42 protein-coding genes and 4 pseudogenes (2 of these 46 cut by a window edge) are annotated in these 57,671 nt (G+C 68.0%); 22 read left to right on the forward strand and 24 right to left on the reverse strand.

The features are described 5' to 3' along the window. The 7 genes from ABZU99_RS27765 to ABZU99_RS27795 form a co-directional block, all read left to right on the forward strand. A protein-coding gene (locus tag ABZU99_RS27765) for a hypothetical protein (RefSeq protein ID WP_356047259.1) crosses the window boundary here: on the forward strand, nt 1–344 show its 3' portion. It extends 229 nt beyond the left edge of the window; only the last 344 of its 573 coding nucleotides appear in the window; its start codon lies off the left edge, out of view; the stop codon is at nt 342–344. Between the two features lie 58 nt (nt 345–402). After that, entirely contained in the window at nt 403–864 is a 462-nt protein-coding gene (locus tag ABZU99_RS27770) for a hypothetical protein (protein WP_356047261.1), read from the forward strand. 92 nt (nt 865–956) lie between these two features. Continuing rightward, nucleotides 957–1,820: a hypothetical protein gene (locus ABZU99_RS27775; RefSeq protein WP_356047356.1), complete on the forward strand. Its 864-nt coding sequence runs from the start codon at nt 957–959 to the stop codon at nt 1,818–1,820. Beyond that, a complete protein-coding gene (locus ABZU99_RS27780) occupies nt 1,817–3,088 on the forward strand; it encodes a DNA cytosine methyltransferase (protein ID WP_356047263.1) in 1,272 nt (423 codons plus the stop codon). Before ABZU99_RS27775 ends, ABZU99_RS27780 begins: the two co-directional genes overlap by 4 nt. Further along, nucleotides 3,088–4,197, forward strand: coding sequence for a DnaB-like helicase N-terminal domain-containing protein (locus ABZU99_RS27785; protein WP_356047265.1), 1,110 nt, complete (start codon nt 3,088–3,090; stop codon nt 4,195–4,197). The genes ABZU99_RS27780 and ABZU99_RS27785 overlap by 1 nt, the downstream gene beginning before the upstream one ends. A gap of 67 nt (nt 4,198–4,264) precedes the next feature. After that, nucleotides 4,265–5,632 (forward strand): DUF317 domain-containing protein, encoded by a 1,368-nt coding sequence (locus ABZU99_RS27790; protein WP_356047267.1) that lies wholly within the window; start codon nt 4,265–4,267, stop codon nt 5,630–5,632. A 200-nt stretch (nt 5,633–5,832) separates the two neighbouring features. Next, nucleotides 5,833–6,672 (forward strand): hypothetical protein, encoded by an 840-nt coding sequence (locus ABZU99_RS27795; protein ID WP_356047357.1) that lies wholly within the window; start codon nt 5,833–5,835, stop codon nt 6,670–6,672. Here the strand turns inward: ABZU99_RS27795 and ABZU99_RS27800 are convergent. The 9 genes and pseudogenes from ABZU99_RS27800 to brxD all read right to left on the reverse strand — a co-directional run bounded on the left by ABZU99_RS27800 (nt 6,660) and on the right by brxD (nt 15,860). After that, entirely contained in the window at nt 6,660–7,466 is an 807-nt protein-coding gene (locus ABZU99_RS27800; RefSeq protein ID WP_356047269.1) for an aldo/keto reductase, read from the reverse strand. The genes ABZU99_RS27795 and ABZU99_RS27800 overlap by 13 nt on opposite strands. Then, on the reverse strand, nt 7,376–8,587 hold the full coding sequence (locus tag ABZU99_RS27805; RefSeq protein WP_356047271.1) for a cupin domain-containing protein: 1,212 nt from the start codon (nt 8,585–8,587) through the stop codon (nt 7,376–7,378). Before ABZU99_RS27805 ends, ABZU99_RS27800 begins: the two co-directional genes overlap by 91 nt. 9 nt (nt 8,588–8,596) lie before the next feature. Continuing rightward, the gene (locus ABZU99_RS27810) at nt 8,597–8,773 is read right to left on the reverse strand and encodes a hypothetical protein (RefSeq protein WP_185923492.1); all 177 of its coding nucleotides are present in this window, start codon (nt 8,771–8,773) and stop codon (nt 8,597–8,599) included. Between the two features lie 422 nt (nt 8,774–9,195). Then, on the reverse strand, nt 9,196–10,080 hold the full coding sequence (locus tag ABZU99_RS27815; protein ID WP_356047273.1) for a DUF5655 domain-containing protein: 885 nt from the start codon (nt 10,078–10,080) through the stop codon (nt 9,196–9,198). A gap of 81 nt (nt 10,081–10,161) precedes the next feature. Continuing rightward, complete coding sequence (locus ABZU99_RS27820; protein ID WP_356047359.1) at nt 10,162–10,830, reverse strand: ImmA/IrrE family metallo-endopeptidase; 669 nt, start codon at nt 10,828–10,830, stop codon at nt 10,162–10,164. 279 nt (nt 10,831–11,109) lie between these two features. Beyond that, nucleotides 11,110–11,325, reverse strand: a pseudogene (locus ABZU99_RS27825) (helix-turn-helix transcriptional regulator); the annotation flags it as partial. Nucleotides 11,326–11,331: 6 nt separating this feature from the next. Next, a complete protein-coding gene (locus ABZU99_RS27830; RefSeq protein WP_356047275.1) occupies nt 11,332–12,138 on the reverse strand; it encodes a hypothetical protein in 807 nt (268 codons plus the stop codon). A gap of 156 nt (nt 12,139–12,294) precedes the next feature. Next, nucleotides 12,295–14,454, reverse strand: coding sequence for a DEAD/DEAH box helicase (locus ABZU99_RS27835; RefSeq protein ID WP_356047277.1), 2,160 nt, complete (start codon nt 14,452–14,454; stop codon nt 12,295–12,297). Between the two features lie 53 nt (nt 14,455–14,507). Beyond that, on the reverse strand, nt 14,508–15,860 hold the full coding sequence (brxD, locus tag ABZU99_RS27840) for a BREX system ATP-binding protein BrxD (RefSeq protein ID WP_356047279.1): 1,353 nt from the start codon (nt 15,858–15,860) through the stop codon (nt 14,508–14,510). A 315-nt stretch (nt 15,861–16,175) separates the two neighbouring features. Here brxD and ABZU99_RS27845 point away from each other — a divergent pair, with 315 nt between their 5' ends. Next, nucleotides 16,176–16,997 (forward strand): serine/threonine protein kinase, encoded by an 822-nt coding sequence (locus ABZU99_RS27845; RefSeq protein ID WP_356047281.1) that lies wholly within the window; start codon nt 16,176–16,178, stop codon nt 16,995–16,997. A 205-nt stretch (nt 16,998–17,202) separates the two neighbouring features. Here the strand turns inward: ABZU99_RS27845 and ABZU99_RS27850 are convergent, their stop codons facing one another. Next, the gene (locus ABZU99_RS27850; RefSeq protein ID WP_356047283.1) at nt 17,203–18,186 is read right to left on the reverse strand and encodes a hypothetical protein; all 984 of its coding nucleotides are present in this window, start codon (nt 18,184–18,186) and stop codon (nt 17,203–17,205) included. 144 nt (nt 18,187–18,330) lie between these two features. On the opposite strand from ABZU99_RS27850, the gene ABZU99_RS27855 reads away from it, so the two are divergent. Next, nucleotides 18,331–18,894: an HD domain-containing protein gene (locus ABZU99_RS27855; RefSeq protein WP_356047285.1), complete on the forward strand. Its 564-nt coding sequence runs from the start codon at nt 18,331–18,333 to the stop codon at nt 18,892–18,894. Here ABZU99_RS27855 and ABZU99_RS27860 read toward each other — a convergent pair. Then, on the reverse strand, nt 18,882–19,349 hold the full coding sequence (locus tag ABZU99_RS27860; protein WP_356047287.1) for an NUDIX domain-containing protein: 468 nt from the start codon (nt 19,347–19,349) through the stop codon (nt 18,882–18,884). The two genes, ABZU99_RS27855 and ABZU99_RS27860, sit on opposite strands and share 13 nt — an antisense overlap. Continuing rightward, on the reverse strand, nt 19,336–20,109 hold the full coding sequence (locus tag ABZU99_RS27865; RefSeq protein ID WP_356047289.1) for an XRE family transcriptional regulator: 774 nt from the start codon (nt 20,107–20,109) through the stop codon (nt 19,336–19,338). Before ABZU99_RS27865 ends, ABZU99_RS27860 begins: the two co-directional genes overlap by 14 nt. A 94-nt stretch (nt 20,110–20,203) precedes the next feature. Between ABZU99_RS27865 and ABZU99_RS27870 the strand changes: the two genes are divergently transcribed. From ABZU99_RS27870 to ABZU99_RS27900, 7 genes and pseudogenes are all read left to right on the forward strand, one after another. Further along, nucleotides 20,204–20,929 carry a haloacid dehalogenase-like hydrolase gene (locus ABZU99_RS27870; protein WP_356047291.1) on the forward strand — a complete coding sequence of 242 codons (726 nt, stop codon included), beginning with the start codon at nt 20,204–20,206 and terminating at the stop codon, nt 20,927–20,929. Nucleotides 20,930–21,002: 73 nt separating this feature from the next. Next, nucleotides 21,003–21,905, forward strand: a complete 903-nt coding sequence (locus ABZU99_RS27875; protein WP_356047293.1) for a radical SAM protein — start codon at nt 21,003–21,005, stop codon at nt 21,903–21,905. Beyond that, nucleotides 21,898–22,539, forward strand: coding sequence for a hypothetical protein (locus tag ABZU99_RS27880; RefSeq protein WP_356047295.1), 642 nt, complete (start codon nt 21,898–21,900; stop codon nt 22,537–22,539). Before ABZU99_RS27875 ends, ABZU99_RS27880 begins: the two co-directional genes overlap by 8 nt. Beyond that, on the forward strand, nt 22,457–23,113 hold the full coding sequence (locus tag ABZU99_RS27885; protein WP_356047297.1) for a class I SAM-dependent methyltransferase: 657 nt from the start codon (nt 22,457–22,459) through the stop codon (nt 23,111–23,113). Before ABZU99_RS27880 ends, ABZU99_RS27885 begins: the two co-directional genes overlap by 83 nt. Before the next feature lie 17 nt (nt 23,114–23,130). Further along, the gene (locus ABZU99_RS27890) at nt 23,131–23,724 is read left to right on the forward strand and encodes a class IV adenylate cyclase (RefSeq protein WP_356047299.1); all 594 of its coding nucleotides are present in this window, start codon (nt 23,131–23,133) and stop codon (nt 23,722–23,724) included. A 154-nt stretch (nt 23,725–23,878) separates the two neighbouring features. After that, nucleotides 23,879–24,145, forward strand: a pseudogene (locus tag ABZU99_RS27895) (hypothetical protein). Between the two features lie 146 nt (nt 24,146–24,291). Beyond that, nucleotides 24,292–24,876 (forward strand): annotated as a pseudogene (locus tag ABZU99_RS27900) (hypothetical protein). A gap of 179 nt (nt 24,877–25,055) precedes the next feature. Here ABZU99_RS27900 and ABZU99_RS27905 read toward each other — a convergent pair. Beyond that, nucleotides 25,056–25,574 (reverse strand): proline dehydrogenase, encoded by a 519-nt coding sequence (locus ABZU99_RS27905; RefSeq protein ID WP_356047301.1) that lies wholly within the window; start codon nt 25,572–25,574, stop codon nt 25,056–25,058. 341 nt (nt 25,575–25,915) lie between these two features. Between ABZU99_RS27905 and serS the strand changes: the two genes are divergently transcribed. The 3 genes from serS (at nt 25,916) to aspS (ending at nt 31,279) form a co-directional block, all read left to right on the forward strand. After that, nucleotides 25,916–27,208: a serine--tRNA ligase gene (gene serS / locus ABZU99_RS27910; RefSeq protein WP_356047303.1), complete on the forward strand. Its 1,293-nt coding sequence runs from the start codon at nt 25,916–25,918 to the stop codon at nt 27,206–27,208. 622 nt (nt 27,209–27,830) lie between these two features. Further along, complete coding sequence (gene metG / locus ABZU99_RS27915) at nt 27,831–29,555, forward strand: methionine--tRNA ligase (protein ID WP_356047305.1); 1,725 nt, start codon at nt 27,831–27,833, stop codon at nt 29,553–29,555. Between the two features lie 407 nt (nt 29,556–29,962). Further along, nucleotides 29,963–31,279, forward strand: a complete 1,317-nt coding sequence (aspS, locus tag ABZU99_RS27920) for an aspartate--tRNA(Asn) ligase (RefSeq protein ID WP_356047361.1) — start codon at nt 29,963–29,965, stop codon at nt 31,277–31,279. A 327-nt stretch (nt 31,280–31,606) separates the two neighbouring features. Here the strand turns inward: aspS and pglZ are convergent, their stop codons facing one another. From pglZ to ABZU99_RS27960, 8 genes are all read right to left on the reverse strand, one after another. Further along, complete coding sequence (gene pglZ / locus ABZU99_RS27925; protein ID WP_356047307.1) at nt 31,607–34,522, reverse strand: BREX-2 system phosphatase PglZ; 2,916 nt, start codon at nt 34,520–34,522, stop codon at nt 31,607–31,609. Beyond that, the gene (locus ABZU99_RS27930; RefSeq protein WP_356047309.1) at nt 34,522–38,415 is read right to left on the reverse strand and encodes a phage resistance protein; all 3,894 of its coding nucleotides are present in this window, start codon (nt 38,413–38,415) and stop codon (nt 34,522–34,524) included. Before ABZU99_RS27930 ends, pglZ begins: the two co-directional genes overlap by 1 nt. 23 nt (nt 38,416–38,438) lie before the next feature. After that, on the reverse strand, nt 38,439–42,197 hold the full coding sequence (gene pglX, locus ABZU99_RS27935) for a BREX-2 system adenine-specific DNA-methyltransferase PglX (protein WP_356047311.1): 3,759 nt from the start codon (nt 42,195–42,197) through the stop codon (nt 38,439–38,441). A gap of 63 nt (nt 42,198–42,260) precedes the next feature. After that, nucleotides 42,261–46,934, reverse strand: a complete 4,674-nt coding sequence (gene pglW / locus ABZU99_RS27940; protein ID WP_356047313.1) for a BREX system serine/threonine kinase PglW — start codon at nt 46,932–46,934, stop codon at nt 42,261–42,263. Between the two features lie 272 nt (nt 46,935–47,206). Continuing rightward, nucleotides 47,207–47,944, reverse strand: coding sequence for a TatD family hydrolase (locus ABZU99_RS27945; RefSeq protein ID WP_356047315.1), 738 nt, complete (start codon nt 47,942–47,944; stop codon nt 47,207–47,209). A 5-nt stretch (nt 47,945–47,949) separates the two neighbouring features. Next, nucleotides 47,950–49,284 carry a Qat anti-phage system QueC-like protein QatC gene (gene qatC, locus ABZU99_RS27950; RefSeq protein ID WP_356047317.1) on the reverse strand — a complete coding sequence of 445 codons (1,335 nt, stop codon included), beginning with the start codon at nt 49,282–49,284 and terminating at the stop codon, nt 47,950–47,952. Next, entirely contained in the window at nt 49,281–49,847 is a 567-nt protein-coding gene (locus ABZU99_RS27955; protein ID WP_356228031.1) for a hypothetical protein, read from the reverse strand. The genes qatC and ABZU99_RS27955 overlap by 4 nt, the downstream gene beginning before the upstream one ends. A gap of 147 nt (nt 49,848–49,994) precedes the next feature. After that, nucleotides 49,995–51,953: a P-loop NTPase fold protein gene (locus tag ABZU99_RS27960; protein ID WP_356047321.1), complete on the reverse strand. Its 1,959-nt coding sequence runs from the start codon at nt 51,951–51,953 to the stop codon at nt 49,995–49,997. Between the two features lie 834 nt (nt 51,954–52,787). On the opposite strand from ABZU99_RS27960, the gene ABZU99_RS27965 reads away from it, so the two are divergent. Further along, nucleotides 52,788–55,565: a hypothetical protein gene (locus ABZU99_RS27965; RefSeq protein WP_356047323.1), complete on the forward strand. Its 2,778-nt coding sequence runs from the start codon at nt 52,788–52,790 to the stop codon at nt 55,563–55,565. Between the two features lie 218 nt (nt 55,566–55,783). Here the strand turns inward: ABZU99_RS27965 and ABZU99_RS27970 are convergent, their stop codons facing one another. Beyond that, nucleotides 55,784–55,909 carry a hypothetical protein gene (locus tag ABZU99_RS27970; protein ID WP_356047366.1) on the reverse strand — a complete coding sequence of 42 codons (126 nt, stop codon included), beginning with the start codon at nt 55,907–55,909 and terminating at the stop codon, nt 55,784–55,786. A 155-nt stretch (nt 55,910–56,064) separates the two neighbouring features. Here ABZU99_RS27970 and ABZU99_RS27975 point away from each other — a divergent pair, with 155 nt between their 5' ends. Further along, a complete protein-coding gene (locus ABZU99_RS27975) occupies nt 56,065–56,589 on the forward strand; it encodes a Rieske (2Fe-2S) protein (protein ID WP_356047325.1) in 525 nt (174 codons plus the stop codon). Here the strand turns inward: ABZU99_RS27975 and ABZU99_RS27980 are convergent. After that, nucleotides 56,555–57,136, reverse strand: coding sequence for an isochorismatase family protein (locus tag ABZU99_RS27980; RefSeq protein WP_356047327.1), 582 nt, complete (start codon nt 57,134–57,136; stop codon nt 56,555–56,557). The two genes, ABZU99_RS27975 and ABZU99_RS27980, sit on opposite strands and share 35 nt — an antisense overlap. Between ABZU99_RS27980 and ABZU99_RS27985 the strand changes: the two are divergent. Then, nucleotides 57,098–57,250: pseudogene (locus ABZU99_RS27985) on the forward strand (pyridoxamine 5'-phosphate oxidase family protein); the annotation flags it as partial. The gene ABZU99_RS27980 and the pseudogene ABZU99_RS27985 overlap by 39 nt on opposite strands. 51 nt (nt 57,251–57,301) lie before the next feature. On the opposite strand, the gene ABZU99_RS27990 reads toward ABZU99_RS27985, so the two are convergent. Next, nucleotides 57,302–57,671, reverse strand: the 3' end of a protein-coding gene (locus ABZU99_RS27990; protein WP_355951742.1) for a LysR family transcriptional regulator. It continues 539 nt past the right edge of the window; the window shows 370 of its 909 coding nt (coding positions 540–909); its start codon lies beyond the right edge, outside the window; it ends in the stop codon at nt 57,302–57,304.

A 57,671-nucleotide genomic window follows, 5' to 3' on the forward strand; every position in this document is an offset into this window, starting at 1 on the left:
GCCTGGAGTGCCTGGCCTCGGTCGTGGTCGCTTCCTCCCTGGCCGGCAACGACCTCGCCAGCGCGCTGTACGCCAACCCGTACGAAGGCGCGCCGTTCGTCGGCTACCCGGCAGACGACGAGGCGGTACGCACCGCTCGCCACGCCGAGGCCATACCGCGTATGACCGGCCACCTCGCCGATGCCGCCCACCAGCTCGACCTGAGCGCGATCGGGTGCCATTACGTCGCCACCGGCATCACCCGCGACCTCGCCGCCACACAAGAACAAGCGAAGCCTGTTCAGCGGACGACCGGCCCCACCACAGCCCCCTCAGCGTCCCGCACTCCCCGCGTACGGCGTTGACGCTGCCCCGACGCCGCCAGCTGGACACGCTGACCTTCTCTCCCGCCGAGGACACCTCTTGCACCCCTTCCACCTGTTCGCCCTCCAGCTCGCCGACCGTCTGCCCGGCACCTGGACGGCCCTCTACCGCCAGTACACCCGCGCCGCCGACCAGTTCACTGACACATGCCGCGTGTGGACGCCGCTGGACGCCAGGCCGGCCATCGCCTTCCGCAGCCACGGAATCACCCTGCGGCGGCACGACGACCTGGAGCTGCACCTCGTCGAGCACCGGCGAGGCCGGGTCCTGGTCTGCCCTGTGATCCCCCAAGGGCTGCACGAGGGCATCACCGACCGCATCCCCGCGCCGCCGACCGTCCCCGGCCCTCTCGATCCGGCCCGCGCCGCCTGGCGGATCACCGACCGCGTCCTGCCCCACTACACCGCTGCGGTCACCGGCGCCCTCGCCGCACGGCGCTCCTTCGTGCCCGCGCTCCTGCCCGTCCCGCAACCGGACATCTCCCGAGCCCGCGCCCGCTGACCCGGCCTCCACGCTCCGCCCAAGGATTGCCCATTCACCCCTCCCCCCAGTTCCGCGCCCTTTCTCTCGGTGCCGGCGTCCAGTCCAGCACCCTGCTCGCCCTGTCTGCCGAAGGCATCCTCCCGAAAATTGACTACGCGATCTTCGCCGACACCGGATGGGAGCCCAAATCCGTCTATGACCATCTCGACCGCCTCGAACGCGAAATAGCAACGCCCGCCGGTATACCTGTTCTCCGGGTTTCCTCCGGAAACATCCGCAACGACGCCCTGAACCCGGATCACCGTTTCGCCTCCATGCCCCTCTACATCCTCAACACGGACGGGCGTCCTGGGATGACCCGGCGCCAGTGCACCGGGGAGTACAAGGTGAAGCCCATCAAGAAGAAGATCCGCGATCTTCTCGGCTACCCGTATCCGACTCGGGTACCAAAGGGCGTTTTCGTCGAGCAGTGGATCGGCATATCCACCGACGAATTCCACCGCGCCAAGGACGCCGACGTGAAGTACATGCAGAACCGACATCCGCTGATCGACATGGGCTGGTCGCGTTCCGACTGCGTTCGCTATCTCACCTCTCTCGATCTGGCCGAAACCCCGAAATCGAGCTGCCTGGGCTGCCCTTTCCATGGCAATGCTCAGTGGCGGCGCATCCGCGACAACTCCCCCGCCGAGTGGGAGGACGTCGTGGAATTCGACGCTGCCATCCGAAAGGGCAATGCCCGCGCCAACGCCAGCGGCAATCGGCTGCTGGGCGAGGCGTTCCTGCACCGCTCCCGCGTCCCCCTCGGCCGGGCTCCGATCGACCACGTCACCGCCTCCGAGTGGGCGGCCCTCCAGCAGGAGCTCGCCGACGAGGACGAGTTGGAGCGGGGTGTCGCGGATGGCTGCTCGCCCTGGGCGTGCCGCGGGGATGCGGACGCTCTGGCGCAGGACGACTTCGGGCTGGCCACGTGATACTCGACCTCTTCGCGGGGCCGGGCGGCTGGAGCAGTGCACTGGGTATCTTCGGCGTGCGTGACGTGGGGCTGGAGTGGGACGAGTGGGCGTGCAGGACCCGTGCTGCCGCTGGGCAGTTGACGATCCGGACCGACGTGGCGATGTATCCGACGTGGCCCTTCCTCGGCCGGACGCGCGGGCTGATCGCTTCTCCGCCGTGTCAGGCGTGGAGCATGGCCGGCAAACGTCTTGGCCTGGTGGACCAGCCGCTGGTGCATGCGGCGGTCGAGGACCTCGCCGCCGGACGCGACACCCGCGAGCGCCTCCTCGCCGCCTGCCGTGACGAGCGTTCCCTGCTCGCGGCCGAGCCGATGCGCTACCTCCACGCCCTGAACACGGTCGGCGAGCCCGAGTGGGTCGCCATGGAGGAGGTTCCGGACGTCCTGCCGCTGTGGAAGCAGTACGCGGCGATCCTGCGCGGCTGGGGCTTCTCGGTCTGGTACGGGATCCTCAACGCGGCCGACTTCGGCGTTCCGCAGACGCGCAAGCGGGCGATCCTGCTCGCCTCGCGAGTCCGTACGGCACAGCCTCCCACGCCGACGCACGCCCGGGTCGCCGAGCCCGACTCGCTGTTCGGTCCGGGACGTGCCCGCTGGGTGAGCATGGCCGAAGCTCTGGGGTGGGGTGCGACCGACCGGCCCGTTCCCACCGTCTGTGCCGGGGGCGGGCCCGGCGGCGGGCCCGAACCGTTCCCTTCGGGCTCCCGCAAGACGCTCTCCGACGCCCGGGACCGCGGAACCTGGATGCCGCGACCGGACGGAGTGGTCCTTCAGTCCCGTCGCGAAGGCGCGGGGTGGGCGGCACGGCACGGCACCCGTGAGAACCGTGCTGCCACCGCCCCGGCGCCGACGTTCACCGCCGAGGCGCACCGCTGGTCCTGGTCTCTGCGCAGCAACAACCAGGCCAACGCCACTGTCCGGTCCATCAAGGAGCCGGCAGGCACGCTGTTCTTCGGGCACCGCGCGAACGAATGCACCTGGGTCGCCACACCGCTCTCGGCGCCGACGAAGGACACGGACGCGCCGGCAGTACCGGAGCCGATCCGGATCACCGCTCGCGAGGCCGGCCTCCTGCAGACCTTCCCCGGCGACTACCCGTGGGCCGGAAACAAGGGCCAGCAGTTCTCGCAGATCGGCAACGCGGTCCCGCCGCTGCTCGCCGGCCACCTCCTCGCCCCGCACCTCGGCGTCACCCTCGACCCGAACGACTTCACCCTGGCCGCCTGATGCCCCTCAACCCCGAACCCGACGAGGACGACCTCGACACGATCCCGGCGCCGCAGCCGGTGTTCCACGTCGAGCAGGCCCTCCTCGGCGCGCTTCTTCTCGATCCGCACCGCCTCGGCGACGTGACCGGCGTCTCCGCCGACTCGTTCTCCACCGCCGCGCACGCCGCCCTGTTCGCCGCGATCAGCACCCTGCCGCCGCCCGACCCGGCCGAGCACGCGAAGAACACCACGTGGCTCAACCAGGTGCTCGCAGCGGGCCAACAGCAGGCACGCGGACTGACCGCCTCCTATCTGCACACCCTCATCCAGGTCTGCCCCTGGCCCCGCCACGCACCCGCCTACGCTCGGATGGTCGAGGCCGAACACGCCCGCCGCCGACTGCGGGCCGCCGCCGAGCACCTCCTCCAGACCATCCACGACCCCTCCCTCCCCCACCCCGTCCAGACGGTGCTCGCCGAGGCCGACGCGCTCGCCGCAGTCGTGGACGACATCGCAGCACGCTTCCCGCCACGCGCCGGCGTCCTGCCCCGCACCCCGCCACCCCCGCCGGCCATCGCACCCGACTATGCCGAGGCGGCGGCCGAGGAACAGTTGCTGCTCGCTACCTCCACCGCCCACCCCGCTGGCATCGAGTCCGTACGGTGGCTGCTCCCCGAGGACTTCACCCAGCCGCTGCACGCCGGCCTGTGGCAGTGCCTCACCACCCTCGAACGCCGCCACGAGCCCATCGACCCCGTCACCGTCCTATGGGAAGCACAACAGCGCGGCCTTCTTGAGCACGGCAGCGAACCCGGCGACGTGCTCTGCCTTCTCGCCGGACCGGTCGGCTCCGTCGAGCACTGGGGCGAACGCACCTTGCAGCGCTCCCTCCTGGCCGCCGCCGACCACGTCGGCCGCCGCATCGAGGCGTACGCCAGCGACCCTGCGAACACACCGTTCCAGCTCGTCGTCGGTGCCCGCCGGGCCCTCGCCGACCTCGGCGCCATCCGCACCCGCTGGCAGCACGCCACCGGACGGATCCTTCCGCAGCGCCCACGCCCCGCGCCTACCACCCGCGCGGGCCCCCCGACCACCACGGCCGCCCGCACCACTCGCGCCACCCGATAGCCCCCCGCACACGCCGGTGGCCGGGCCCGTAGGCCCGGCCACCGGGCACAGGAGATGACACCCCCACGTGACCACCGCCCAGTTCATCGACGCGCACGTCCGCCTCGACGTCCACCCCACCCACCCCAGTGCCGTGACCGCCGTCCTGACCGGCTCCCAGGCCCACATCCCACACGTGGGCCTGGAGGCCGCCAACTGGACCGTCGTGGCCGAGAACACCCTGGTCCTGGCCCGCATCGATCACGAGGAGCCCTACTGGGCCGAAAAGGCGGCCCAGCAACTGGCCGCTGACGGGGTCAGCGTCGAGATCACCCCGCGGCTCCGGGAAGCCATGGCCGAGGAATGGACCTGGGCCGACTATCCAATGCCCTGGTGCACCCGCAGCGAAATCCTCGAGGTCTCCGACGCGGCCCAGAAGATCTATGACGACATACGCCATGGCCAGCTCCTCATCCACGCTCACGCCGAGGACGGCCACACCACCGTCGCGGTCGGCACCTACCTCGGCAGCGGCAAGAGCGTCTATCTCCACGGCGAGAACCATCTGCGGCAGGTCGCCGACACCTTCGACTCGCCCGCCGCAGCCCTGGTCGCCTTCGAGAGGGTCCACGGCACCGCCATGCGGCCAGGCCCGGCACCCATGACCGACACCGAGCGCGCCGCCGCCCAGGCGGAAACGTCCCCACCCGCCGCCGAATCTGGACCTCCACACCCCCCGCCGGAAACGGTCCCCGCGTACGCGGCTGATGCCGGCGACCACGATGCTCTGCTGGAGGCGTTCCTCGCCGCCCACGGTGAGTGGGAGAAGTGGCGGACCTGGTCGGACGAGACGACCCACGCGATCCACGAGTCCCAGACCCTGTGCATCGAGCGCGTCCACGAAGCCCACCCCCGCGAGACCGCCTGGACCGTAGCCGCGTACGAGACGCCCGTCTCCGACCGCATGTGGGTCCTCACCGCGACCGCCGCCACTCCGGCCCCAGTGCTGCAGGAACTGCTGGATCACCTCGCAGGCGGCGACGGCTGGCACACGGCCGTCGGCGCCCTGGTGGACGAAAAGACCGTCGCCGCCGCCACGCAGCCACTGTCCGAGGCCGGGTGGAAGCACACTGTGGACGGGCGATGGATCGGCTGGACGTCCCCCGCCGGGGACGCGGGGGTCCGGTTCGACGCTTTCGCCGCCCAGCACCCGAGCCAGAACCTCGCCACCTGGACCGTCTGGGCAGGTCCAGGTCCCGACCGACCCACCTGGGCCCTCACCGCGTCCCCGGATACCCCAAGTTCGCTGCTGGCCGACCTCTCCGAGACCCTCGCCCACGGAACCGGCACCCGGCGCACCAATACCGCAAGGCGCCCCCGCAGCGTCCGACTCCGACCCGCGCCGCCAGCTATCTCCCCGCCAACGACCGGGCACACGATCAGCCGCAGTCTCTGAACCGGACACGAGCGGCTTATGTCGCTGATGCCGCCCAACGGCAGCCCTGCGCCCCGTAAGCCCGGTATCGCACCCGTCCCCGTTCGGCGCGCGTCCTCACCTAGAGGGCAGCACGGGATCGATCTCCTCGTCAGCTGCACCTGTACGCCTCGCCCCGAATCTCCCTCGCGATGTGGCTGGGACTTGGTACGTTCGGGCGCATGACACCGCGTTCAGTGGACCTGCGCAAGGAGCCTGTGGAAGCCGTGCTGGACCGTGTCGAACGGTCGCTTGAGGTACGCCTTAGCCGGGAGGCTGTAGTGCGCAAGCGCCGGTCTCTGGGGGCGCGTACGGACCGCAATACGTGGGTGCGGATCGAGCGGCGCGGACTCGATCGGATCGGGGTCCAGGGAGGGGATGGCACCGCGTCCGCCGAGGCCCTTCGCGGGATCGCGAGACCGGCCTGGCTCACAGGCGTCGCGTGGCGGGACGACACGGAGCCGGTGATGTGGCGAGCGGACGAGACGGAGATGCTGCCGGCGGCGCCAGTGAGCAGCGCCGTAGTGGCGGAGGATCCACAGCTGCCCGAGGAGTGGTGGAATGCGCTGAACGCCTCGCTGGATGCCCTGGCCACGCAGCACACAAACCGTATCGCGACACCGGATACCGAGACCCTCACTCAGGACCTGGTCAGGGGAACGATCCACAACGTCTTCCCGGGTGTCGATGCGGCCGTAGCCGAATGGCGGCCGGCCCATGCAGATTTCAACTGGGCGAATATCACGGCGCCGGTGTTCTGTGTGTTCGACTGGGAGGACTGGGGCATGGCCCCTCGCGGCCTGGACGCGGCAAGTCTGTGGGGGGCCTCGCTCGCCGTCCCAGCTCTGGCAGACCGCGTCCGCAGCGAGCGGCGTGAGGATCTGGAGAGCCGGGACGGCATGCTGATGACCCTGTTCATCGCCGCGAAGATCCTCGGCCCTTACGCCGATCCCGAGGACCCCCGCCTGGTCCCCGCGAGGAAGACGGCGGAGCAGCTGCTGAAGGAACTTCAGGCGCGCTGACGGGCTTTGAGGAGCTGCCTGTACTCCCGGACCACGTTCTCGTCGACCTCGTACGCCAGGGCCTCGGTCAGCTCCCGCAGATGGGCGACGTCGTCTGTGCCGACCGCGACCGCGTCGACCCGAGGGAGGCCGTACGAGGAACGGAAGGCAGCCTGGATCTTCGTGGCGGACGGGGAGCCTCGCAGGAAGACCCTCGGATCGAAGCGTTCCCACACCGCCTCGGCCGTACTTCCGCCGAAGGGGCTCATGCCCCACACCTGCGACGGGCACCACCGCATCGCCAGGGCCTCGGCCGCTTCGAGGACGTCGACCCCGACCAGCAACCCCGCTCGGGCCATAAGGACATCAGGGCTTGGCACGTCGAAGTCCATGAGCGAGCGCGGATCCCAGGTCGAGACGCCCCAGGAACGGCAGAGCCCCGCCTGCGCTGCGCCGGCCAGGACCGTGCACGCCTGTTCCAGCGTCTCGGCGTCGGGTGCCGAGTGCTCTGGGTTGTGGAGAAATACCAGATCAGGCTCCCGCCCAAGATCCTTGATGGCTTGCTCGACGGCTACGCGGAGCCGGGCGGGAGCGAGGCTGTGCCCCTCGGGGAAATACCCGACCTTGGTGGAGACCGAGAATTTCGGCAGAAGATCGCCTGCCGTCGCCTTCAGGACCTCGTGGGAGCGATGACGCAGGTAGTTAGACGCGGTGTCGAGGCGTGTTACATCAAGGTCGGCGGCTGCTTCGAGTAGGTCACGGGCGTGACCAGACCGGTGTAGCCCGAGGACGATAGTTCCGTCAGCGGTTCGCACAGCCCCTCCGTGATCAACAAGTCGGCCAAAGCGATGACGTCGTCGGGGGCACCCTCGAGGTAGACCGGGTGACCTGACAGGAGCACACGCAGGCTCGGTTCTGCGCGCTCGTGGAAGGTCAGCCGCTTACCGCCACCGCACACTTGGACGGTGTCACCGGAGCGGACGATGGAGGGCGCGAACTCGGTGACGGCCGCGACTCCGTCCGGCCGACCGAAGGCGGCCACGTGCGGCATGTGGCGTGCGGGCGGGGTGCTGGACCGCAGTTCGTCCAGGTACCGCTCTGGGCTGTAGGTGGCGGCCAGGGCGCTGAGCTTGTCCGTCAGCACCTGGTGTGCGGTGCCCTGCACGCCCTCCAGGTCGTGACGGAACGCGTCGTCGGCGCGGGCGGCGTCAGAGAGGAAATTAGCCCAGGTGACACCGGTCCGTTTGGTGAACCCGAACGTCACGTGCAGTGAGTGTCCACCACTCCCCGAACCGAGGCGGGTCGCGGTGTGCCAGAAGCCTCGTGGGATGTGCATGACGTCCCCGGCCTGCATCGTGCCCTTCCACAGCACTTCCTCGGAGGGCGTGCGGTTGCGTTCCGCGTCGCGGTACATCGGCGCCAGCCGCGAGGGACCGCGCACTTCCCACGACTTCTCGCCAGAAAGCTGCACGGCGATGACCTCGTGGTCGTCCCAGTGCAGATGGAATCCGTCGGTGTCACCCACCGCGAGGTAGGCGTTGGCAGAGGTGAGCTCGCCGGACCACCAGCCCAAGGCCCGGCAGGCGACTTCCAGCGTCGCGTCGAAGAAGTCCACGTGATCCAGGACCACGGTGCCGCCGTCGTTGAGAACTCGTCCGAGGGCCGCCATGTCCGCCTGGCTCACGGCCTGCCTGCGCCGGTTGACGTTGGTGGACAGGAACGTGGACGGGTGCACTTCCTCGCCTTCGGCATAACAGCGCAGCTGCGGATTGGCCAGATGGCGGCGCTTGATCAGGTCCAGCAGTCTGAGCGGGGTCAACAGCCGTGCGGGCAGCTCCGGGTCCGTGAGACGGCCGCGCGCGAACGCGGAACCCACGGAACCCGGCCCGTCCCAGCCGAGAGCCTTCTCGATGTGGCTGACGAGCCGGTGCTCCATGGGTTCCCCTTACTCCTTCGGGAGGTTCAGGTCGCGGTTGTCGCCGTCATCTCCCGCGCTGTTCTGCGAGCTGGTGATGTCGGACCGCTCGGACTCGCTGCGGTCATGCGCAGTCGCCAGCTCCTCCACCGCGATCAGAAGCGCGGGGCTGGTCCCCGCCACCTGTGTGGATGCCCTGTCTGCCATCGAGCTCTCCTCTCAGTTCTCCAACCCAGCTCTGGGCGAACGTCTGAGTTAACCCGCGTCCACCGCATGGCAGTAGGGCGGGATTCGGACAGCGCTGCAGGACGCTCTTGCCCCTTCTCAGGGGAGGAAGCTAGGGCCTGATTCCGCCTGGACGACTGCCTGGTCTGGGCTGGGCCGAAGGAGGGTATTCATCGACCGGGAGTGTGAGCCAGGGCGAGAGTGACAACCATGGCGGCGAAAGGCAGGACATCGGAGCCCCGTCAGCGGGGCAACATAGCGCGGGATCGCCGGTTAGCCAAACCGGCGATCCCGCGGATGATTGATGGTCCACCGCCACTACCTGCCCGGACGTCGAGAGGCATCACCGAGACGACCATCGAATTGACGCGTGGAAACGCGATCGGCTAGGACCCGTTAGCGCTTCACGCCGCCGCATAGCTCATGCGGAACAAGTCCTGGGCGCGCTCCACATCCCGGAGGGTGCGCAGCTGCACCTCCAGGTCGCCCGTGCCGTGGTGACCGAGACCCGTCACGTCCCGGGTGAACCCAGGGACGAGGTCGACCTGCTTCGGGTCAACCTTGAGATAGACGAGGAGCTTGGTCCTCTGGGGCGGGCACACGCAGGCGAAGTTCCGCAGGCGCTGGTACGCCCGGTACATCTTGCGCTGGACATAGTTCACGCCGTCGCCCAGCCCTAGCAGCGACTCGTCGACCGCCTGCGCCAGCTCAACCCGGGCGGTGCCGTGGCCGCCGCCCCCAGGCCCGGTCCCCTGCCGGCGAACGCGTCGGGTGACCGGTGACCGGCCGCTGACCGAGGCCACAGTCTCAAGGCCGAGCAGGTCGTTGCCGAAGAGCCGGTAACGGACCAGGTCGATGCTGCGCCGGTGCTCGCGCACGGCATGAACGTCGTAGCGGGTGAAGTCGCCAGCGACGCAGATCAGCCTCGGTCCGCTCCACAGCACCTGGGCCGCGGCCGTGGCCCCGAGCCGGTCGCGGGCCAGGCGCTCGAACTCCGCCCGGTGATCCATGAGCCAGCTGAGGTAGAACAGGCCCTGGTTGATAACACCCGAGTCAACGCCCCGCTTGTACTCGACGATGACGGGGGATCCGTTCTCGTCGAGACCGAGCGAGTCGATGCGACCGCCGTGGACCGGTCCCGTGCTGTACTCGCTTGCCAGAAAGCGAACCCCAAGCAGCGCTTCCATGTTGGCCTCGACAAGGCTCTGCACATCTGCTTCGAACTCGGCAAGACGCGGTGCGACCTCGGTCACACCGCCATTCGTGCTGTAGAGCTTCAGGTTCGACACCACCCCTCCCATGCACCAGTGTCGCCAGGGTTCAACAGTGGGAGCCGTCGGATCTATTTCCGAACGCTGGCCATTAGGCGGTTAGCCCGGAAAGAGCTGAAGCACCTCGGGTCCTTCCGTCGTCACATCGCCCTCATCAACACTCAGAGCGAGGCGGGGACGAGTCATCGTGGCCGTCGCGTAGACCTCGTTCGCGAGCTCAAAGGGAAGACCCGACCGAGCAACGAGCTCGTCGAACGGAACCCCCGTCTCCTCGCAGAGGCGGACTGCCCTCTCCAGGAGAAGGGGGGCTTCCCGAGGACCCAGGTCGCACGGCTCCGGATCTCCGTTCTGGGAGAGCATCGTCATCGCGCGCTTGTACGTTGCATCACGGAAGGCACCGAGAGCATGAGCGCGATAGACGATCGCTTTCAACGACGTTCCCCAACGCCGCTTAAGCGCATAGAGCACCTCCCAATCGAGCCGCTGCGGTAGCTCCGCAAGGATCTCCGCACTCGGCATCAAGAACTCCGCCGCAAAGTCGTGCGCCTGATTCTCGATGATCCGGCTACCGGGCTCTGCGTCAAGGTGCATGACCAAGTGCCCAGCCTCGTGTGCGGCATCGAACCGAGAGCGAGCCCTGTCGTTCTTGGCAGGATTACGGAAGACCATGGGCCTGCTTCCGTACCAGTGAGAGAAAGCGTCCACTCGTTCGGACATGGCGGGAAGCTCCAGAACTACCGCGCCATGAGCCTCCAGCAGCCGCGTCATGTGAGGAATGGGTCCGGTGGGAACCCCTAGCGCATCGCGAGCGTCCCGTGCCACGGCTGCGATGTCGGCTCGGCTGGGCTCGGACGGCAATGCCAGGCGAGGTAGCGCAACAGGCGGCAGCTCCACATAGTGCTCAATAGTGGTAACCAACCTCCATGCAACCTTGCCGAATGCGACAGCCTGGTCACGTTGCAGTTGAGTCGTTGCCCGAAGGCTCCGGAAGTGGGCAGCGCTGGGCACGGTCGGGTGCGGGTGACCGGCTGCGAAGAATGTGGCCGGGACCCCCAACGCCATGGCCAACTGTGCGACCACCGCAGTCGACGGACGGCTCTGGCCCAGCTCGTACTGACTAACCGCCGCTGGCGTGAGCGCCACCTTCTTGGCGAGCTCGTTCTTGCGCAGTCCTCGAAGCTGACGGGCCGTCGTCAGAGCTTCAGGTTCGAAGGAGCGGGAGGCGAGCTCAGCGCCTCTCGATCCTCGCAGCGGTGTTGGCATGATCTCTCAGTCTGTCTTCTCGCGCTTTTCACGCGGCTCTTCGGTACGCCGCCGCAGCGGCAGCTCGTGCTCGTCCAGGTCGCTGTAGGCGGGCGCCTTGGAAGCCTCCTCGGCAGTACGGCTCTCGTCGACGCCCGGCTCGGGCAGCTTGCGGTCCAGGCCCGTGCTGACCTCTTGGGGCAACCCTTCTCGCTCGACGATGACGTCTTCGGCCGAGCGGGGAGCCGGAAGGCCAACCTGGAGATCATTGTGGATCTCGACCGTGCCATCAAGCCAAGGCGACCCGCCCTCGCGGTTATCCCGCGGGAGGCCCACCTCGATGACACAGTTGCCCGTCTCGGGGTCGCCCATGTGCATGACGCGCACGTGGCCCTGGCGAACGGCCTCAGCGAAGCTCTCGGCCCAGTCCGGGTCTTGATCGAGGGTCAGCTGGCCCTTCATCGCACTGTTCGCTACCGCACCCCTGAGACGCGCAGCGCTACCGCCCCAGTTCAGTTGCTCCAGCTTGTCCCGCACCTTGCCAGGTGCAGTCAGCGGAAACTTGTAGATCCTCAGGACCCACGGCCCTGAGATGACCTCGATCGCTCCGCCGGCGACCTTGCGAACCGGAATACCTGCTTGGTTGAGCCTCTGGAAGGAGAGGTTGGCGATGTTCCGCCAGACCAGTTGGGCAAAGGTGCCGTTGTCATCCCCATGCGAGGGGTCATGACGGTCGGCGTTGGTCGCGTACACCTCGCACGCGACATCCCGAATGATCTCCAGCGCACCCGACTGCCGGAGATCACTCAATGCCTGCTGCAGAGTGATTTCCACACGCCGACGATAGCAGAACCCGCCCATCTCTGCGCGAAAATCAAGTAGATGGGTCCAGTGCGTGTCGTTCCTCAAGCAGGAGCGCGAACCGGGAGGCTCGCCAAGTTGCCCGAGCGGAACCACTGCCAGCGGGCGGCGGGCCCTGATCTGGGTTGTTCAGCCGCCCCATTCCAGGCGCACGGGTTCTCGGGCAGCGGTGAGGGCCCCCTCTAGGTCGGCGAGTCGTTCGGCGAGGGTGGTGGTAGCCAGTCGGAGAGGGAGGGCGGCCGAGAACTTGAGGCCGCGAACGGCACGCGGGTCGACGGTGGGCAGGGTGAGGGAGTCAGGGAGTTCAACGCGGGCGGCCTTCCAGTCGTCGGGCGCGAGGTCTTGGCGCAGCCGGACGTGGGTGTCGGTCGGGCGCTGAATGGGGTCTGCGAAGTTGCCGAGGGAGGCTGCAAGAGTGGCATTGGCGCGGTAGCCGGCCCAGGTCCACCAGCGTGTGGCGTCCGCGTCGCGGACCAGGAGCGTACCTGCCGGGTGTACTTCGTGGGGTGCGCGGTCCATGCGAAGTTCGGCGATGGCGGCGGTTGCGCGGCGGGTGAGGCGGACGTCCGGGTCGGAACCGAGGAGAACATCGCGCATGGCCCGGGTGAGGGCGTAGGAGAGGCCGCGGGCTTCACTTCCCTGCCATTTGGCGATGCCACCGTCTTCGACGGGTTCGACAAATGCGCGGCGTCGGGCCCAGTCGATGAAGGTGACCTGCCAGCTGCGGCCGGCCAAAAGCAGGCGGCGCGGGCCTGGGCGTTCCTCGGTGAGGACGGCGGGGTCGGTGGTGCCGATCTCGGTGCGTCCGGCGAGCACGGTGAACTCGGGCGGTGCAGTGAAGGAGGCGGTCAGCTCCATGAAGTGCCGTCGGCCGAAGTGCTTCTCGGCTTCGGCGCCGATAAACAGCATGCCGCCGTCGCTGTCGAGGAAGCCGCCTTCGACGAGGTGGGACAGGAGAGGGGCAGCGGAGCGGTCAAAAGGAGCAAGGCCGTTCCATTGTTCGGGCCACAAGCGATCGCCAAGGCGGTGTTCCTGCAAGGTGACGGCGAGGAGTTGCTGTGCAACGAGGTGGCGGGGCGCGGGGGGCGGTGTGACGGGTTCGACCCAACCGCGGGTCCACAGAGTGAGTAGGCCGGCGGCTTGGAGGAGGGCGTCGGGCCGGGTGGCGAGGAACAGGCAGTTGTGGGAGGTTCCGGTGCGGCGACCCGTGCGGCCGATGCGCTGCAGAAAAGAGGCCACGGTGCTGGGCGAGTCGATCTGGATTACGCGGTCGAGGTCGCCGACGTCGATGCCGAGTTCGAGGGTTGAGGTGGAGACGATGACACAGTCGCGTGCTTCGGCGAATGCCTGCTCGGAGCGGGCACGTTCGTCGGTGGAGAGGGAGGCGTGGGAGAGAAACACGGTGACGTCGCGGGCTCGTAGTGCCGCGCCGAGCTCCTCGACCTGCTTGCGGGAGTCACAGAAGACGAGCCGCTTCTCGCCCCGGTGCAGGGCAGAGATCACCTTGGCAGCGTTGGCGAGAGATCCGACGTAGTCAAGTTCCACCTCTCCTGCCGGGCGCGGGAGATCTTGGGTTTCGGCTGCAGCAGCGCTGGCCGCTGGCAGGGTGACGCCGGGGGGGACGACTCGGCCGGGGCGGTCGGCGGGGCTTGCGCCCTGGAGCCAGGTGAGCAGGGTGTCGGGATTGCCGACGGTGGCGGAGAGGCCGATGCGCTGGATCCGGTGGCCGGCCAGTCGCTCCAGGCGTTCGAGTACGGCGAGCAGGTGCCAGCCGCGGTCGTCCCCGGCGAAGGCGTGCACCTCGTCAACAACGACGGCACGCACCCGACCCAGCATGTGCGAGTGGTCGGTCTTGACGCTGATGAGCATCGCTTCGAGGGACTCGGGAGTGGTGAGCAGGAAGTCAGGGGACTCGGTGCGGATGCGCCGGCGTACGGACTCGGGGGTGTCGCCATGCCAGAGGGCAGCTCGGCGTCCCAACCACTGGGCGTAGGTGTCGACCCGGTGCACCAGGTTGTTGAGGAGCGCCTTGAGCGGGGCCAGGTAGAGGACGGAGGTGCCGGTCCAGCGTTTCTCCCGCATTGCGGACAGCATGGGGAAGGTAGCGGCCTCCGTCTTCCCGCCTGCGGTCGGCGCGAGCAGGATCGCGTCCTCGCCGTCCATCAGCGGATGCACGGCGGCCTTTTGCAGGGGGCGTAGATCTGGCCACCCGAGCGTGTTGACGATGTGGTGCAGGACGACCGGGTCGAGGCGTTCCACTGGGTCGGTGCCGCGCGTCTGCTCCTGCACGTCTGTAACTCCTGCACTGATCCGTCAGAGTCGGGTCTTCGGAGAATGGGACTTCAGATCTCAAGGTCGAGATCGTCCGCAGAGGCGGCTGGCGCGGGCGCGGCGAAGTTCCGTTCGGTGGCGGTGAGATCGCCGCTGGCCACTGTCAGCTTGTAGTGCGTGCGCGGGTCGAAGTCAGCGAACTGGTCGATCCGGTCGAGCACGTCCCCGACCAGCTTCTTCAGGTACAGCCGTGGTGCCACTCCGACCTTTCCGCCGAGAGCCCCACCCACTGCCCGCGCCAGGTCCGTGAGGTACGTGTCGTCGGCGAGCTGCTTGATCCGGTCAGGAGACTGGGAGCCTTCCGCGTACAGGTCACGGATGGTGGCACCCAGACTGGTCAGTGATTCCTCGGTGAATCCGGGCAGCCGGATCTGGACAGCCCGAGGGTTGTCGAAGCGGGGATCGGTCGTGAAGTCGGTGGCAAGGCGCTGGGCGAGCGGCGCTAGTCGCTGTACGCCCTGCTGTCCGTCGTAAAAGGCGGGGGTGCCGGTGATGACGAGGTACAGGCCCGGGAAGCGACCGGAGTGGACCTCGTCGATGAGCTGCCGGAGCGCGTTGAGGGCCTTGTCGCGGGCGTCGGAGCGGACCCGTTGCAGGGTCTCTACTTCGTCCAGGACGAGGACGAGTCCCGCGTGCCCAGCGTCCCGGAGCACGGTGAGCAGGCCCTGCAGGAAGCCGAAGGCGCCGAAGTGGTCGAGGTCGCCGCGGACGCCTGCGCTGCGCCGGGCGGCTGCGGCGACGTGTGGCTGGCCGCCGAGCCAAGCCATGACCGCGGCGGCGGTGGCCTCGTCTCCGGCCTCCAGGGACTGCTTGTATCCGCGTAGGGCGGTGGCGAACGCGGGGGCGTGTCGGGAGACCTCGGCGAGGCGGGCGGTGAGCAGCCGATCCACGGCCTGCGGCAGCTCGTTCTCGCTCGCCCCGTCGGCGAGCGCGTCCTCTTCCAGTGCGTAGAACCAGGCGTCGGCGACCGGCCGCAGGGCGCTGGGTGGGAAGCTCGCGGTGGTCAGGCGTTCGGTGAGTCGCCGGTAGACGGTCTCCAGCTTGTGCAGCGGGGTCTCGGTCTCCGACACCTGTACTTCGGCTACGGCGAAGGTGCGTCGTTTGGCGCGTTCGCCGAGCCAGCGGGTGAAGAAGGTCTTGCCGGATCCGTACTCGCCGCGCACGGCCTTGAACACCGAGCCGCCGGCGGCGACAGTGTCCAGCTCCTCGTCGACTGCCTGCTCGAAGCGGCCGAGACCGGTGGCAAGCAGGTCAAGGCCGCTCTCGGGGACGGCGCCGCGCCGCAGCGCGTCCACCACGGCGCGCCGTCGCACGGCGCCGACCGGGGTGGCAGCCCCGGATGCTGAAGATCCAAACGCATTCACCCGAACAGTCTCCCATTCGGCTGCCAGCCTGGCCGGACACCGAGGCCGACGCCGGACCGCAGACTCGCCGCGCTGGTCTGGTCGCCGACCCGCTCAAGGTCACCGTCAACTGTGTCGCCACCATCGACAACTCGGCCAGTGTCGCCGCGATCGAACGTCACCTCGCTCAGCTCGACAGCGTCGCGGCACCCGACGTTTTGGACTCAGCCAGCGCGGAGCGAGACTCACCGTCATCCCCCTGCGCACTCGTCCCCGCCGGTAGGACCCCGTCGGTTCACGGGCGTGGTTGCGGCCAAGCTGACAGGATGGTGTGCCATGTCACCGCACCCGCTGCTGAGTGCCGAATCCGTCGGCGTTCTGGAGACGTACCTGGAAGAAGTGGGCACCGTATTCCGAGCCTTCCGGGATCAGGACTCGGGCTGTGTCTCGTTCGGGGTCGCTGTCGACGACAAGCCGTGGTTCGTGAAGGGTGCGACCACTCCGTCAGCAACGGCATCGTTGCGCCGCGCCGTAGAGGTGCATGACGCGGTACGGCACGGGGCGGTTGTGCCCCTGGGTCACCACTTCCGGGTCCGAGGCGGTCTGGCGCTGGTCTACCCGTGGGTCGAGGGTGAGGTCCTGTATCACCCGACTGCCTCCCGCCGCGGTGGGCGGTCGGCTCTGGTGAGTCCGATGGCCCGGTTCCGCGCGCTTCCTGTTTCTGAGATCCTGCGGGCCCTGGACGAGATCCTCGACGCGCACCTGGCAGTCGAGCAGGCTGGTCTTGTTGCTGTCGATCTGTATGACGGGTGCTTCTTGTACGACTTCGAAGCGCGTCGCATGGTGTTGTGCGATCTGGACGAGTACCGGCCTGGGCCGTTCGTGCTGGAGGCCGACCGGTTGCCTGGCTCACGGCGCTTCATGGCGCCTGAAGAGTTCGTCAAGGGCTCGACCATCGACATTCGCACGACCGTCTATGTGCTGGGCCGGGTACTGCGACTGTTGCTGGATGCCGGCGACGAGGAGCAGGAGTGGCGTGGCTCGCCTTCACAGCTCGCGGTCATCGAACATGCCACCGCGGCTGATCCGGCCGACCGATTCACCTCGGTCAAAGCCCTCACCCAAGCATGGTCCGGCGCAAGCAAGACATCAGGGTGATCTTTCGGCTCTCGTGGCGAGTGAATCGACACGGTCTGCCGGCCACCGCATGGCCGCAGAGCCGCCCTCAAGCCGTTCAACGGTCGCAGGAAGCAACGGGCAGTAGATCAGCGCAGCAGGACGCCGTGCGCCTCCGGGATGTGCCTGGCACGGCGATCGGCATCTGGTCCGTCGCCTGTGCCGTGCATAGGCTGATCGTTCGGGCTCAGAAGATCCATCTGCGCCTGTCAGCCAACCACCGCAGAGTGACTTCGCCACACCATGTCTGATGTTGACGGAGATGCAGTGACCAGTCCGCCGATGGCTGTGTGCCGGAAGCCAGGAAGAAGCCGGAGAGCGCTGCGAGGGCTGCGTCGAGCTGTTCGTCAGCGACTCCGTGGGTGGTTGGATGTGCCGCAAACAGGGTGGTGGCGTCGTGGCCGTCGGCAAATGCCGTGGCGAGAAGCAGAACGAGGTCGAACCAGCTTGCTCCAAGGCAGGGCCAGTTCCAGTCGCAGATCCACGCAGCATCGCTGGTGTCGATGAGCACGTTGTCCTGGCGCAGGTCGTGGTGCAGGACGGCGTGGCCCGCTGTGGCCGTCCGCCATTTGCTTTCCAGTTCGGCCAGCTGTGGGGTGAGCTGGAGCGGAACCCACGCCGGCAGATCTTCCGGCTTCGTGCCACCTGCTTGGAGGTCACGCCAGTCGGTGAAGTCGCCCTCGGCGTCGACCGGCTTGAGAGCGAGTTCGAGCATCGACGGAGAGGGGGCGGCGAGCGCCTCGGCCGTCGTGGCGTAGGCGTTAAGGGTGGCGTCCAGCTCGTTAGGCTCCCAAGGTTCGGCGGGCATGCGGCCACCGTCGACGGCATCGAAGCCGAGGACAACCCAGTCGTCCTGTTCCTCGAACCACTGCAGGCGCGGTGCTGAAACCTCCGGCGGGAGCGCCCTGTTGATCAACGCTTCCCGCCGGTAGCAGTTGGCGATCACGGGGTTCGTCTCGCCATTGACCGCCTTGATGAACTGTGTGCGGCTGGTCCCGTGGGCCACCGCGGCGAAGCCACTGGTGAAGCCGCTACCTGCGCTTGCTTCTGCCTCCACTGCGCCGCCCAGGTGCCGTGAGATCAGCTGGCGGATGCCCTGTGGAAGGTCGCCCCAGCGCGGGCGTGCGGCGGTGGAGGCGTACTGCAGGCGCGGCGTGACGATGTGCGGCATTCTGCAAGGGTGAGGGAATCCTTCCCTCTGTGCGAGGGATTTCTCGGTCTGCTATCGCTCGGCCCTCATCATTCGGGAATGGCATGCCCCAGGGACAAGAGCCAGTACGACTGGAAGCCACTCCTTTCGGGCATGTAGTGGGCCATGGACGAGGGGATGGTGGACTGGGCCAGGCAGATCGCAGAGGCTGAGCTCGGTGATGCGCTCCCTCGGCGGTGGACGCATAGCCAGGGAGTCGCATCCCGCGCGGCCGAGATCGGGCGGATCTTAGGGAAGGATGGAGACCTGCTGATCGCCGCCGCGGTGCTGCATGACGTCGGGTATGCGCCCCGTTTGGCCGCGACGGGGTTCCATCCGCTCGACGGCGCTCGGTTCCTCCGTGAGGCACACGGCGCTGATGAGCGGCTGGTGCGGTTGGTGGCGAACCACTCGTTCGCGTTGCTGGAGGCCGAGGAGCGCGGGCTGCGGGAGGAGCTGGCGGCGGAGTTCCCGCTGCTGGAGGAGCCACTGCTGGTCGACGCGCTGGTGTACTGCGACATGACGACCACGCCCGACGGCCGCCGAACCACCGCGCAGGAACGGGTCGCGGAGATTCTCGGCCGCTACGGGGCCGAGAGCATCGTGGGGCGGTTCATTCGTCGGGCGGCGCCGGAGATCTTCGCCGCCGTGGCGCGGGTGAGTGCAGAACTGACGGCTCAGCCGAGGTAGGGGTAGGTGCCGGCGAGGTAGTCGCCGATCTGCTGGCGCATGCTGGGGTGGATGTCGTACTCGTCGAGGTCGGCGGGCTTGACGAAGCGGACGCCGTCGGCCTCGTCGTTGATGGTGGGCTCGCCGCCGACGGGGCGGCCGATGTAGGTGTTCTCGTACTGCTGGCGGATCTCGCCGTCGGTGTAGGCGACGATGTGGTTCGGGTTGGTGTAGACGCCGAGGAAGCCGGTGATCTCGGCGACGATGCCGGTCTCCTCCAGGCACTCCCGCACCGCGCACTGAGCGGCGGTCTCGCCGATGTCCTGGGCGCCGCCCGGGAGGGCCCACTGACCGGTGTCGCGGCGGCGCTGGAGCAGGATGGCGCCGCTGTCGTCGACGACGAGCAGGTTACTGGCGGGAATGAGGGTGTTCGCTTTCGGCGCGGTGGGGTCGTTGTAGTACTCAGTCCTGCCCATGTGCGGCGGTCCCCTCCTGCTCGGGTGTCCAGGGCCGTGCGCCGGCCCAGACGGCTTCGAAGCTCTGAGCGTAGTTGTCGAACCACCCCGTGTCGTCAACCTTGTTGAGGTGGAGCAGAGGGTTGGCACTGGCCGGCTGTCCCCACACGTGCGGGTTGACCAGCAGGTTGTCGTCGTAGCGGAACAGGGACGTGTAGAGGGTGGTGTCGTGCAGCCGCACTTCGCATCCGGCCTCGGCCAGCAGGGGACGGTAGTACGTCAAGGAGGCGCGGATCTTGGCAGCCAAGGTGTCGCCGATGCCCTCTTCTCGGCCCCGGATGACGACCGCCTCCCCCTCCGGATCGCCGAAGCACAGCCGTACTCGGACACCGCCGGAAGCGCGCTCGGTGAGCATCTTGGCGACGTGCGGATTGGACTGCGCGAAGAAGGTGCCGGAGAAGACGAGGACGCCGATCTCCTCCCGAGCCTCCCGCAGCAGGGAGATCCACATGTCCCGCGGGACACTCGCCCGGTTCTGGTAGGTGCCGACAAGCTCGGTGGCTAACCCGCCACCGCGCCGCGCGGCCTGTCGTGGTGGGGCGGGCCAGATGAACGTCTCCTCCACGCGCAGGTGGCGCGCGACCCGGAAGCGGTGGCGTGGGTGGGGAACGCGCCCGCCGAGCCAGCGGCTTACCGTCTTGGGGTCCACCTCGCAGACTTCCGCGAGCGATTCGGGTGAGACGCCGCGCTGGGCGAGTACGGAGTGCAGTCGGTCGTTCACAGAGTTATGGAAGCGGTGCCCGGCGTGATCACGCAAGGACGTTATGGGACGTTCTCGTGGGACCTCTGTCGCGTGAGGTGCCTACCCTGGCGGCATGGAGCTCATCGTCCTGTGGGACATCGACCACACCCTCATCGAGAACGCGGGGGTGAGCAAGGAGATCTACGCGGCTGCCTTTTCGGCACTCTCGGGACGTCGGCCAACTGGGCCGGCACGCACGGAGGGACGTACGGATCGCCTGATCATGCGCGACATGTTCGCTCGGGACGGTCTGCCCGAGCCGGATTGGCCCGCTGTCGAAGCCGCCCTCGCCCACGCTGGTGAGGAGCGCCTCGGCGATCTCCGGCTACGGGGGGCCGCTCTGCCAGGTGTACGCGAGGCACTCAAGGCGACCTCGGCACATGATGACTGGGTGTCTTCGGTCCTCACCGGCAACATCGCCACTAACGCCCGTGTGAAACTGTCCGCCTTCGACCTCGATCCCCTCCTGGACCTGTCCGCCGGCGCCTACGGCGCTGACGCCGAACTCCGGCCCGACCTGGTAGCAATCGCCCGCGAGCGCGCCCGGCGGCTCCACGACGTGGCAGCCGACGTGCCCATCGTGCTGGTGGGGGACACACCGCGGGACGTCGAGGCCGCCCTCGCCACGGACTCCGGGATCATCGCGGTCGCCTCGGGCATCCACAGCGCCGAGGAGCTGGCCGCCGCCGGCGCGTCCGTGGTGCTGCCGGATCTGTCGGATACCGCAGAGCTTCTCGGGTTCCTGGAAACCTTCGCAGCGCACGGAAAACGTCCCAGGACGTCCTTGGGCTGTCCCTAGACGCGGTGATGCGGTCCCCGGACGCTCGGCCAGTATCAGGGCTCCCATCAGGCAACCAGCCCAAGGAGCCCACGTGATCGGCGAAGTCACCGGGATCCGGAAGATCCGGATGCTCTACCTCCAGCTGCTGTACCGCTGCAACTTCGAGTGCGACCACTGCTTCCACGGCAAGAGACTCCAGCACGCCGACGCCTTCACCTCCGAGCAAGCCATCAACATCATCACGCTGATGCGCGAGCAGTACGGCACCGAGGCCGTCACCCTGCTCGGCGGGGAACCGTTCGTCTACAAGGGCCTCGCCGAGGTCGTCCGACACGCCAAGGAGAAACTGGGCCAGCAGGTCGAGATCTGCACCAACGGGTACCGGATCGAGCGCCGCCTGACCGAGATCGCTCCCCACCTGGACCTACTGCGCGTCTCCTTGGAAGGAATCGGCTCGACCAACGACCGTATCCGCAAGGCGGGCAGCTACCAGAGCGCGCTCGAAGCCCTCGCCCTCGCCCGACGGCTCGGTGTCCCCACCGGGGTGACCATGACGGTCACCTCCCAGAACATCAACGAAGTGCTGCCCCTGGCACGTACCCTCACCCGCCTTGGGGTGCGTCAGCTGAAGCTGCACCACCTGCGGGCGGTCGGCAACGCCGCTGACCACCCCGAACTGCTCGTCACCGACCCGACCGCCTACGGCAGGCTCCGCGAGGAACTCCAGACGGCCGAACTGGCCATCGAGGTCATCGTCGACGAGGACCTGTCCGAGCACGGCGCCCCGGAGATCTGCGCGCCGGCCGACGGCCCGGGTGAGATCGAACGGATCGAGGCCGACCCGCGCGGCGCGCTCACCATGTCCTGCAAGGCCGTCGGCAAGGACTCGCACGCGTTCTGGTACGAGAAGTCCGCCAACCACATCGTCCACCGGCCCTCCGCCACGGACGAGCTCGCCCTCGCGGTGCCGGACGTGGTGTACGCCCGTGCCTGACCGCCCGCTGTTCGAGAGCCTCGAAGGCTTACGGGGCACCGGCAAGTCGACCATCGCGCCCATGCTGGCCGAGGCCCGCCAGGCCATCCTCATCCCCACCGTGCCACCCGTCTTCCAGCCCTTGAGGCGTGAGGTGGACAGACGGAAGAACGTCGAGGCACGGATGTGCTTCTACCTCTCCGCGCTGTTCACCGCGGCCGACGAGATACGGCGCCACCTGGCGGCCGGCGTCCCGGTCGTCGTAGAGAGCTATTTCGCCCGCTGCCTCGCCAACCACCGCGCCCTCGGGGCCGGCCTCGGCATCACACTGCCGCCCGCCCTGCCCCAACCCGTCACCTACCACCTTGTCTGCGCCGAGGACGAGCGCCGGCGCCGCCTCGCCGCCCGGGACAAGCCGGTCTCCCACTGGGACGCCCTCGTCGAGACCGTCACGGACCGGGTGACCGACGCCTACGCCCCGTTCCCGATGCACCGCGTGGACACCACGGACCTCAGCCCCGACGAGGTCCTCCAGGCGATCGTCGCCACCGACACGCAAGGAGCACACTCCCGTGCAGACACAGAGCCTGTGGGAGCACACCCTCACCTTCTTCCCCCAGTTCCTTGCCACGCTGAGGGAGCGGGTTGCCCCTGACGCCACCGTCGCGGTCGTCGGCGCGAGCGACGGCAAGTTCGTACTGCCACTCGCCGCCGCCGGATACCGCGTCATCGCCATCGAACGCGACGCGCGTGCCCTGCACGGTGGCGAGGTCCACCTCCCGGGTGACAATCACGCCCACGCGATGGGCCTGATCGACCGACTCAAACTCGAAGAACTCAACGACCGCGTACGGGTCGTAGAGGAGGACCTCCTTCACGGCGAGCCCCTGAACATCCCGTGCGACGCTGTCTGGACGAGCTGTTCATGGCATTACAGTGCCAACCACCACCGTCCACTCGCCGAGTTCGTCGATCGCATGCAGCGTCTGGTACGTCCGGGCGGGCTGTTCGGCGCGGAGTTCATGATGCCCGTCGAGAAACGCCACCACCTGGTCGAGCACTACACCTCCCCCGAACGCCTGCGGCAACACTTCATCGGCGACTGGGACGTGCTGCTGACCCTGCGCACGAACGAGTTCACCGAGCGAGCGCACATCGGCCAGCTCCAGGACCACACCCACCGCATGGGCCTCCTCCTCGCGGCCCGAACCTCCACCCTCCCCCACTGATACGGAAAGAAGGACTCATGAAGCACGAGTACGAGGCGAAGTTCCTGGCCGTCGATGTCGCCGACCTTCAGGCCAAGCTCACCACCCTCGGCGCCGTCCAGGCGTTCCCGCGCACCCTCCTCACCCGCAAGATCTTCGAGAACGACGCCCTCGACGGCGGTGCGTGGCTCCGCCTGCGGGACGAGGGCACCCGCTCGACGCTCACGCTCAAGCAGGTCACCGACGCCACCACGATCGACGGCACGACCGAGATCGAGACCGAGGTCACCGACCTGCACGCCATGGCCGACATCCTCCGCCACCTCGGCCTCACCGAGGTCCGCTACCAGGAGAACTACCGCGAGGAGTGGCGCCTGGGCGAGGTCGCCTTCGACTTCGACACCTGGCCCGACCTCCCCACCTTCCTGGAGATCGAAGGACCCGACGAGGCGTCCGTCCGGCAGGCGGCGGCCCTGCTCGAACTCGACTACTCCGAAGCCCGCTTCGGCAGCGTCGACGAGATCTACAAGAGCGAGGCCGGCCGCGACATCCTCGCCGAACCCACCCTCCTCTTCGCCGACGCCGGCGCATTCGAGAGCGGACCCACCCCCGCGACCGTTCAGAGCAACTGACCCTGAGGGCAAAGGCAGATTCTGGACCTGGCCACGCCCACAGGGCGATCCCACGTATCGCCAGCTTCGCTCGCGACGGCCTGTCCGCCGCGGCAACGCCCGATGACGCCAACCACTGGGTCGACGGCTTCTGCTGGCTGTACTGCGGCCTGCGATGGACCCGCGTCCTGTGAATCGGCCCCATCATGTGGCCTGCGGCCAGGCCCCGACGGAGACCGCCTTCGCGCTCGCCGTCCGCAGCCGCGACACAGGCGACTGGGAGAAGTCCCGCGAGTGGGTGAAGCAGTGCCTCCAGCTGTAGGGCTTCCCGGACGAGACCGAAGAACAGGTCGCCACCAAGCGCGTGTCCGTCGGCGGCGTACCGCTCCCGAATTACGTGCACGAGGGCATCGTGCGTGACCGCTTCGGCGAGCTCGCCTGACGCTCCTCCCCTGCGGCGGTGCGGCACGCGCCCGCGTACCGCACCGCCTGGACGCTTGATCAATCACACACCGCATTGAACTGAGCCAGCCCCGCTATGCCTGGCTCGGGCGGATCACCCATGCCCGCTTCTGTAAGGGAGCCACTGTGGCCATCGAAATCGAGATGCGCGCCCGGTTCGACAAGGGTGCGCACGAGCAACTCCTCGCGCGTCTGACGCAGGAGGCCGAGGACCTCGGCTGCGACGACAAGAGCATCTTCTTCTACGTGCTGCCCGACCAGCTGCTCAAGGTCACGGACAACATGGCGGCCGGCTCTGCAAAGATCACGCTCAAGGCCAGCAAGATCGGCTAGGGCGTCGCCTTCCCGGAGACCTAGTTCGCCATCGGCCGCGAGGACGCTCCGGCCGCCGTACGGATCTTCAACGCCCTCGGCTTCGAGGACGCCATGCACCAGGCGTTCAACCAGCGCCACAACTTCCGCTTCCGCGGTGTCGAGATCGCCGTGAAATGGAGCGATGCCTGGGGGCACCACGCCGAGTTCGAGGTGCTCCTCGACGACGAGGCGAGCTCCACCGCACGGAACGAGGCCGTCGCCCGCATCGGCGCCGTGGCCGATGAGCTGGGCATGCACCTCATGGCCGAGGAGGAACTCGCCGAGTTCACGGCCACCTTCGAGGCCGCTGAGCAGGCGCGCAAGGAGCAGGCGGCCCCGGCCGCGTCCGTCAACTAGGGATCCGCTGTCGCAGACCACCGAGGGGGTGGACCCGATGAGCACCTCGGGGTGGGGACCACAGGGCAAGGCGTAAGAGCCTCGCGGGGATCTCCTCTGCCGCCAACTGCCCCACGTGGCACGGCCGTATACGCCTGATCACCCCTGACCGGCTGCGCGGCGCCGTCGTCACGGGATGGTCAGTCTCCGCTGCCGAGGACATCACCGGCTGCCGTGCGGAAGCTCTTCACGGCCTGGTAGAGCAGGTGCTGTCGCTCGGCGGCCAGAGCGCCGTCCGTTGCCTTGAGTGAGGCGTCGCCTGCGTGGGCGTTCTGCACCATGCGCCGCATAACCTCAGAGAGCTTGCCGGATGTGTGAGTCACCTGCTCGGCTGCTTTCACCACGGAAGACGGTCCTTCAAGGACGACGATCTCGACGGCACGATGGACCTCCCGCGCCAGCACGACGAGGCGTTGCACCTTTTCGTCGATATCCTGCAGGTCAGGGATGTCCGGCAGCAGTGCAGCGAAGATGGCGTCCATGGCGATGTCACGGTCATGAAGAGCGCCGAGGTAGTTGGCGTAGGCGTCCCTGCGGTGCTGCCTGCGCCACTGGCCGAACTGCGAGCGTGCCGCCGCCCGCCCGTTCACGATCGCCGCGCCGAGGGTGGCGAGCGAACCTACGGCAGCGCCGAGCAGTGCGGCGAGTCCAGCGTCCATGATCCGATTCTGCCTTTCACATCTGAGCCGCCAGCAGCCGGGGCTGCAGCCTCGCGGGAGACCTGAGAGGGACGGCCAGAATGGCTCATTGGCTGGACGCATGAAGCAAGGTCCGCCGCTACCCGGTGCAGCAGTACCTCGACACTGAGATACCTGCCTCGTGAGTGGTGACCACCAGTGCTCTCGGGGTTCCGCGGCCCTCGTAGAGAAGACAAGAGCGGCCACGAGCACTCGGTTGCCCAGTGCTACGTGGTCGACGGAAATTCAGATCGGCGCTACTTCTGTAGTTGCTACCGTCGATCCCGTAGCCCATCACTCGCTGGATCAGAAGGATCTTCCTGATGCATGATGCCCGCGCCCTGATTGCCTTGGGTGCCGAAGCGGTTCGTCGGCTCGCTCGTCGCGGTTACTCCCTGGACCTGTCCGAGCTGGAGTCCCTCCAGTCTCGGCGCAACCAGAGCATCCGCTCGGCCGACGAGCTGCGGGCCGAGTCCAAGCGAGTGGCGAGCGAGGTCCAGCAGACGGCCAAGCAGGGCGGTGGCATCAGCAAGCTGAAGGAGCGCGCCCGCGAGATCAAGGAGCAGGTCCGCGACATCGAAGCCGGGCAGGAAGAGATCGAGGCACAGCTCCGCGAACTCCTCCTGAGCATCCCGAACCTGCCGGACGACTCCGCGCCTGATGGCGACTCCGAGGAGTTCGCCATCGAGATCCGGCGCGTCGGCACGCCTCCCGCGTTCCCGTTCGAGCCGAAGGACCACGTCGATCTCGGAGAGGCAACCGGCATCCTCGACTTCGGCCGCGCGACGAAGCTGTCCGGCCCGCGCTTCGCGGTCTCCCGCGGCGCCGGCGCCGCCCTGGAGCGCGCCCTGGCCACGCTCTTCCTCGACATCCACACCCGACGCCACGGGTACATCGAGTACGCGGTCCCCTACCTAGTCACCCGCAAGACCATGACCGGCACCGGCCAGCTCCCGAAGTTCGAGGAGGACCTGTTCAAGACCGGCGTCGCCGACCGGGAGCTCTTCCTCATCCCGACGGCCGAGGTCCCGCTGACCAACCTCTACGCCGACGAGATCATCCCGCCCGCCGAGCTGCCGCTCGCGTTCACGGCGCACACCCCGTGCTTCCGGTCCGAGGCCGGCTCGTACGGCCGCGACACCCGCGGTCTGATCCGCCAGCACCAGTTCGCCAAGGTCGAGATGGTCAAGATCGTCGACCCGGAGACGGCGGACGCCGAGCTGGAGGAGATGGTCGGCCACGCCGAGGCGTGCCTCAAGGAGCTCGGCCTCGCCTACCGGGTCATCAAGCTGCCCGCCGGCGACACCGGCTTCTCCGCCCAGCTCACGTACGACCTCGAGGTCTGGATCCCGAGCCAGAACACGTACCGCGAGATCTCCTCGGTCTCCAACTTCGGCACCTTCCAGGCCCGCCGGGCGAACATCCGGACCCGAGGCCAGGACGGCAAGCCCAAGCTCGTCGCCACCCTCAACGGCTCCGGCCTCCCCATCGGCCGCACCCTGGCCGCGCTCCTCGAGCAGTGCCAGCAGCAGGACGGCTCCATCGTCCTGCCCGAATCACTCTTCCCGTACCTCGGCTTCCGCCGCATCTCGGCGGACGGAACACCGGAGGCATAGCGTTACGCGGCGTCTGCGACTTCGCTTGTAGCTACGCCTTCACACGGGGCATCTCGCTGAACCAACAGTGTGGATCACCGGGGAGCAAGCGAAGTCGTATTCGCTGGAACGGCTGGGCTGGCCCCGCCTCATTCCACCGCCGCTTGTGCACAGCCCCCAGTATCACCGCAGGTGCTGCGGCGCCGACGGGACGGCCAATGTAGGTGTTCTCGTACTGCGGGCGGATCTCGCCGTCGGTGTAGGGCGACGATGCGGTTCGGGTTGGTGTAGACGCCGAGGAAGCCGGTGATCTCGGCGATGATGCCGGTCTCATTGCGTCGGGCTTCGGCGGCGACTCCACGGCAGCCCCCGGCCCTAGAATGAGGGTGCCTCGGCCGTACGGGACTCGCTTGGCCGCCTGCCCCGCACGGCCGAGCACTTTCGGCCGTTCTGGCCGGCGCTCAAATCACCGCGAAGGGTTCCAGCGCCTTCGATACGATGGCGGCGGCCTGCAACCACGATCCGTCACGGCGTGTGACGCTCCCCCGCGACCTGCGTGGTCCGCGTCGTTTGCAAGCCTCCCGACCTGGGCCCGCCGTGGCAGCGCCACCGGCGCCGTACGTACGAAATGGAGCATCCGAGGATGGCTCGACACCTGGTAACCAGCGCGCTTCCCTACATCAACGGGATCAAGCACCTGGGCAACATGGTCGGGTCGATGCTTCCGGCGGATGTGTACTCCCGGTACCTCCGCCAGCGCGGCCATGACGTCCTCTACATCTGCGCCACCGACGAGCACGGCACGCCGGCCGAGCTGGCCGCCAAGGAGGCCGGTCTGACGGTCGCCGAGTTCTGCGCGCAGGCGCACGACGCGCAGAAGGCCGTGTACGACGGCTTCGAGCTCGCCTTCGACTACTTCGGGCGCAGCTCCTCGCAGCAGAACGTCGAGATCACCCAGCACTTCGCCCGGAAGCTGAACGAGAACGGCTTCATCGAAGAGCGGGCGATCCGCCAGGTGTACTCGCCGGTCGACGGCCGCTTCCTGCCGGACCGGTACGTCGAGGGCGCCTGCCCGCACTGCGGCTACGACAAGGCCCGTGGCGACCAGTGTGAGAACTGCACGCGCGTCCTGGACCCGACCGACCTGATCGACCCGCGCTCGGCGATCAGCGGTTCCACGGACCTGGAGGTCCGCGAGACCAAGCACCTCTTCCTGCTGCAGTCCAAGCTCCAGCACGAGGTCGAGGAGTGGATCGCCACCGTCAGCGCCGAGTGGCCGCACCTGTCCACGTCCATCGCCCGCAAGTGGCTGACCGAGGGCCTGAACGACCGGGCCATCACCCGCGATCTGGACTGGGGTGTGCCCGTCCCGGCTGACACCTGGCCGGAGCTCGCGGCCGAGGGCAAGGTCTTCTACGTCTGGTTCGACGCCCCGATCGAGTACATCGGCGCGACGAAGGAGTGGGCAGATGCTGCCCCCGACGGCGAGACCCGCGACTGGAAGTCGTGGTGGTACGAGGCCGACGACACCGTCCGCTACACCCAGTTCATGGCGAAGGACAACGTCCCCTTCCACACGGTGATGTTCCCGGCCACCGAGCTCGGCGTGCGCGAGCCCTGGAAGAAGGTCGACGTCGTCAAGGGCTTCAACTGGCTGACGTACTACGGCGGCAAGTTCTCCACCTCCCAGAAGCGCGGCGTCTTCACCGACGCTGCCCTGGGGATCCTGCCCGGCGACTACTGGCGCTACTTCCTGATCGCCAACGCCCCCGAGTCGGACGACTCCTCCTTCACGTGGGAGCACTTCACCGCCACGGTGAACAAGGACTTGGCGGACACCCTCGGCAACTTCGTCAACCGCGTGCTGTCGTTCTCCCGCAAGCGGTTCGGCGACGAGGTCCCGGCCGGGCACGCCGCCGGCAAGGCGGAGGCGAAGCTGGGCGAGGAGATCGCACGACTGCTCGGCGAGTACGAGGAGCAGATGGAGGCCCTCCAGTTCCGCAAGGCCGCCGCCGCCCTGCGTGCGCTGTGGTCCGCGGGCAACTCCTACCTGGAGGAGAAGGCCCCGTGGCTGGAGATCAAGACCGACGCCGACGGCGCCGCGCTGACCCTCCGTACCGCGATGAACCTGATCCACCTGTACGCGGTCGTCTCCGAGCCGTTCATCCCGACCTCGTCGGCCGCCATGCGCGGGGCCTTCGCGCTGGAGAACGACACCGCGACCTGGTTGAGGGCGGAGCAGGCCAAGTCCCTGGACACCGTCCCGGCCGGCACCGCCTTCACGGTGCCGCCGGTGCTCTTCGCGAAGATCACGGAGGAGGACCTGGAGTCCTACCGCGAGCGCTTCGGCGGCACCCCGGAAGCCTGACCGTGTCTCCCGAGCCCGTACCGTCCGTTCTTCAACGAGCGGTGCGGGCTGTACGACACCCGACCCCATTCTTCGGGTGACCCCCTAAAGCGGCAATGTGATTGCCTTGATCACATCTGCCGCCCTAGCCTCTATTGCAACGCGTTGATGGAGACGAGTAGCCGCGGGACCACACGAGCCGAGAGAGCTGCCGGTAGCTGTGAAGGCAGTCTCGTGCCCCGAGGTGAAGACCCTCCTGAGCGCGGGGAGGAACGACCCTGTGGTCCTATGCCCCGCCGGCCGGCCCCCGTCATCGGGCATGAATGAGGCTGCCGCTGTCCGGCGGTGGCAAAGGCGTGGTGGCACCGCGAGTACCCTTCTCGCCCACGCTCCCAAGGGATCATGACGACGCCCCTGGGAGGGCTGCGATGATCCACACCACTAGCCGCGTACTGGTCTCTGGCCTGCGAGAACACGTCGGCGAAACCGTTTCGGTCTCAGGCTGGGTGAACACGCTCCGCCTTCAGCGCAAGATGCAGTTCGTCCTCGTGAGGGACCACACCGGAACCGCCCAGGTGACTCACAAGCGCGACGACAGCGAGCTGGAACAGCAGCTGGAGGACCTGACCACCGAATCCGCCGTCCGTATCATCGGCCGCGTGGTTGACAACCCAGTCGTCAAGCTCGGCGGCCTGGAGATCGTCCCGGAGTCGATCGAGGTCCTCAACCGAGCAGAGACGCCTCTGCCGATTGACGAGCACACCGGAGTCGAGCAGCGCCTCGACTGGCGGTTCCTCGACGTCCGCCGCCGCCCGACCGCCCAGCTGCTGTTCGCCGTGCAGACCACCCTCGAGCAGGCGATGCGCGAGTACGCGTACGCGCAGGGCTGCACCGAGATGCACACCCCGAAGCTGATGGGCACCGCCTCGGAGTCCGGCGCTGAGGTGTTCAAGCTCGGGTACTTCGACCGCTCCGCCTATCTGGCGCAGTCGCCGCAGTTCTACAAGCAGATGGCGATCGCGGCCGGCATCGACAGGGTCTTCGAGATCGGACCCGTGTTCCGGGCCGAGCCGTCGTTCACTTCCCGGCACGCCACCGAGTTCACCGGTGTGGACGTGGAGCTGGCATGGATCGACAGCGTCGACGACGTGATGGCGTTCGAGGAGCAGATGCTCACCCATACCATCACGAAGGTCGCCGCTGCCCACGGTGGAGCAATCCGGGAAACGTTCGGTGTCGAGGTTACGGTTCCTACGACACCGTTCCCGCGAATCACGATGGCCGAGGCCCAGGAGATTCTCCGCGCCAAGGGCTGGGACCCGGAGCGCATCAAGGAGGACCTGGACCCGGAGGGCGAGCGTCGGATCTCCGCTCACATCAAGGAGCAGAGCGGGCACGAGTGGGTGTTCATCACCCACTATCCGACAGGCATCCGGCCCTTCTACCACATGCGGCCTGCGGACGACTGGAGCGTGACGCTCAGCTTCGACCTGTTGTGGAAGGGGTTGGAGGTCACCACCGGAGCTCAGCGCGAGCACCGCTACGACGTGCTGCTCAAGCAGGCCGCAGAGAAGGGCATGAACACTGAACCGATGCAGGACTACCTGAACTGCTTCCGGTTCGGGTGTCCTCCGCACGGCGGTTTGGGTATGGGCCTGGGGCGGGTGCTGATGGTGTTGCTCGGCCTCGACTCGATCCGAGAGGCCACCTTCTTGTTCCGCGGGCCCAACCGGCTTACTCCCTAAGTATAAAGAGGCGGTGGCGGCCCCGCCTGGTCAGATGCTGATGTTGCGAAGGCCGTGCGTCCATGCTTCAGCTGGATGCTTGTCCCAGTAGGCGCACAGTGCCAGTTCGCGTTCTGAGAAGCGGCCCTGGTGGCAGAGGGCTCCGTGGGAGAGCGCGACGCTCACAGCGAGCGGGGACTCGGTGGTCACCCAGTGCTGTGTCAGCGCGGGCTCCACATCATGTCGCCTTGTCAGGTTGCAGCCGACATGCACGCCATCGTTGGCGAGGAGGCGCAGAGCGGGCGGACCGGAAGTCCGGCCCGCCCGTCGCGGCCGCAGTGTGCCGGTTCACAGCCCGAACTGCTCGATGAGCTTGGCGCGGTGTAGGCGCAGGGTGCGGTTGTCGGGAAGGATCTCCAGGATCTGGGCCCCGTCGTAGTTGAGGAGCTGGGCCAGGGTCGTGGCGAAGCCGCGGGCCCGGGTGGCGGGTTGGCCGGCGCGTTCGGCCAGGGCGGTCATCGGCAGGGTGCCGGCCTCGACGAGCGCGGCCAAGGCTTGCGGGGCGGCTTTGGCCAGTGACTTGCGTGCGAGCAGTTCCAGCTGTGCCTGGTACAGCTCGGTCGCCATGAGCCTCTCGACCAGGGCAACAGCAGGGTCGTCGGACTGGTTGGAGGAGGGTGCCGTCTCGGACTCGGCGGCCGACTCCCCGAATTCCTGCGGTACGGGAGGTACCACCTCGTCCTCGCCGAACAGGCTGATGGCGCCCTCGGGCGCGGGCGGGGCTGCCTTCCTGGCCTGCTTCCGGCGCGGGCTCGCCACGGCGGCATCGGACACGGCACCTGCGTCCGCTTCGTTCTTGGCGCCAACCTCGACGACGCCACGACCCTCGCCGTCCTCCGTCCACCAGGAGGGTGTCGGGTCGCCCAGCTCCCGCCATCCGATCGGCGGCTCGGCGCCGAAGGGAAGCAGGGCGAGGAGCGGGATGGTGAACTCTGCGAGAGTTGCCCCGCCGTGGTAGCCCGCCTTGAGCGCGGTGTACCGGGTGTCGTGGTCCCGTAGCGCGACGATCCGCGATCCGGGCTCCGGCCAGACCACCCGAGGTCCGGACAGCTCGATCTCGGCCGGGGCGACGGGTCCACCAGGAGTGCGGTGGCGGGCCGAGCCGATCGTGCCGCCGGCTGCGTCGAGCTTGGTGCCGCGCCGCTCGACTACATGGCCGTGGTCGGAGGTGAGCAGCACGGTCATGCCGTGCGCACGGGCAGCCCGCAGCAACGGTTCCAGACCGCCGATCTCCTTGGCCTGCCACGCCCCGTCGCCGAGTTTCTGCTCCTTGCCGAGGCGGTCGTCGACCGTGTTGAGTACGACCGCAACATGGGTGCGCTCGTCGGCGAGGGCTTCGGTGAGGGCGGTGGAGAACGGCGAGCCGGTGTCGGGGCCGCGCAGGTCATCCTTGTGGAATACGACCGCCGGAGCCCCGTTCCAGCAGGAGTGCTGAGGGAAGAGCCGCTTCTCGTCGCTCTGGTCGCCCTTCATCAGGGTGCCCGCGAACAACGAGGTCCGGGATACGGCCGTCAGGGTGGGCAGCGCGGCAACCACGGCGCGCCGGACAGGTGCTCCGGCCGCAGTGGGCAGCGGGTCGAACTCCGCCCATTGTCCCCGGAGTTCTTCGCCAAGTTCCGCAGCTATCGCCGCGCTCATCCCATCCACGAGCAGGAGCAGGACCCGTCGGCCGGGGCTGGCCACGACGGGTGCGACAACGCGGTCCAGCAAGCTCTCCACGGTGAGCATGGCGCCGGGGGCGGTGCCACCCGCGGTCCACACTGCGAGCCGCTCGGAGAATGCACGGTCCAGCTCGCGGCGCTTGTCCCGCGCCTGCGCGCCGATCCGGCTGTACGCGTCGGCGAGTACGTTGTCCGGGTCGCCGCCCGCTTCGAGGTGTTCCAAGGCTCGGTCCACCCAGCCGAGTTCGTAGATCTGGCGGGCGGTGCCGTCAGCGACCGAGGCGATATCGGCCTCAGGCGAGCTGGCAAGCCACTGCCGCAGGCGCGCCGCCATCCTCACCCGCTCGATTCGCGCCCGGGTGGCGCCGTCGGCGGCCAGAGCATGGTCGGCCAGCGCGGTGACGGCAGCAGTGATCGTGTCGGTGTCGCCGTCGGCGAGGGCACGACCAGCCGCAGTGAAGCGGGCATCGAGTCCGGCCGAGAGCAGCGGGCTGGCAGTCGCGGCAGCCTGTGCCCCGAACTGTGCCACGAGTTGTGCGGCCCGGGTCAGGACCGGGTCAGCGAGTCGGTGCTCGCCTCGGTCGACGAGACCGCGGACGAACGCCTCGCCGCTGGATCCGAAGGAGGCCAGGAGTCTGTCGAGGTCGTCGCCCTGGGCGGGAGGCTGTTCGCCGAGCCACCGCTCGGCGCGCCCTCGCGCCCGGTACAAGTCGTGGTCGGCCTCCGCGTGCCCCCACAAGGCGGCGCAGACGACCGCGTAGGCAGCTGCGTCTGCCCCGTGTTCGGCGTTCACCAGGGCGGTGATGATCTTTCCGGTGGAGCCGCCCTGTTCGGGTTCGGCGAGGAAATGGGCCAAGCCGGCCCGTTCCGGTCCGCGCAGATCGCGCAGGAGGTCGGGGCCGCCAGGGGTGAGGGTCCATCGGAACAATGCGACGGGGTCGATGCGGTCTCCGTCGTCGTGTGCGGCCGGCCCGCCCAGCGCATCCGTGTCGTGACGCCCGATCCTGAGACGGCGCCTGGCCAGCCGAGTGAGTGCCTCGTCTCGGGAGAGCACTCCCTTACCCAACGATGGCCAGCCGCGGGTGGCTGCCGCGTCCAGGAGCGCTTCGGCCGCCCAGGTCTCGCTGCGCAGTCGCCCGTCGAGACCGCGTGCGTCGAACGCCTCCTGCACGACCTCCCAGTTGTCGACGGACCGGATCCCGCCGCCGTAAACGCGGGCGAGCAGCCCGGGGTCGAGGTCGGTGTCCTCGCGGTCGGTGAGGACGACCAGGACCTTGGGGTCGGGGGGAGTTGCCGCGTCGAGGTGGCCCAGGATCTGCTCGTGTACGGCCAAGACCGAGGGCCCCACGGCCACGCGAGCCCGCAGCCCGCCCGCTGTCTGTTGCACGGCGGGCCCGTCCCAGGCCGGATCGGCCCGCAGCAACAGGACGCGGACCGTGCCGTCGCCGAGCCGGCTGCGGGCAGCGAGATACTGGCGGACGGTTCCCGCCGGCAGCCGGGCGAGACCGGCGGACGCCGGCGCTGTGGTGACGGTGTCGGTCATCAGTCGACAACCTTCCAGACAACCTCGACGGTGGCGTTGGGGTTCTCGGCCGCGAGCGCCGCGATCTCCGCCTGCAGCTCGGCGGCGGCCCGCGCGGCGGTGGTCCGCCCGCCGCCGGAGCGGGCCACGGACCGAGACGGCGTGCGGGGCCCCGGCTGCGCCACCGGCTCCGGCAGCACCTGTGGGTGGGCGGAGCCGCCGATCAGGTCCACGTCGTCCGAGCTTGGCGACGGGGTGGTGGGGGTTTGGGGCCGCTCGCCTGTGGTCTGTCGGGACCTCAGCAGGGAGAGCACCTCCCGGCCACTGGCCTGCAACACGCCCGGCAGGTCGGGGTAGTCCCCCGGATCGCCGGTGGCGGCATCTCGCACCCGCTCCAGGACGGCCGCGCCGTCCACACCGAGGGTGTCGGCCAGGCCCAGCTGGTCCCAGCTGGTGTTCTGCAGCGCGGCCGCGACCTTCGCCGCGCCCTTGAGGGACATGGCGTAGCGGTGTGCGGTGAAGTCGCCGAGGTCGAAGCGTGCGAGCCGGTCAACGACGGTCTTGGCGTCTATGCCGGCCTCCGTCACCGACTTCACCAGCTCCTGCGCCCGCCGGGCGAGGACGAGGCGGGGCGAGTCGTCGTCGAGGCGCAGGAAGGAACGGTGCTTCTCCAGTTCCCCGACGAGCCGTCCTGCGTCCTGGGCGAGCGCGGAGGCGGCTTGCTTGATCTGTCCGGCGAACTGGTTGACGATCCGCCCGCGACGCAGTTGAGGCGCGCAGTCCCCGAGCACGGTCTCGTACCGCTTGCGCGCCTCGGTCCAGTCTTCCTCACTGGGCAGAGCCTGCTCGCGCAGGGCGTAGTCCCGCTTCAGCTCGTGCGGTGCGGGCGCCGGTTCGACGGGGACACCGCCGCGTACCCACACCCGGTCGGTCATCTCCGCGTAGGCGGCGGCGAGCAGCCGGCGAAGCGGCTCGGGCAGTCCGCGCGGCTCGGGAAGGTCGCTCCAGTCGGAGAGCTTGACCAGAGTCGGCTCGGCGGTTCCGTCCCGGCGGGCCTGGCTGGTGAAGTGGTCAGGCCAGGTGGTGGACTGCCGGTAGTACGCCTCCCGCATGGTGCCGAGGCCGAGGCCGCCCGCGATCCGCGCCATGGTCTTGCGGTCCTTGCCATCGACCTCAACCTGTCCGTCGCGGTCCTCGGCGGCCTTGCGCACGTACTCGAAGACGGTCCTGATCTCGGCAGGTTTCACAGGCTTGCCGGTGCCGTCGGGGTCCAGGTCGGGGTGGGCGGGGTACTGGTGGGCAAGCAGCTTGCCAGCCAGGTCGCGGGCGGCGGCGTCCAGCGGTGCACCGAGCGGAAGCCGAAGCTCGGGCACATCCTGCTGGGCTACCAGGTGGGTGTCGAAGCCGAGGTCGACGACCCCTTCCTGCTTTTGCGCGAGCCCGTACGCCTGCCGCAGCGCCTGGGTGACCCGCTCGGTGAGGATGTTGCGCTGCGACTGCAGCATGCTCTTCGCGCGCGCCTTGTCGTCAGCGTTGAGGCTGCGTGCGAATTCGGAGTCGAAGCGAGCCTCGTCGGCGAGGGCCTTGTCGATGACGACGAGACGCTCGAAGTCACTGCGGGAGGCGTCGGTCAAGTGTGTGGGCAGCCAGGCCAGGGTGCGCGAGTCGCCGCCCGGCTTCTCCCGCAGGGCACGCAGCCGCTGCAGGTCGTCCATCGGGCCGAACTCGCCCTCGTCGTAGGGGAAATCGACGACGAGCCGCCAGGCGTCGTCCTGGCTGGGCCGCAAGGTCGCCTCGGACAGCGAGTCGACGTCGGCGACGTGGCCGAAGACCACCTCAATCTGTCGTTCCGTGCCCTTCCACACAAGGTCGAGCACGTCGTATGCGTCAAAGCCGCCGGGCCCGTCGCCAACCCCGAGCGCGTCCTTGAGCAGGCTGCGCATCTTGGCACGCCGGTTGCCCAGGTTGTTGTGAACCTGTGCGTTGGCGAGGACGGCGTCCAGGTCGACGCCGGTGAGCTCCAGACGAACCACCGACCCCGGCCCGGTACCGGCGACCTTGATCTCGGGAAAGGTCGCCGCCCACTCCTTCACCTTCTGCTCGAGCCGGCCGACCTCGGTGCCCGCGATGCGGGTGGTGATGGAACCGTGGTTGAGGGCGTGCAGCCGCGCCAACGTGAGGTCGGCGAGCGCGGGCACGCTGGGCGCGAGCGCCGACAGCAAGAGGGTCTGCAGGAGCCGGCTGTCGCCGGTGAAGTCGCGGCAACGGGCCGCGAGCTGCGGGTCGCCCAGGCTCTCGGGAGAGCGTCGGTATGCCTCGACCTGGTCCTCGGTGACCTGGTTGGTCTTCAGCAGGTACGGGCGCAGCTTGTCCCGGTACAGCTTGTCGGCAGCCTCGAAGTGGACGTTGGTCTCCCCGCTGAACGCCTTGTCGCCGCCGCCCGCGATCGCCGGATACAAGTCGCCGAGCGGCACGAGCTGTCCGAGCCGCCAGTCGTCACGGTGGTCGACGAGCAGCTGGCTCATCAGCTTCAGGCCGGTGCGGGAGCGCTGCAGCGCGGCAGAGATGTGCACCAGGGTGTCCATGAACGCCGGCGGGAACGGGTACGTCCGCCTAAAAGCGTCCTCGTCCGCGCCGGTGGTGGACTTGTCGTGACCCAGCAGGGTGTCCCACACGTCCGGGCCGAGCTTCTTGGCCTCGGCGAACGCCGCGTCCACCTTCGCCTCGGCACCCGGCACGGGCTTGAGCAGGCGAGCCTGCGCGATCTGAGGAAGGTTGCGGTCTTCCAGGACGATCTCGTCGTAACGCCCGCCGTTGAGCTTCAAGGTGTCCTGCACTGCCGCCTCGGCGGCACCCGACATCTCCTCACCGACCAGCTCACGCAGATCGCGCTGACGGGCGATGAACGACACCACGGGAATGGCACGCCGCTCGTCACCGCCCTCCACGAAGTTCGTCACCTTGCTGGATTCCCTGCCCAGCACCTTCTGGTCGTGGATGAGAGTGGCCAGCCACAGGATCAGCTCGTCCATGAACAGGATGAGCCCGTCGTAGCCCAGCGCCTTGGCGTGCGCCGCGATGACGCTGAGCCCCCTGTCGAGGGAGATGAAGCCGCTGACGTCCTCGGAAGCATTGCGCGCGAAGGCGGGGAACAGCGTTCTTGTGAGGTCCTGCACGAGGCGGGCACGCAGGTCCCTCGGCGTGGAGGGATTGTCCAGATCGAGGCTCTTGGTGTTCTCGTGCTCCTCCACCGCGTCCATGGCCTCGTCGAGAAGGCTGCTGGTCCAGGTGAAAGAATCACCCCATTCGTCCTCCTGGCCGCCGGCATCGGCGAGCTGCGCGATCACCCAGTCGTCGCCGTTACGGCGGCGCTGCTCGGCAAAGTCCTCGAAGATCCCGTCGGTCCGGTAGACCTGCGGCAGTGGGCAGTCCGGATGCAGCTTGCGTACGTGCTCCACGTACTTGCCGAGCACCCGCTGCTCCAAGGACTTGGAGCCGAGCATGTGGTAGGGCACCAGCAGGAACTTGCGGTCATCCGCGTCGAGCCAAGAGTGCCGGGCCCGCACCGGATCGAGCTCGCTACGGTTCCGAGCGGCCTGGTTTCGCGAGAGCAGCGCGTAAAGCACCGCCATGAAGTGCGACTTACCGGAACCGAACGAACCGTGTAGATATGCCGCTTTCGACGAGTGACTGTCGAGCGCCGACTTGATCAGGTCCAGGGCCTCGTCGAAGTTACCCAGCAGCCGGTCGGTGACAACGTAGTCCTTCAGGGCCGCCTCAGCCCCGTCGGGGGTGACCGCCTCGTTCAGCTTCAGCACGAAGTCGGAGGTGGACACCGACTCCGGGATGTCGATCAGCTCCCGCAGCAGCGGCCGGTCCTCGGGGCGAGAGTTGTTCCTACTCATGAATGCCATGGTGTTTAAGCTCCTCGCCCTGATCAGTCGGACTCTGCGCCGGTGACAGCATCGGTGACGTTGTCCGTGACGGACATCTGGACGGCGGCCTTCGCGCCCGTTCGCTTCTTGGGCGCGGCTGCCTTCTTCGCGCTGCCGCGGGTGGCCGCGTCCGGGCGCCAGGCCCGCAGCGCGTCGTCGGTCAGCCCGAGTTCGCCCTGCTTCTGCTGCCGGAACGCCAGGATCTCGGCAGCCGGCGACGCACCAAACTCCGGGTCGTACTCGCCGTACCACTGCTCCAGCCACGGCTGCAGCTCAAGCAGCCCAGCCAGGCAGGGCACGAGGTCGTCCTCGCCGAGCCCGGCCTGCTGGATATGGGAGGCGAGCGCGAGGGCCTGCTCCAAGTGGTCCCAGCCGGCCCACCCGTACAGCTCTGGCGACTGTGCGTTGGCCGTGCCGTACGACACGAACCGCTCCTTGGGTACATCGAGCTTGCCGCGCTCACGCCAGTAGCTCGGCTTCAGGAAGTCCGCCGCGGTGTACTTCGGCGGCACGGGCGTCTCCTTGCGGATCTGCCGCTTGGTGGGCTCGTCAGAAGCGGCGTCCACCTCACGCTGCTTCTCCCAAACGTACTCCCAGTCGGCACGCTTCTTGAGCCCGGACGGCTTGTACCGCAGCGCGGAGACGAACGGCACGTGCTCCTCGGACAGCAGCTCCCGTACGGTCTTCGCGAGGTCCTGCCGAGGCGCGTACAGCTCGGCGACGGACACGAAGTCCTGGTCCGCGGACAGGTTTTCGGCGAGACGGGCGAGGGTGATGACAGTGGGGTTGCCGCTGGCGTCGAACCAGTGCGCGCGGTCCTCAACTCGGTCGAGCAGCCAGGACTTCAGCGCCTTCTGCCGCATCGCGTCCCAGCCCTCGGTGGCCCAGCGCCGCTTGTACTCGGGCCGCTCCACCATGCCGATAGCGCGGCTCGACTCGATGACGTCGATTCGCCTCTGCACGAGCGCCTGGTAGTCGGCGGGCCAGTGCGCGGGGATCTCCGTGATTGGCGTCGAGCCGTGCCGCTTGAACCACTCGCCACTGGCCTCGCCAGCCGCGACCTGGCGCGCCAGAACGATCTCGAAGGCGCGCTCACCGAGGGCGAGTTCGGGAACAGCGGAGGCGTCAGACAGGCGAAGATCCTCGGAATGCAGGTCGTAGAGGGAGTACACCTGCCAGTCCAGCTCGTCCTGAAGGGCGATCATTCGGGCGCGAATCGAGTCGTAGCGGGCTTGGGCTGCGCGGAGGTCGGAAGCGTTGGGGGTGACATCGTCGGCGAGGGCGGCGGGCGTCGTCGCGGAAAGCTGCTGGGCAAGGGCCTCGAGCTCAGCGGCGAGGGCGACGGGGTAGTCGACAGGGAGGGGAAATTCTTGGAGCTTGGTGCCGGTGAATTCGTAGAAGCGCTCCCACGCCTGCGACTTGTAGCCCTCATTCACACCCTGACTACCCTTGTCATGGCTGACCATCTTGAGCCAGAACCCGGCCGTGGAACTGTTGAGCAACCCAAGCAGCGCCAGATGCTCCTCCGTTGTGGCGTCCTCACGGAGCTTGATTACCTGGGCCGAGTCCTTCACGGGGAGCCGGCCGGTCTGGAGGTAGAAGTGATTATGCGTCGCAACCTTTGCGTAAACGATCAACTTCTGCGCCTTGACGCGGGATCCGTAAACCTCACGCCATGAAATCCAAGGAATTCCCCTGTCGAGCATCGTGATACTGAAGCGTTTGCGAAGTTCCAGTACGTGACGCAGTGGCCACATGAAGCGCAGCAAGTCCTCATTCTCTGCGCCTTCGAGAAGCTTCATATCTTGGTCGTACGGGCTGGTGAGCCAGGTCGCGCCGGCGAGCCCCCAATCCCGTACCTCATCGCCATTAGCGACAGCGGTGGGCCTAGCACCTCGCTGGCGGGCGGCAGCAGTGTTCACCGAGCCAAAGGCGTTGTCCTCGCCAGTAACGATAGACAGGCCGAGTTCTTGTGACGCAGTTCGCAGCCGGGTTCCCGTGCTTTCGACGATCTTCAGGATGTCTGGTGCGGCACCGCCTGTCAGGCTCCATGGATGCTTTGACAGGTCGTCACGTCGCGTGTCGCGAACGCTGATCCATTCGGTCTCGGAGCCCGGGGAGTCGGCCTGTTGGGTGATAGCCCGCCAGACGAGTCCATCCTCCGCCTTCTCCGGAGCCGCTGGCTCCCCCTGGACGCTCCGGACGGTGCGGATGGTGGCCCGGCGAGCGCCCGTGTAATCCAGCGGGCGGCCGACGAGGATGACCGTCGGAGTCCCATGCCCCGGGATGTACGCCCCCGACGTGTCGATGATCTCCGTCAGTTCGACCTGATCCCGGAAGAAGCTCTCGATCAGCTTCGCACCGAACTCCCTCTTCATGAACGAGTTCGCCGTGATCTGACCAACCATGCCGTAGCCGAGCCCGGACTTCTCCTCGCCTCGAACCGCAAGCTCGAAGAAGCGCTGCGCGAATGGGACCGACAGCGCGTACGTACCCGCGCACGCGCTGTACACCTTGCGATACAGCTCGTTAAGTGTTTTGTCCTTGACTGTGATGTACGGAGGATTCCCCACGACCACGTGGTAGCGGCCCCGGTTCAGGATCTGCGGGTACTCGAACACGTCCTCCGTGCTCAGCGCGTAGTACGGGTCTTCGGCGTCGCCCGATTCCGCACTGTCGCCGAGGCTCAGCTGCTCGTCGCCGAAGAGTCCCTCCTGCCGGTGCTCCGTCGGCAGCAGCGAGTCACCCACCGCGAGCTGAATCGGCCACTCGTACTGCCGCGCCTCTGCGAACGTCCGCATGCCGCTCGAAGCCATCGCCGCGACCAGCAGCCGGAAGCGGGCCACCGCAACCGCGAACGGGTTGAGGTCCACCCCATGCACGGACTCCAATGCCGCCCGCACCCGTTCGTACGGGCCGACTTCGGGTCGCTGCGACGCCCACATCCGCACCAGCCGCCGGAACGCCCCGAGCACAAAGTGACCCGACCCACAGGTCGGATCGATCATCTTCAGTTCTTCGAAGCCGAACTCCCGTACCGCCGGGGTCATAGTCCGGTCGAGGATGAACTCCTCCACGAACTCCGGAGTTTGCAACAGCGCGTACGTCTTGCGGGCCGCCTCGCTCAGATCCTGGTACAGGTCGCCGAGGAACCGTGTGTCCCAGCCCTCGGTGCCGTCCTCGCTCAGCTGGTCGCTGAAGTCGTGTACGAGTACAGGGCCACCGACACCGCCGTCGCCGTCCCCGCCGAGCACTCCCTCACCAACGCGCTGCTCCCGCCAGAACGCGAGCAGCGTGCCCGCCCCGTCATGCGAAAGCGGGATCTGGTAGAGCGGGTTGTGGTTGCGGTCGAAGAGCAGCCGCCCAGCCTGCCCGGCACCCAACTCTGCGAACGCCGTCTCCAGCCAGCCTCGGTACGTCGGGTCGGCGTCCTTCTCCAGGTACTCCTCGTACCGCGCCTGCGCGGTCTCGCGCCCAGCCACATCCGGGGCGGTGATGTACGGCTCAGCGATCAGCCGGTTGTCCTCGCTGAAGCGGACGAAGACGGTGCCGAGCACCCAGGCCACCGCAACCTGGGTGATCCGCTCCCCGAGCCAGGCGTTCCACGTCGCCGCCGTACGGCCCAGCTTCCGGGCCTGCTCATACTCACCGCGCAGCCGGGTCCCTACCTCGGGGACAGCTTTGACCTGCTGTTCAAGGTCGATCTCTGCCGCCTTGACCTGCTTCTGCAGGTCGGCGAGGAGGCTCTTGCGGTCGATCACGGAACGGCTCCTGTGGAGAAATCGGAGTGGGCGGAAGAAGGCCGGCTCAAGAGGGGCAGAGGGTCAGGCGTCCAGCGCGAGGTGTTTGCGCGCGACCCAGGCATCAGGCACGACGATCCACTCGTCGAACCCTGCCTGGTACGGCACGCTCTGCCCGGCCAGCCTCGGTGCTTTCGCCGGGTCGGACTGGGCAACGAGCAGCCACAGCGGGCTGCCACCTTGCCGCGCTTCTTCCGCGAGCCTTACGAGCAGGTCCAGCGCGTCGTACCGGGCGAGCACCGCAGTGTCGGTAAGGAGCAGCGGTCCCTGCCCCTGCCGCAGTCGCTCTCGCAGCTGCGGCTCGATGCGCCCCCACGCCTTGTCTGTACGGATGCGCAGCTGCTGATGAGCCCGGCTTCCGGGTTTGGCAGCGTCGGCCTTGAGGACGGTCTCCCAGGTCGGTCTGGCCGCCTCGCCGATCACACTGCGCAGTTCGTTCACGAAGAGCCCGGTCAATGACACCGGCCGCACACCGTACGGCTCATCCGCCAGGTGCCGCACCGCGTTCTCAGCGCCCCGGTGGGGCACGGTCAGGACCCGGAAGCCGTCCTGTCGCGCCGAGTGCGTGAGCCGCTGTTCGGCCTTGACCGCGGCGGCGACGGCCGCGTCCGCGTCGTACTGGGTGGGGGCGGATCGACGGGCCGCCGAGGCTCCCCAGCTCGCCGAGGTCAGGCCGGCGGTGGCGTCCCCGGCCGGACGGTCCGGGATGAGGCGGAGCACCTTGTCGTAGCGCGTCGCCAGCTTCAGCTCGAAGCCGGCCTGCTTCAGGTAGCGGACCAGTGCGCTGCCCGTGGGCAACTCACGTGGCACCAGCGGGTCTGTGCCCAGGTCGGGGAAGCGGGTCGTGACTCGCTTGTGCAGGGCGTCAACCGTGAGGCCCGGCAGTCGCTCCTCCTCGACGCCGGGTTGCACGGCTACCACACCGGCCTGGGTGATCCTCAGCGCGCGCACCAGGTCCAGGTCGCGCGGGTAGATCTCCAGTCGGGGGGTGAGGGCAGCTCGGGTGGAGGCTGCCACCGCGATCTCGGCGGTACGCCGCTCATCCCAGCCCAGGTTTCCCGGCGGCCGTCGCACCGCGTCCAGCTCGGTGAGGACGGTGCTGGCCGTCGGCAGAGATTCCAGGTCCGCGAGTCGGTCGGCCCGCGCTCCCAGGTTGAGCGCGTATTCCTGCAGAGCGGGCAGCGTCGGGGTGTCCGGGCCGTCCACGCCCTCCCGGACGTCAAGTGCGAGGAGGCCGAGCACCGGATCGGCGCCCTTGGGCATTCGGGCGTGGAAGTAGCGGAAGAGCGGCGGGGCCTCGTTGTTGTAGCTCTCTCGCTCGACCATCGCACGCAGCAGCGACAGGGCGAGCGCGCGCCGGTCGCGCCGTTCCACGTGTTGGGTGCCGCGCCGGGCGATCAGCGCGTCGGCGAGCTCGATCACCGGGGCCACCCGACCGCGCTCGGCAAGGAGTTCCACCACGTCCTCGCGCAGCAGCCCGAGCGCGGTGTCGTGGTGCCAACGCTCGCGCGCCTTCTTCACGATCTGCGGGATGCGGCCCGCGGTCAGGCCCACCGCGTCGGCGACGTCCCGCTGCCGAACCCATGCCAGGCCCTCGGGCAGCTTGCCGGTCTCGTTGGGCAGCCGCAGTAGCAGCCGGACCGCTTCGCGTTCCTTGGTGTTGGAGCGGGCGCTGCCGCTGGATGGCTTCGGGACCAGGCGAGCGGCCAGCGCGTCCAGGCTCAGCGCGCCCAGCAGCTGCGGGTCAGTGACATTTCCGCCGCTGACGGCGACCGATTCGGCGACCGCCTGTTCCAGCTCGGTGATTTCCTGGCCGGCTGCTTTGCGGGCTTCCGCGCTGAGTGGTGCGGGGGCCGCTTTGCCGAGTCGGAGGTTCCACTCCTTCTGCCGGCGCTGGATCTCCTCCCGGGTGCGCGAGCCCATGCCCGGCGCAGTGAGGAACTTCCTCGCCGAGTAGTCCAGTACGTCCCCGACGGTGTTCAGTCCCATGGCGAACAGCTGGGACTGCGCGGAGAGCGTCAGACCTGCCACGGACAGAGGCGTCGTGCGGTCGGCCCTGGCCGCCTGCTGGTCACGAACCTGCTCGGCGGAGGCGTCGTCGTCCTCGCGTCCGATCTGGGGCCCGGCTTCCTGCGTGGTCCCTGCGCTTTCCGCCGTACCGTGCCCGGAGCTCGGTGCTGTTGTCCGCTGCGCATCCAGGAAGAGTGCCTGCCAGGCACGCTCCATCGGCTTCAGGTCCGAGAACCGGTCCTTCACGTCCCGCGCCAGAGCCTTGCGGAAGAAGGCGACCAGACCGTCGCGAACCGCCGGTTCGAAGGCGTCGGCGGCGAGCTGCGGGTACGGCCACTCCCTCGGATCGGTCTGCCGGGCTGTGACGGCACCGTCACCCCATCGGGGCAGCTCGTTCGACGCCATCTCGTGCAATGTCGCCGCGAGCGCGTACCGCTCGGCATGACCGTCGTACGAGCCACGCGTGATGATGCCCAAGAACGGGTCGAGGTAGCCCTCGGTGCCCGCATCGATCTCCTTCGCCGGGTATCCGGCGAGCGAGAAGTCGATCAGCACCAACTGTCGAGTGCCGTTGGGACGGATCCGGATTGCAATGTTGTCCGGCTTCAGGTCCCGATGCCAGATTCCTTCCGCCTCCAAGTGCTCCACCGCACCGAACAGGTACTTCCCGTACGCCTCCAGCTGGTCCATGCCCAGGCGACCGTTGTCCCGCAGCTGACGGGCGACGGTGTCCTCACGCCGCCTCGGTCCCTTCCCGTCACCACGGTCCTGGTCCTTCAACTCTCGGCTGTCGCCGACGTATTCGAGAGCGAGCACCCGACGACCCGCGAGAGTCATCGGCTCCCGCTCGTACAGCGCGATGATGCTGGAATCCCGGTGGATACGGCCCAAGATCTGGGCCTCCCGATCCAGGGCCGCGTGCTTGGCCTCGCTCAGCGCGACCTTCAGCACAGCCACCGGCAGGGTGCCGCTACGCCGTGGCTCGCCCGCGAGATCCCTCACCAGGAACGCCCGAGAGGTCGAGCCCGTGCCGAGCCGACGAACAACCTCCCAGCGCCCGGCCAGTACATCCCCGGCCACGGCCTCCAGCGGGTCCTTCTCCGGCTCGCCCCGGTCCTCGTCCGTTTCCGATCCCGACCCGCCGTCCCCGCCCGTGCCTGCGGCTGCGGCTGCGGCCGGGCCGACGGAGTCCTTTTCGGTGAATGCCTGCTCGACGTACTCCAGCATCTCCAGGAAGTCGTCGACCGTGGACAGGCGCCGGCCCGGTTCGTACGCGGTGGATGCCTCCACCAGGTCGTCGATGTCCGGGTTAAGTCCGTCGACCAAGGCACTCGGGCGCAGGCTCTCACCGGCTTCCAGGCGGGCCATGACCTCGCTCTGGCTTGCGCCTGGCGCCTGCCCGGTGACCAGTAGATACGTGAGGACACCGAGCCCGTACACATCGAGGCGCACCGGATCGGCCTTCGGAATCCTCAGCTCCGGCGCCAGATACGGATCAGCCTGCTCCGAGACGTGGAACCCGGACACGTTTGTAGGAGCCAGGGTCAGGGGCCGGCCACGGCTGGCGCTCTGGCCGGTAGCGATCTGCCAGTCCGCGATCTGCGGCCAAGGGCTCAGCCAGCGCTGTTCCTCGCTGAGCTCCCGCCCGCGCGGGCCGCGATCACGCGGAATGATGTGCACCGCGTGCGCCGACAGCGTGCGGTGATGGACACGGCGTGAGTGCGCGGAGCGCACCGTCTCCGCGAGCTGCCGTACGAGGGCGAGGCGGCCCCGCAGGTCCAGCTGCTTCCCGTGCTGCACCAGAAAGTCATCCAGCCGCAGAGTCTCCGGGTGGTAGTCGAACAGGATCGTCGGCCCAGCCGGATGCCCCGACGGCAGGTAACTCTTCAGCTGTACCGCACCCGGGTGCCGGAACCGGCTGAGCACCAGCGCCTCGCGGGCAGCGGCCTGCTCCACCGAACGCCGCTCGGCGTCCGAAGCACCGCGCTCGCTGAGGAAGACGCGCACTCGCGCCAGATCATGCAGCTGGGAGTGACGACCCAGGTAGTCGGCCCAGGTGGGCCCGGAGTCGAACGCCTTCGCGTCCAGGAGATAGGAGCCCACCTCATGCTGGCGGCGGATCGGTGCGATGCCGAGCTTCTTCAGGGCCCCGCCGACGCGGCGAGACGTCTCTGCCGTTATCCGGCGCCGGGCGTCACCCGGCGGTTCGGCCAGCATTTCCACGAGCTGCTTGACCGTGAATACGCCGTTCAGATCGGCGGCCGGCAGGTTCACGCGGAGCTTGTCATCGGTGAAGCAGACCGCCTCGCCCACCCAGATCTTCGGCCGGTCCCCGGGCCGACCAGAGACGTCGTTGATCAGGCCGGCCAGTTCCTTGGCCTTCCGATTCGCCAGGTGCAGGGGGTTGCCGTGTCGCCGCTGGGTCCCGCCGGGCGTGGTCTGCACCCAGTCGTTGCCGCCGCCGTGTACCGAACCGTGCCAGTCCTTCAGCTCGAGGAGGAACACCCCGGCCGGTGCGGTCACCAGAAGATCGATCTCGCGGACATGACCGCTGTTCGCGGTGAACGTGAAGTTCGACCAGGCGCGCCACGGCTCCTCGTCCGGCATACGCCTGCGGATCGCTTCCAGGCCGCGGCGCTCATGCTCGTGCTCGGACTCGGTGACCGTCGTCCACCGACCTTCCAGCATGCGACTCCCCGCCTGTATCTGCTGCGCACGTTTATGCCTGCCGTGACCCTGCCGCCGCGATCAGGAACACGGGGCTGCCCCCGCAGAAGGAATCTTAGAGGGCGGGACTGACACCGGGAGGAGGAATCGAACCTGGCTTTCGGCCGACGCCGCATCTGACCAGCGGAAACCGAGTGATCGCGCTCGGAAGGGCAGACTCTGCCAGGAAGCTCGGCTGGGGCTGTCGGAAGGGGGCGGAAGCCCACGCCGGCTCTCCGCTTCACACCCTGAACCTACGTGCCTTCACCCCTCTCCAGGAGCTGCAGCCGGTTGGCCTGGAGTCGGCAGACGACATCTTCGGGAGCGAGGGCCCATCGCGCAGCGAGGTGGGCGATGACGGCCGACAGGTCTGAGGGGCGGGCTGGCCGCCCTCGGTGTCTGGCAAACGGGCCGTCGGTCTCCAACATGACGCGGTCAACGGGGAGCGCGTCGATCACCTGGCGGGCCTTGGCCGAGTGGCACATGGCGGGATTTACGGAAAACCACAGTCCGGCTGCCAGGGCGTCGTCCACCAGGTTTGCGGGGCCTGTGTACCAGTGCAGGATCGCAGCGGTGGCGCCGCTTTGCGCGAGGCGGGTGATGGTGTCCACTTCGGCACCGCGGCTGTGGACCGTCATGGGCACCGACAGGGCGCGGGGATCTGCCAGGATGGCCTCGAGGATCCTCAGTTGGGCGCGGCGCGTGGTGCGTCCGGCGGGTGAGTAGTCCAGGCCGATCTCGCCAATCCAAGTAGCCTCGGGCAGCATGCGCAGGAAGCGGGCCAGGTCGGCTGGCGTGAAGCTGTGGGCTCGGAGCGGGTGCATGCCCAGCGCGGTGTGAACACCCGGCCGTCGGCCGAGCCGGGTCCGCATCACCCGGTACTCTCCGGGGTCCTCGGTGACGGCCACGATGTCGACCGAGGCGTCGGCGGCTTCGCGCAGGACTTCGGCGGGGTCTTTGTAGCCGGTCAAGTGGCAGTGGGTGTCTAGCATTCGGTTCACGAAGTGTGCTCCAGTAGCTGTGCGAGCTGCCCATGAGCACCTGCTGTGATCCAGGTTCGGACCTCGGTACTGCCCCGGCGCCAGACTTCGATGTACGCGCGGCGCTCGTCGCGGGGCAAGGGCCCGTTGCGCAGGATGTCGGTGGTGGGACGGCCGGGACGGGTGCCGGCCAGCACGGCACGCAAATCGGAGCTGCGTCCCGACTCAGGATCGAGCAGTTCGGGGTCGGTGAGCGCGTCCCAGGCGTACTGCTCAGCCCGGTCCCATCCGGCTTGCGCCATCGATGCCCGGCGGATCAAACACGGAAAGCAGTAGCCGCAATTGCCTTGCGCCCGCTTGGCGTAGCGGGCCACCTCGGGGTGGGAGCAGGAGATGCTCCTGGGCGCGAGTTCGCTCAGGAGAGCCCGGTTGCGGTTACCGGTGAGCATCTCGCCCTTCGTCCTCAGCCGGTAGGGATTGACGAGAGGGTTGGGCACACCAATCGCCTGCTTGGCCTGCTCGAGGAGTGCTAGGTAGTGCGGATGGGTGGTACGGGTACTGAAGCTGCCGGACCGTGCACGGGTCAGGGGCACGTTGACGCCGATGTAACCGTTCTCAGGCAGATAGACCGGGACGTGCGGGCCAATAGAGGAGGCGACCGCGAGGGCGGTGCACAGGAACATCAGGGACCGTGACCGTGTGGTGGTCTCGCGGCCAGGGGGCAAAGGTCTGGCCTGGACCGGTTGGGCGGGTCCGGGCCGCAGGAACAGGCGCAGAGAGATCACGCGCTGCCCGTAATGGGCCTGCAGCCGGCGGAATAGCCGGGTCTGGGCCGCAGAGGTCTGCCCGCCTTCGTAGTGCGAGAGCAGGCACAGGCGCCTCTCAGGAGCTTCCTCCAAAAGGTCGATCACGCCGCACAGGGAGTCAAGGCCGCCCGAGAACAGACACACACCGTCTGCGGTGATCTGGCCCTGACCGTCCGAGTCCGGTGCCAACGGCGGAGCGTGTTGGGTGCGCGGGTGCAGGGTCCATCGGTCGCCGGTTAGGAAGCGCAACATGTCCTGTCCGGTTTCGGTTGGCCAGCTGGCAGCGTTATGTACTGGAAACCCGAGGGCGAGGTCCCGTGTCCACGCGTCGTCGGTTCGACTACGCTCGCTCACTCGGTCCGCGACATAGGCACCGAACGCCATGACCATCAGGTCTGCCGCCTGCCGGGTGGGCACGAAGGACCGGAAGAACCCTCGACCGGCCTGCACCGTGGAACCCGGCAGGCCGGGCATGAAGTCGAGTAGGAGTCCACTCGGCGGGCCCGGGTCCTCAAACTGCTCGGTACGCACCGTGAACTGTGTCATGCCAGTCCTTCCAATGCTTGGTAGGCCAGCTCCAGCGCACCCTCGACGACTGCGCGCCCATCCGGCCCCGACCAGTCCATACTCAACGCGTTCTCAGGCAGTCTGATGGCCACACAGTCCTCGATGACCTGGCGCATCTGCCGGTCCGCGCGGCGAGCCGCCTCGGGGTCGGCGATCGTGCCCAATCGTTCTGCCACCACTGGCACCCTGTTGTAGATGTAGTGCGTCAAGAACAGTTCGAGGAGTCGTACCACGTCGTTCCGCGTGGTTGCCTCGTTCTCCAGCTCGTCCCAGGAATCGGCGTCTCCGAACAGCTCGTCCAGCACATCGCATACCGCGTCCCGAGCCGCTTGGCCGTCCAGGTCGCCCCCAGCCCCGGCCAGTTGTGTCACCAGTTCGTCCACGACCTCGAACCGGTCACGTCCGATCAGATCACCCAGGGACGCTTGCCGCAGCGCCTCACCCAGGCCCCCCGAGGCTACCCCTGCCAGCAGACCGCCCAGCCGCTGTGCCGTGGTGCGGCCGGCCATGGCGCCGGCCGAGGCGGCAGCCGCCCCACCCAAGACCGGCACATGACGAGCGAGGACCACTGCGGCTCGGCTTCGTGGCACGGACCCGCTGCTGAGGTCACGTGTGTAGGCAGTTGCGGCGTGTTTCAGCGGCGTCCAAGCCCCGCCGGAGCCACTCGTACGGTCCGTGGAAGTTCCCACTCAGTGCCGTCCTCGCTGACGAGCCGCCCTGACGAAACCCCCAGACGAGTTGGCCTCCCACCCGTCCAAAAGGGCACTGACGGTGGGGTCGGCTTCCGGAAGCCGACGGACCAGAGTGGTGATCTTCGGCCGGAGGATCTCGAACGGGATGACTCTGAGTCGTTCACACACAACCGGTGCAATGGCGGGGATGCGCTCGCACAATTCCGCCACCCCGTCCGTGGCCGCACCGGCGGGATCGTGCATGACCGCCTGCAGAAGGTGGTCCACGAGCGTCGGAAGGTCCGCCGAAGCGACGCTCTCCGCCGCCTGCCTCACCGCTGCGCGACGCCGCGAAGCCACGTCAGACTGAAGGCGCCCGAGCAATTCCTGGATGTGGGCCGACAGGAGGGCCGTGTTGGCGCCGAGCGTCAGTTTGGCCCGTGCGAAAGTGAAGTACGGACCGAGATCCTTCCCACCTAGTGCGGGCTCCATCCTGAGCCAAGCGTCGATGTGAAGCTGCTCGGCCCAGGTACGCACCTCCTCATCCAAACCGCCTGCGGGGGCCATCTCCCGGCTCGACGGGCGCCGGGCCGCGCCTCGCCCACCATCACGGGCCCCGGAAGCAGAAGGCGCCTCGGGCGCCTCGTTCGGGGCGGGATCGGCCTCGTCCACCCCTGTACCTCGGGAGCGCTGTTCGGCTGCGGCAAGCCAGTCCCCTCTGCCACTCACCGGCCCGGCGGACTGCCAGTCGAAGAGCCTCTGGAAATCGCTCAGGTACTGCGTCTCCAACACCATGAGCTTGGCGAGGACCGCTGCATCCAACGTCGTACCGCGCCGCTCGGCGCCGGCCAGACGCAACTTCAAGGTGTTCAGGAACCGCTTGATCTGGCGGGGGTTACCCCTCAAACCACTTCCGAGGACCGGCGCGACGGCTGCGGCCCACATCATGTCCTGATACAGCTCGGGCGGCATCTCGGGCCCCAAACTGTCCGCTGCCATGCCGACGTTCAAGGCCACTCCGAGCGCGCTGCCGCGCCGACGCTGGTCAACCGCCGCCTTCAGTGCTGTGAACTGATCCTGCGACAGATGCAGTTCGGACAGGAGCAGGTGCATATAGGTTTCGGCCTCCGGCGCGGAGAGCGCCGGAATGTTGATCTCCACCTGAAGCATCTTCTCCAGGTACTCCGCCCCAAGTCCGGATGTCCCGGAACGCCTCAGCCCTGGGTAGCGCTGGTCGATGGCGGCCTGGACGACCTCGGCGTGGGCAGCGATGACGAACGCACTCTTGTCGACGTTCAGGAAGAGTCGGACAGCTTCGAAAGTGTCCACGACGGTATGCGGCAGGCACCGGTCCAAGTCGTCGATCATCACAATCACGGCCCGGACCTCGTGCAGGGACTCCATCAGTTCAGCGAACTGCTGCCGGAACGCGCCCGCCGCTACGGGCTGGGGTTCCTCGTCCGAACTATCCCCGGCGGAGTCCTGGGACGATTCCATCGAGCCGACCATGCCCTGAGCGAACATGGACGCTGTATCCGCTAGGGCAGGCTCCACAGCGCCGGCGGCTATTGCGGCACCGGCGGGGAGAGCCGTGCCGACCAGCATCCGGACCGGCCGGCGCAAGCTCGTGGCCATGCGTCTGAGGCGTCCCACCCGCTCGGCCTGCGGGCCATCGGCCTCGACCTCCTGCTGAAGTCGCGCCAGGACCGCCTCCGTCAGAGCGGCCTTGATGTCCTCGTACCCTTCGTATTGCCACGGGCTGAAGGAGACGACGACAAAGTGTCCGGTCTCATCGTCCGGAAGGCCCGCGAGCTCAGCTGCAACGATCTTCAGCAGGCTGCTCTTGCCGGATCCCCAACCACCAGTGACCCCCATCGTCAGCGGTAGCAGCCGTGGCTGGGTGAGTGCGACGACCAGTTCGTCCACGAGGAAATCGAAACCGAGCAGGTCCAGATCCGTCTCGCTGTCCGACCACATGACGCCTCCCACCCACGTACCGCATGGGCCCCGACCGCGCGTTTGCGTGATCATAAGGGCGACTGGCCGAAATGGGACCCGGTTCGGTGATATACGTCGTCACCCTGGTCGCTCGGGACCTCGCGCCGTGGCGATTCGGTTCGAAGTTCATCTCTCGGCACCGGTGTCAGGGCGCAGCACCGCAGAATCGGCGCTTCAGCTGCCTCGCAGACGAAGATGGGACCCCACCAGCTCGTCGCCGGTGTAGCCACGCGGCTCGCCCCACCGCTCCGGCAGCCTTCTCCGTGTACGGCCAACTGTGCGACCCCGGGCTGACCACACGGACCGGCACCGGCACAGAGAGGAAAGATCGCTCGCCTGACTCAGGAGTCTCCTGGGACTCCTCTGGAACTTCCGGCACCCTCAACGGGCACGAGCGTGAAACAACCGAAAGATCATCCATGCTGGCCAGAGCAGCACGATCGCGGCCGCACATCTCGGCAGGTCATTGGGGCTCGCCCGTCCATTCCCAGGATGGCACCCGCGCGCTGCTGCTGTTCTCCAACACTGTCCTCGGTCTCCGCAGAACGTGCCCTGACCTGCCTCCAGAACCCCCTGACACCCCATCAGAACGAGCGTCAAATGAGCGTCACGAGCGTCCTTTCAGCGTCAAGATATCGCCCGTAACGCCCACATCGCACATAATGCGCACGAGCAAAACCGCAGGTCAGGAGCCCTTCGCGGCCGGTTCGAGGATGGCGACGCACTCCACATGATGCGTCATCGGAAACGCATCGAGCCAAGAACTCCCCCTTCCCAGCCCTCTATGACTGAGCAACCCGTCAAACTGGTCACGTGAGTGCTGAAGTCCCCCGTCCTTCCGTTCATCACCCTGTACCGACCGATGCGACCATCAAGGAGCTGTACGCAACGGCTTTGGCGTGTGGCATTCCGGACTGCCGTGAGCCGCTGTACCGGGACAGTACGTCCACCGGCAAGCGTGTACTCAACAGCCGGGTGGCTCACATCCATGCACGGAGCGAAGGCGGACCTCGGTGGGCACCAGCCATGAGCAGGGAAGCCAACCGAGCCTTCGACAACTTGATCCTTCTGTGCGAGCGGCACGCCTCCGAGATCGACATCACGCCCGAGCACTATCCGGCAGAGGTTCTGCGCGAGTGGAAGCAAGTTCAGGTAGAGGCGCACTCCAAGGCGCGGCATCTGGCTCTCACCGATGCCGAGGCGGCAGAGGTCGCCGAAGCTTCCTTCACCTCCGACGACCTCATAGAGCGGCTCACCGCCGTGCTGCCGTTCTCGGCCCGCTCACGGTCGCGCGCGGAAGCTTTGGTGCTGGCGTCCAAGGGCTGCCTGGCTCGCAGCAAGGTCCGCCTGCGAAGCACTCCGGCCGACCGCGTCGAGGCTGCGCTCGCCTGGAAGGCACGGCAAGCCACCCCGGAAGTCGAAGTGCCTCAGGGGGCGTTGCGGGTGCTCGTCGCGCCCATGGGGGCCGGCAAGAGCGAGAAGGCCGAGCAGTGGTGGAGCGAAGGTCTGACGGCAGCGTGGAGAGATGCCGACGTCGAAATTCCGGTATGGCTGGAAGCACGGGACATCCCGGCGACACTGACCTCCGCGCTTCAGAACGCCATGGGCGGCGACCCGCTGCGTGAGTGCCGGGTCGTCGTGGACAACCTCGACGCAGTCAGCCCCCAGCAGGCCGACCGGCTCCTTGACGAGGCCCGCCGCCTGGTACTGACCTGGCCGCTGGTGAGCGTGCTCGCGACGACCCGCCCAGGAGCGGGCACGGTGGACGAGGGCGAACGCATTGACGTGGAACCCTGGTCGCCTGAAAGAGGACTGGATCTCTTGCGAGCGGTGACCGACGAATACCACTTTCGGACCCTGGAGGTGTACGAGGTACAGCAGTTGCTCACCAGTCCCCTGCAAGTCCACGCCCTGGCCACGTGGCTGCGCGCGGGCCGGGACGGCCGCGTTTCCACGCATGAGCTGCTGTCAGGGCTGGCAGCGTCCATCCTGCAGCGTGAACGCCCGCGGGCTTCACCACAGGTGTGGGAGAGCCTGCCCCGCCTGGCCGCATGCGTCCTGGACGCTGATGGAGCAGTCGCTGCCGATTCGTTCGCCCGCCGCCATGTCATCTGGGAACTGGAGGAGACTGGTCTCGTCGTCCACGACAGGGGACTCCTGAGATTCGCACTCCCCCTGTTCGAGCAACACTTCGCCGCGCAGGCGCTCCAGGACGGTCACACATCGATCGAATCCGCCGCCGGACCGGATCAGTTTCCTCGCTGGCGCTACGCGCTCGCATTCGCCGTCGAGGGCGCGACGTACGAGGTCGTCGAGGAACTGATACTTCGCATGGCCCGCACGAACCCTGCAGCCGCGTCATGGGTACTGGAAGAGGCGGAAGACCAAACGACGCGGCGCGCGCACCTGCAGTCGCCAGCGCGTCGGCCCGCCGTCAGGACCAACCTGACTAGCGGAGACGACCAGGAACCGGCAGTAGTCCTCGGGCTCCGACTCCGGGAGGCGATGCTCGCCTGGCTCCACGGCCTCGGCACATTGGGGCCGCACCTCGCACCACACCATCACGGACAGCTCGCCCCCTGGGGCGTGCGGCTGGCGACGGAGGAAGCACTGATCATCGGGCACGCCCGTGACGGCGTACTGGATGAAGACGTGTTCCTACGAGGCGACCTCGAATTCGGCACTGGGCAGTGGCGTCGGCACTTTCACGACATCAGCCTCTTCGACAGGCCCCGTCAGGATCTCGCGCGGTGGAAATGGACCCGCGACCGGCTCCGCGACCCCCTGACCCGCCGCCTACGCCAACGCACGCTGCCCGTCCCACCCGCTTCGCCCCTCGCGACCGAGCGTGTCTGGTTCCTCGCACGACTGATCATGGAGAACCGACACGGCAGCAGACCCGCCCGGCAGATCCCATTGGACGACCTGCGCGCTGAAGTGGACCGTCTCGTAGCCCACGCGGCGAACACCGTCCGGTCGACGTGGCAGCGTGGTGGAAGTCAGCCCTTTGACTCGGATGATGTCCGCTGGCTCGAATCACAACTGCAGCACGTCCATGGTGACCTTCTGGAGGCCCCCCGCCCCGCACCTGACCTGACCGACGGCAATCCGCGCTACTTCTGGCAGACCTACTCGCCCCAGCTGACCCGGTCCATCACGGCCGACGTGCTGCGGGACGCCCTCATTGGGTACCGCGAACTGGTCGAGACCAACTTTCCGCGGTTCGGAGCGGCACTCGGCCTATACGGCATCTTCCCTGTCCGGGGCAAAGGTATCGTCATCATGCCGCGGCCGGACGACACCCAATCATGGTCCGCCACCGTCGTATTCGGCGTGCACCGCGACGCCTCTTCCGGCGATCGCGATACCCCGGCAGTCGACATGGGACTCGCCGAAGATCCGGACGTTCCGAACGACATCTGGCAGCAGGTCCGTGCCGTCCACTCATCTGTTTTCCGCCTCCCGGCCGTGCACCAGCATCAGCTCTCGACCGGCCTTGAGCGCCAGGCCACGAACCTCGCATACAGCTGGCTGGTCCGCGACTTGAAGGCAGTTGGCTGGCTGGACGAGACGATCAACTTCTACGATTGAACGGTCACTCGGCGTAGCCCCTGCGGCTGGCACGACGGACCGAATACCACGCGTCGCCCCACCCTCAAGGCGGGCCTCCGCTGGGGAGAATCTGGGGAGTTTAGACGGCGCTGGGGAGCGCGTGGGGAGAATCGGCTGCGCAACACGGCAAGATCCTGAAAGGCCGCGAAAGAATAATCCGCGCAGGTCAGAGGCCATAGTGACGCCATCACCGCAGGTCAGTGCTGCCCGTTAGACAACTTCATGGCATAGGTGCCGAGATCGCCGGCCTCGACGATCCCCGGGAGCGGTCCACCCTGACGCAGCGGCGTGTCGTAGCGGGTGGCGGTGACTTCAGGGAGCATTTTCCCAGGCTATCGGGCTCCTGAGCGCCACGATCCACGGTGGGGCCCAATCCCCGGTGCGGGCCGGGTCCCGGGTGATCCGTGCCGGCGGCTGAACGCTCCGGCGGCCGTCTGCGTATGGAACCGCGAAACGTCCCCTGACAGGAGGCACCACCATGACGCAGCCGGAAACCACGGGCCGCGGCACAACCCGCCGTGCCGTTGTCGCCGCGGCCGGAGCGGCCGGGCTCGCCGCCACCGTCGCCGCGTGCGGCAAAGACGACGACAAGGGATCGGGCAGCGGAAGCGTGAGCGACGCCCAGGGCGCGGGTTCCGCACCGCCGTCGGAGAGCGGGGCTGCCGGCGAAGCCGGTCAGAAGGGCGGCGAAGCCGGCCAGTCGGGCGGCGGGGGCGGGATGGAGCTGACCAAGACCTCCCAGATCCCGGAGGGCGGCGGCATGGTCTTCAAGGATCACAAGGTCGTGGTGACCCAGCCGACCGCGGGCGAGTTCAAGGCGTTCTCCTCGATCTGCACCCACCAGGGCTGCTCGGTCGGCGATGTGACCGGCGGCACCATCAACTGCCCGTGTCACGGGGCCAAGTACGACATAGCCGACGGCAGTGTGAAGGGCGGCCCGGCGCCGAAGCCGCTGCCCGGAACGCAGATCAAGGTGGAGGGAAACGCGATCTGGATGGCGTGACGGACGATCGCCTCCAGCAGGCGATCACCTCGTCGGCCGCGGTGACGGTGGCCACGAGGGCGAGGGTGTGACGGACCATCGCCGGGGTGTACGAGGCAGGCACCCCGGTGATCGCGTCCTCGGCCACCACGGCCGGATAGGCGAGGTTGACCGCGTCGAACGCGGCGTTGGGGATCGCGACATCGGCCGACACGCCGGCGATGACGAGCGTGCGGCAGCCGAGATCGCGCAGCAGCGCGTTCACCTCGGTGGCGGCGAGGGGCGACAGGCCGTGCAGCCGCCGTACCACCAGATCCTCCGCCGCGACCGGGACCGGCTCGGCGATCCGCACCGCGGCGCTCCCGGTGAGCTGCCGCACCGGCAGCCGCTCGGCGGCCCGAAACAGCCGGGCATCGCGATTCGCCCCGCGCCCGTCGGCGCGCCGCTCGGCCACCGCGTGCAGCACCTGGACACCCGTGTCGTGGGCGGTCGACACCAACCGGGCGACACGCCCGAGCGCACCGGACTCGTGCCGGTGGGTGAGGCGCCGCGCTCGGGCGTGTCGCATCCCGAGCTCGAGACGCCCGAGCGGCTGTTCGCGGCGAAGTACTTCGGGCTGGCCATGCCGCACGACGGCCGGCACGCCTGGCTGCGGCTGGCCCCCGATGCGGTCACCTCCTGAGACTTCCGCAAGCTCCCCGGGTGACGCCTCAGTAGGCGCGCCGGTGACGCCTCAGTCGGCGATCTTCTCCCCCACCGAGCGCAGCACCTCCACGGCCGCCCGGATCGAGGGCCTGCGGTCGGCGTCGGCGCGCCAGATCGCGTAGACGTGGCGCCGCATCGTCGGCTGGCTGACGGGGACCATTCGCACCCCCGCGGGCACCGGGCCACGGCCCAGCCGGGGGACGACGGCGACGCCGAGCCCGGCGGCGATCAGGGCGAGCTGGGTGTGGTGCTCGCGCGCGGTGTGGCGGATCCGGGGCTCGATGCCCTTGCTGCGCAGCGTGACCATCAGCCAGTCGTAGCAGAACCCGCCCTTGGGCCAGGACACCCACTCGTCGTCCACGAAGTCCTCCGGCTCGACCCCGCGCCGGTCGGCGAAG

The organism is Streptomyces sp. NPDC005266, from assembly GCF_040607655.1.
Lineage (GTDB): Bacteria > Actinomycetota > Actinomycetes > Streptomycetales > Streptomycetaceae > Streptomyces.

What these genes read in the sequence shown, in the direction of transcription:
- ABZU99_RS27785 (WP_356047265.1), top strand. Translation starts at nt 3,088, where the DNA reads ATGCCCCTCAACCCCGAACCCGACGAGGACGACCTCGACACGATCCCG.
- ABZU99_RS27795 (WP_356047357.1), top strand. Translation starts at nt 5,833, where the DNA reads ATGACACCGCGTTCAGTGGACCTGCGCAAGGAGCCTGTGGAAGCCGTG.
- ABZU99_RS27805 (WP_356047271.1), bottom strand. Translation starts at nt 8,587, where the DNA reads ATGGAGCACCGGCTCGTCAGCCACATCGAGAAGGCTCTCGGCTGGGAC.
- ABZU99_RS27810 (WP_185923492.1), bottom strand. Translation starts at nt 8,773, where the DNA reads ATGGCAGACAGGGCATCCACACAGGTGGCGGGGACCAGCCCCGCGCTT.
- ABZU99_RS27820 (WP_356047359.1), bottom strand. Translation starts at nt 10,830, where the DNA reads ATGACGCGGCTGCTGGAGGCTCATGGCGCGGTAGTTCTGGAGCTTCCC.
- ABZU99_RS27845 (WP_356047281.1), top strand. Translation starts at nt 16,176, where the DNA reads ATGTCACCGCACCCGCTGCTGAGTGCCGAATCCGTCGGCGTTCTGGAG.
- ABZU99_RS27850 (WP_356047283.1), bottom strand. Translation starts at nt 18,186, where the DNA reads ATGCCGCACATCGTCACGCCGCGCCTGCAGTACGCCTCCACCGCCGCA.
- ABZU99_RS27855 (WP_356047285.1), top strand. Translation starts at nt 18,331, where the DNA reads ATGGACGAGGGGATGGTGGACTGGGCCAGGCAGATCGCAGAGGCTGAG.
- ABZU99_RS27860 (WP_356047287.1), bottom strand. Translation starts at nt 19,349, where the DNA reads ATGGGCAGGACTGAGTACTACAACGACCCCACCGCGCCGAAAGCGAAC.
- ABZU99_RS27870 (WP_356047291.1), top strand. Translation starts at nt 20,204, where the DNA reads ATGGAGCTCATCGTCCTGTGGGACATCGACCACACCCTCATCGAGAAC.
- ABZU99_RS27890 (WP_356047299.1), top strand. Translation starts at nt 23,131, where the DNA reads ATGAAGCACGAGTACGAGGCGAAGTTCCTGGCCGTCGATGTCGCCGAC.
- ABZU99_RS27905 (WP_356047301.1), bottom strand. Translation starts at nt 25,574, where the DNA reads ATGGACGCTGGACTCGCCGCACTGCTCGGCGCTGCCGTAGGTTCGCTC.
- serS (WP_356047303.1), top strand. Translation starts at nt 25,916, where the DNA reads ATGCATGATGCCCGCGCCCTGATTGCCTTGGGTGCCGAAGCGGTTCGT.
- metG (WP_356047305.1), top strand. Translation starts at nt 27,831, where the DNA reads ATGGCTCGACACCTGGTAACCAGCGCGCTTCCCTACATCAACGGGATC.
- aspS (WP_356047361.1), top strand. Translation starts at nt 29,963, where the DNA reads ATGATCCACACCACTAGCCGCGTACTGGTCTCTGGCCTGCGAGAACAC.
- pglZ (WP_356047307.1), bottom strand. Translation starts at nt 34,522, where the DNA reads ATGACCGACACCGTCACCACAGCGCCGGCGTCCGCCGGTCTCGCCCGG.
- ABZU99_RS27930 (WP_356047309.1), bottom strand. Translation starts at nt 38,415, where the DNA reads ATGGCATTCATGAGTAGGAACAACTCTCGCCCCGAGGACCGGCCGCTG.
- pglW (WP_356047313.1), bottom strand. Translation starts at nt 46,934, where the DNA reads ATGCTGGAAGGTCGGTGGACGACGGTCACCGAGTCCGAGCACGAGCAT.
- ABZU99_RS27945 (WP_356047315.1), bottom strand. Translation starts at nt 47,944, where the DNA reads ATGCTAGACACCCACTGCCACTTGACCGGCTACAAAGACCCCGCCGAA.
- qatC (WP_356047317.1), bottom strand. Translation starts at nt 49,284, where the DNA reads ATGACACAGTTCACGGTGCGTACCGAGCAGTTTGAGGACCCGGGCCCG.
- ABZU99_RS27960 (WP_356047321.1), bottom strand. Translation starts at nt 51,953, where the DNA reads ATGTGGTCGGACAGCGAGACGGATCTGGACCTGCTCGGTTTCGATTTC.
- ABZU99_RS27970 (WP_356047366.1), bottom strand. Translation starts at nt 55,909, where the DNA reads ATGCTCCCTGAAGTCACCGCCACCCGCTACGACACGCCGCTGCGTCAG.
- ABZU99_RS27975 (WP_356047325.1), top strand. Translation starts at nt 56,065, where the DNA reads ATGACGCAGCCGGAAACCACGGGCCGCGGCACAACCCGCCGTGCCGTT.
- ABZU99_RS27980 (WP_356047327.1), bottom strand. Translation starts at nt 57,136, where the DNA reads ATGCGACACGCCCGAGCGCGGCGCCTCACCCACCGGCACGAGTCCGGT.